63 protein-coding genes and 1 riboswitch (1 of these 64 only partly in view) are annotated in these 57,671 nt (G+C 41.1%); of the genes, 44 read left to right on the top strand and 19 right to left on the bottom strand.

Going from position 1 to position 57,671, the window contains the following annotated elements; translation table 11 throughout:
- The first annotated feature begins 8 nt into the window (after positions 1-8).
- On the top strand, positions 9-1,511 hold the full coding sequence (locus ACOSV2_RS18085; RefSeq protein ID WP_428976335.1) for a malate:quinone oxidoreductase: 1,503 nt from the start codon (positions 9-11) through the stop codon (positions 1,509-1,511).
- A 136-nt stretch (positions 1,512-1,647) separates the two neighbouring features.
- Here ACOSV2_RS18085 and ACOSV2_RS18090 read toward each other — a convergent pair whose 3' ends face one another.
- Positions 1,648-2,139, bottom strand: a complete 492-nt coding sequence (locus tag ACOSV2_RS18090; RefSeq protein WP_428976336.1) for a hypothetical protein — start codon at positions 2,137-2,139, stop codon at positions 1,648-1,650.
- Between the two features lie 253 nt (positions 2,140-2,392).
- Here ACOSV2_RS18090 and ACOSV2_RS18095 point away from each other — a divergent pair, with 253 nt between their 5' ends.
- A complete protein-coding gene (locus ACOSV2_RS18095) occupies positions 2,393-3,313 on the top strand; it encodes an FkbM family methyltransferase (protein ID WP_428976337.1) in 921 nt (306 codons plus the stop codon).
- Between the two features lie 98 nt (positions 3,314-3,411).
- Here the strand turns inward: ACOSV2_RS18095 and ACOSV2_RS18100 are convergent, their stop codons facing one another.
- The gene (locus ACOSV2_RS18100; RefSeq protein WP_428976338.1) at positions 3,412-4,842 is read right to left on the bottom strand and encodes a PH domain-containing protein; all 1,431 of its coding nucleotides are present in this window, start codon (positions 4,840-4,842) and stop codon (positions 3,412-3,414) included.
- Positions 4,839-5,357: a PH domain-containing protein gene (locus ACOSV2_RS18105; protein WP_428976339.1), complete on the bottom strand. Its 519-nt coding sequence runs from the start codon at positions 5,355-5,357 to the stop codon at positions 4,839-4,841. Before ACOSV2_RS18105 ends, ACOSV2_RS18100 begins: the two co-directional genes overlap by 4 nt.
- 295 nt (positions 5,358-5,652) lie before the next feature.
- On the opposite strand from ACOSV2_RS18105, the gene ACOSV2_RS18110 reads away from it, so the two are divergent.
- The 11 genes from ACOSV2_RS18110 (at position 5,653) to ACOSV2_RS18160 (ending at position 12,830) form a co-directional block, all read left to right on the top strand.
- Positions 5,653-6,003, top strand: a complete 351-nt coding sequence (locus ACOSV2_RS18110) for a YwqH-like family protein (RefSeq protein WP_428976340.1) — start codon at positions 5,653-5,655, stop codon at positions 6,001-6,003.
- A 36-nt stretch (positions 6,004-6,039) separates the two neighbouring features.
- Positions 6,040-6,318 carry a YwqI/YxiC family protein gene (locus ACOSV2_RS18115; RefSeq protein ID WP_428976341.1) on the top strand — a complete coding sequence of 93 codons (279 nt, stop codon included), beginning with the start codon at positions 6,040-6,042 and terminating at the stop codon, positions 6,316-6,318.
- A gap of 14 nt (positions 6,319-6,332) precedes the next feature.
- The gene (locus tag ACOSV2_RS18120) at positions 6,333-7,007 is read left to right on the top strand and encodes a ribonuclease YeeF family protein (protein ID WP_428976342.1); all 675 of its coding nucleotides are present in this window, start codon (positions 6,333-6,335) and stop codon (positions 7,005-7,007) included.
- Positions 7,008-7,060: 53 nt separating this feature from the next.
- A complete protein-coding gene (locus ACOSV2_RS18125) occupies positions 7,061-7,765 on the top strand; it encodes a hypothetical protein (RefSeq protein WP_428976343.1) in 705 nt (234 codons plus the stop codon).
- 752 nt (positions 7,766-8,517) lie between these two features.
- Positions 8,518-9,312 carry a hypothetical protein gene (locus ACOSV2_RS18130; RefSeq protein WP_428976344.1) on the top strand — a complete coding sequence of 265 codons (795 nt, stop codon included), beginning with the start codon at positions 8,518-8,520 and terminating at the stop codon, positions 9,310-9,312.
- A gap of 14 nt (positions 9,313-9,326) precedes the next feature.
- The gene (locus ACOSV2_RS18135) at positions 9,327-9,749 is read left to right on the top strand and encodes a hypothetical protein (protein WP_428976345.1); all 423 of its coding nucleotides are present in this window, start codon (positions 9,327-9,329) and stop codon (positions 9,747-9,749) included.
- 26 nt (positions 9,750-9,775) lie between these two features.
- Positions 9,776-10,471, top strand: a complete 696-nt coding sequence (locus tag ACOSV2_RS18140; RefSeq protein WP_428976346.1) for a hypothetical protein — start codon at positions 9,776-9,778, stop codon at positions 10,469-10,471.
- A gap of 381 nt (positions 10,472-10,852) precedes the next feature.
- Entirely contained in the window at positions 10,853-11,215 is a 363-nt protein-coding gene (locus tag ACOSV2_RS18145; RefSeq protein WP_428976347.1) for a hypothetical protein, read from the top strand.
- A gap of 28 nt (positions 11,216-11,243) precedes the next feature.
- Positions 11,244-11,621, top strand: a complete 378-nt coding sequence (locus tag ACOSV2_RS18150) for a hypothetical protein (RefSeq protein ID WP_428976348.1) — start codon at positions 11,244-11,246, stop codon at positions 11,619-11,621.
- A 33-nt stretch (positions 11,622-11,654) separates the two neighbouring features.
- Positions 11,655-12,599 carry a hypothetical protein gene (locus tag ACOSV2_RS18155; RefSeq protein ID WP_428976349.1) on the top strand — a complete coding sequence of 315 codons (945 nt, stop codon included), beginning with the start codon at positions 11,655-11,657 and terminating at the stop codon, positions 12,597-12,599.
- Positions 12,600-12,704: 105 nt separating this feature from the next.
- A complete protein-coding gene (locus ACOSV2_RS18160; RefSeq protein WP_258549627.1) occupies positions 12,705-12,830 on the top strand; it encodes a hypothetical protein in 126 nt (41 codons plus the stop codon).
- Positions 12,831-12,882: 52 nt separating this feature from the next.
- Here the strand turns inward: ACOSV2_RS18160 and ACOSV2_RS18165 are convergent, their stop codons facing one another.
- The 4 genes from ACOSV2_RS18165 to ACOSV2_RS18180 form a co-directional block, all read right to left on the bottom strand.
- Entirely contained in the window at positions 12,883-14,829 is a 1,947-nt protein-coding gene (locus tag ACOSV2_RS18165; protein ID WP_428976350.1) for an FtsX-like permease family protein, read from the bottom strand.
- The gene (locus tag ACOSV2_RS18170) at positions 14,819-15,580 is read right to left on the bottom strand and encodes an ABC transporter ATP-binding protein (RefSeq protein WP_428976351.1); all 762 of its coding nucleotides are present in this window, start codon (positions 15,578-15,580) and stop codon (positions 14,819-14,821) included. Before ACOSV2_RS18170 ends, ACOSV2_RS18165 begins: the two co-directional genes overlap by 11 nt.
- A gap of 100 nt (positions 15,581-15,680) precedes the next feature.
- Positions 15,681-16,685, bottom strand: a complete 1,005-nt coding sequence (locus ACOSV2_RS18175; RefSeq protein WP_428976352.1) for a sensor histidine kinase — start codon at positions 16,683-16,685, stop codon at positions 15,681-15,683.
- Positions 16,682-17,368 carry a response regulator transcription factor gene (locus ACOSV2_RS18180; RefSeq protein ID WP_428976353.1) on the bottom strand — a complete coding sequence of 229 codons (687 nt, stop codon included), beginning with the start codon at positions 17,366-17,368 and terminating at the stop codon, positions 16,682-16,684. Before ACOSV2_RS18180 ends, ACOSV2_RS18175 begins: the two co-directional genes overlap by 4 nt.
- Before the next feature lie 176 nt (positions 17,369-17,544).
- Here ACOSV2_RS18180 and ACOSV2_RS18185 point away from each other — a divergent pair, with 176 nt between their 5' ends.
- The 24 genes from ACOSV2_RS18185 to gvpU all read left to right on the top strand — a co-directional run bounded on the left by ACOSV2_RS18185 (position 17,545) and on the right by gvpU (position 38,402).
- Positions 17,545-17,925 carry a hypothetical protein gene (locus tag ACOSV2_RS18185; RefSeq protein ID WP_428976354.1) on the top strand — a complete coding sequence of 127 codons (381 nt, stop codon included), beginning with the start codon at positions 17,545-17,547 and terminating at the stop codon, positions 17,923-17,925.
- A 96-nt stretch (positions 17,926-18,021) separates the two neighbouring features.
- Positions 18,022-18,162, top strand: a complete 141-nt coding sequence (locus ACOSV2_RS18190; RefSeq protein WP_428976355.1) for a hypothetical protein — start codon at positions 18,022-18,024, stop codon at positions 18,160-18,162.
- Between the two features lie 511 nt (positions 18,163-18,673).
- A complete protein-coding gene (locus ACOSV2_RS18195; protein WP_034764875.1) occupies positions 18,674-18,967 on the top strand; it encodes a WXG100 family type VII secretion target in 294 nt (97 codons plus the stop codon).
- 79 nt (positions 18,968-19,046) lie between these two features.
- Positions 19,047-19,286 (top strand): EsaB/YukD family protein, encoded by a 240-nt coding sequence (locus ACOSV2_RS18200; RefSeq protein ID WP_428976356.1) that lies wholly within the window; start codon positions 19,047-19,049, stop codon positions 19,284-19,286.
- A 14-nt stretch (positions 19,287-19,300) separates the two neighbouring features.
- Positions 19,301-20,602 carry a type VII secretion protein EssB gene (gene essB / locus ACOSV2_RS18205; RefSeq protein WP_428976357.1) on the top strand — a complete coding sequence of 434 codons (1,302 nt, stop codon included), beginning with the start codon at positions 19,301-19,303 and terminating at the stop codon, positions 20,600-20,602.
- A 27-nt stretch (positions 20,603-20,629) separates the two neighbouring features.
- Entirely contained in the window at positions 20,630-25,096 is a 4,467-nt protein-coding gene (gene essC / locus ACOSV2_RS18210; RefSeq protein WP_428976358.1) for a type VII secretion protein EssC, read from the top strand.
- Positions 25,093-28,089, top strand: a complete 2,997-nt coding sequence (gene esaA, locus ACOSV2_RS18215) for a type VII secretion protein EsaA (RefSeq protein WP_428976359.1) — start codon at positions 25,093-25,095, stop codon at positions 28,087-28,089. The genes essC and esaA overlap by 4 nt, the downstream gene beginning before the upstream one ends.
- Positions 28,079-28,558: a type VII secretion protein EssA gene (gene essA, locus ACOSV2_RS18220; protein WP_428976360.1), complete on the top strand. Its 480-nt coding sequence runs from the start codon at positions 28,079-28,081 to the stop codon at positions 28,556-28,558. Before esaA ends, essA begins: the two co-directional genes overlap by 11 nt.
- Positions 28,559-29,343: 785 nt before the next feature.
- On the top strand, positions 29,344-30,522 hold the full coding sequence (locus ACOSV2_RS18225; RefSeq protein ID WP_113969341.1) for a ParM/StbA family protein: 1,179 nt from the start codon (positions 29,344-29,346) through the stop codon (positions 30,520-30,522).
- Positions 30,523-30,531: 9 nt separating this feature from the next.
- Positions 30,532-31,125, top strand: a complete 594-nt coding sequence (locus ACOSV2_RS18230; RefSeq protein WP_428976361.1) for a hypothetical protein — start codon at positions 30,532-30,534, stop codon at positions 31,123-31,125.
- A gap of 375 nt (positions 31,126-31,500) precedes the next feature.
- The gene (gene gvpA, locus ACOSV2_RS18235) at positions 31,501-31,761 is read left to right on the top strand and encodes a gas vesicle structural protein GvpA (RefSeq protein WP_113969339.1); all 261 of its coding nucleotides are present in this window, start codon (positions 31,501-31,503) and stop codon (positions 31,759-31,761) included.
- Between the two features lie 50 nt (positions 31,762-31,811).
- Entirely contained in the window at positions 31,812-32,303 is a 492-nt protein-coding gene (gene gvpT, locus ACOSV2_RS18240) for a GvpT/GvpP family gas vesicle accessory protein (RefSeq protein ID WP_428976362.1), read from the top strand.
- Positions 32,304-32,339: 36 nt separating this feature from the next.
- On the top strand, positions 32,340-32,813 hold the full coding sequence (gene gvpQ, locus ACOSV2_RS18245) for a gas vesicle protein GvpQ (RefSeq protein WP_397553629.1): 474 nt from the start codon (positions 32,340-32,342) through the stop codon (positions 32,811-32,813).
- Between the two features lie 21 nt (positions 32,814-32,834).
- Positions 32,835-33,095, top strand: coding sequence for a gas vesicle protein GvpJ (gene gvpJ / locus ACOSV2_RS18250; protein ID WP_138780693.1), 261 nt, complete (start codon positions 32,835-32,837; stop codon positions 33,093-33,095).
- Positions 33,096-33,180: 85 nt separating this feature from the next.
- Positions 33,181-33,447, top strand: a complete 267-nt coding sequence (gvpO, locus tag ACOSV2_RS18255) for a gas vesicle protein GvpO (RefSeq protein WP_113969335.1) — start codon at positions 33,181-33,183, stop codon at positions 33,445-33,447.
- 28 nt (positions 33,448-33,475) lie between these two features.
- Complete coding sequence (gene gvpN / locus ACOSV2_RS18260; protein ID WP_428976363.1) at positions 33,476-34,399, top strand: gas vesicle protein GvpN; 924 nt, start codon at positions 33,476-33,478, stop codon at positions 34,397-34,399.
- Between the two features lie 12 nt (positions 34,400-34,411).
- Positions 34,412-35,179, top strand: coding sequence for a GvpL/GvpF family gas vesicle protein (locus ACOSV2_RS18265; RefSeq protein ID WP_113969333.1), 768 nt, complete (start codon positions 34,412-34,414; stop codon positions 35,177-35,179).
- A complete protein-coding gene (locus tag ACOSV2_RS18270) occupies positions 35,179-35,439 on the top strand; it encodes a gas vesicle protein GvpG (protein ID WP_113969332.1) in 261 nt (86 codons plus the stop codon). Before ACOSV2_RS18265 ends, ACOSV2_RS18270 begins: the two co-directional genes overlap by 1 nt.
- A gap of 4 nt (positions 35,440-35,443) precedes the next feature.
- Positions 35,444-36,250, top strand: coding sequence for a GvpL/GvpF family gas vesicle protein (locus tag ACOSV2_RS18275; RefSeq protein WP_428976364.1), 807 nt, complete (start codon positions 35,444-35,446; stop codon positions 36,248-36,250).
- Positions 36,251-36,273: 23 nt separating this feature from the next.
- A complete protein-coding gene (locus ACOSV2_RS18280) occupies positions 36,274-36,549 on the top strand; it encodes a gas vesicle protein (protein ID WP_034764922.1) in 276 nt (91 codons plus the stop codon).
- A complete protein-coding gene (locus ACOSV2_RS18285) occupies positions 36,515-36,799 on the top strand; it encodes a gas vesicle protein K (protein WP_034764925.1) in 285 nt (94 codons plus the stop codon). Before ACOSV2_RS18280 ends, ACOSV2_RS18285 begins: the two co-directional genes overlap by 35 nt.
- A gap of 22 nt (positions 36,800-36,821) precedes the next feature.
- A complete protein-coding gene (gvpJ, locus tag ACOSV2_RS18290) occupies positions 36,822-37,151 on the top strand; it encodes a gas vesicle protein (protein ID WP_113969330.1) in 330 nt (109 codons plus the stop codon).
- Between the two features lie 15 nt (positions 37,152-37,166).
- Positions 37,167-37,982 (top strand): GvpT/GvpP family gas vesicle accessory protein, encoded by an 816-nt coding sequence (gene gvpT, locus ACOSV2_RS18295; RefSeq protein WP_428976365.1) that lies wholly within the window; start codon positions 37,167-37,169, stop codon positions 37,980-37,982.
- Between the two features lie 18 nt (positions 37,983-38,000).
- Positions 38,001-38,402, top strand: a complete 402-nt coding sequence (gvpU, locus tag ACOSV2_RS18300; RefSeq protein ID WP_113969329.1) for a gas vesicle accessory protein GvpU — start codon at positions 38,001-38,003, stop codon at positions 38,400-38,402.
- Between the two features lie 141 nt (positions 38,403-38,543).
- Here the strand turns inward: gvpU and ACOSV2_RS18305 are convergent, their stop codons facing one another.
- The 7 genes from ACOSV2_RS18305 to ACOSV2_RS18335 all read right to left on the bottom strand — a co-directional run bounded on the left by ACOSV2_RS18305 (position 38,544) and on the right by ACOSV2_RS18335 (position 48,496).
- Complete coding sequence (locus tag ACOSV2_RS18305) at positions 38,544-40,316, bottom strand: metallophosphoesterase family protein (protein ID WP_428976366.1); 1,773 nt, start codon at positions 40,314-40,316, stop codon at positions 38,544-38,546.
- A 161-nt stretch (positions 40,317-40,477) separates the two neighbouring features.
- A complete protein-coding gene (locus ACOSV2_RS18310) occupies positions 40,478-41,833 on the bottom strand; it encodes a GntP family permease (protein WP_428976367.1) in 1,356 nt (451 codons plus the stop codon).
- 13 nt (positions 41,834-41,846) lie between these two features.
- Positions 41,847-42,983 (bottom strand): glycerate kinase, encoded by a 1,137-nt coding sequence (locus ACOSV2_RS18315; RefSeq protein ID WP_428976368.1) that lies wholly within the window; start codon positions 42,981-42,983, stop codon positions 41,847-41,849.
- A gap of 132 nt (positions 42,984-43,115) precedes the next feature.
- On the bottom strand, positions 43,116-44,273 hold the full coding sequence (locus tag ACOSV2_RS18320; protein WP_428976369.1) for a CdaR family transcriptional regulator: 1,158 nt from the start codon (positions 44,271-44,273) through the stop codon (positions 43,116-43,118).
- A gap of 280 nt (positions 44,274-44,553) precedes the next feature.
- Positions 44,554-44,811, bottom strand: a complete 258-nt coding sequence (locus tag ACOSV2_RS18325) for a GlsB/YeaQ/YmgE family stress response membrane protein (RefSeq protein ID WP_098438646.1) — start codon at positions 44,809-44,811, stop codon at positions 44,554-44,556.
- 75 nt (positions 44,812-44,886) lie between these two features.
- Positions 44,887-46,356 carry a phospholipase D family protein gene (locus tag ACOSV2_RS18330; RefSeq protein WP_428976370.1) on the bottom strand — a complete coding sequence of 490 codons (1,470 nt, stop codon included), beginning with the start codon at positions 46,354-46,356 and terminating at the stop codon, positions 44,887-44,889.
- 796 nt (positions 46,357-47,152) lie between these two features.
- Positions 47,153-48,496, bottom strand: coding sequence for an MFS transporter (locus ACOSV2_RS18335; RefSeq protein ID WP_428976371.1), 1,344 nt, complete (start codon positions 48,494-48,496; stop codon positions 47,153-47,155).
- Positions 48,497-48,641: 145 nt separating this feature from the next.
- Here ACOSV2_RS18335 and ACOSV2_RS18340 point away from each other — a divergent pair, with 145 nt between their 5' ends.
- Positions 48,642-49,313 carry a haloacid dehalogenase type II gene (locus ACOSV2_RS18340; RefSeq protein WP_428976372.1) on the top strand — a complete coding sequence of 224 codons (672 nt, stop codon included), beginning with the start codon at positions 48,642-48,644 and terminating at the stop codon, positions 49,311-49,313.
- Between the two features lie 19 nt (positions 49,314-49,332).
- On the opposite strand, the gene ACOSV2_RS18345 is transcribed toward ACOSV2_RS18340, so the two are convergent.
- Positions 49,333-49,479 carry a hypothetical protein gene (locus tag ACOSV2_RS18345; protein ID WP_428976373.1) on the bottom strand — a complete coding sequence of 49 codons (147 nt, stop codon included), beginning with the start codon at positions 49,477-49,479 and terminating at the stop codon, positions 49,333-49,335.
- Positions 49,480-49,628: 149 nt separating this feature from the next.
- On the opposite strand from ACOSV2_RS18345, the gene ACOSV2_RS18350 reads away from it, so the two are divergent.
- A complete protein-coding gene (locus ACOSV2_RS18350) occupies positions 49,629-49,958 on the top strand; it encodes a CHY zinc finger protein (RefSeq protein WP_428976374.1) in 330 nt (109 codons plus the stop codon).
- Between the two features lie 54 nt (positions 49,959-50,012).
- Complete coding sequence (gene msrA / locus ACOSV2_RS18355; RefSeq protein ID WP_428976375.1) at positions 50,013-50,957, top strand: peptide-methionine (S)-S-oxide reductase MsrA; 945 nt, start codon at positions 50,013-50,015, stop codon at positions 50,955-50,957.
- Positions 50,958-50,989: 32 nt separating this feature from the next.
- Here msrA and ACOSV2_RS18360 read toward each other — a convergent pair whose 3' ends face one another.
- The 4 genes from ACOSV2_RS18360 to ACOSV2_RS18375 form a co-directional block, all read right to left on the bottom strand.
- A complete protein-coding gene (locus tag ACOSV2_RS18360) occupies positions 50,990-51,511 on the bottom strand; it encodes a DinB family protein (protein WP_428976376.1) in 522 nt (173 codons plus the stop codon).
- 155 nt (positions 51,512-51,666) lie between these two features.
- Positions 51,667-51,801 carry a hypothetical protein gene (locus tag ACOSV2_RS18365; RefSeq protein ID WP_258549622.1) on the bottom strand — a complete coding sequence of 45 codons (135 nt, stop codon included), beginning with the start codon at positions 51,799-51,801 and terminating at the stop codon, positions 51,667-51,669.
- Between the two features lie 177 nt (positions 51,802-51,978).
- Positions 51,979-53,520 (bottom strand): FAD-dependent oxidoreductase, encoded by a 1,542-nt coding sequence (locus ACOSV2_RS18370; protein ID WP_428976377.1) that lies wholly within the window; start codon positions 53,518-53,520, stop codon positions 51,979-51,981.
- A gap of 120 nt (positions 53,521-53,640) precedes the next feature.
- Positions 53,641-54,495 (bottom strand): bifunctional 5,10-methylenetetrahydrofolate dehydrogenase/5,10-methenyltetrahydrofolate cyclohydrolase, encoded by an 855-nt coding sequence (locus ACOSV2_RS18375; protein WP_428976378.1) that lies wholly within the window; start codon positions 54,493-54,495, stop codon positions 53,641-53,643.
- Positions 54,496-54,541: 46 nt separating this feature from the next.
- A riboswitch (ZMP/ZTP riboswitch) is annotated at positions 54,542-54,637 on the bottom strand.
- Between the two features lie 196 nt (positions 54,638-54,833).
- Between ACOSV2_RS18375 and ACOSV2_RS18380 the strand changes: the two genes are divergently transcribed.
- The 4 genes from ACOSV2_RS18380 to ACOSV2_RS18395 form a co-directional block, all read left to right on the top strand.
- On the top strand, positions 54,834-55,568 hold the full coding sequence (locus tag ACOSV2_RS18380) for an SDR family NAD(P)-dependent oxidoreductase (protein ID WP_428976379.1): 735 nt from the start codon (positions 54,834-54,836) through the stop codon (positions 55,566-55,568).
- A complete protein-coding gene (locus ACOSV2_RS18385) occupies positions 55,561-56,580 on the top strand; it encodes an S-adenosylmethionine:tRNA ribosyltransferase-isomerase (RefSeq protein ID WP_428976380.1) in 1,020 nt (339 codons plus the stop codon). The genes ACOSV2_RS18380 and ACOSV2_RS18385 overlap by 8 nt, the downstream gene beginning before the upstream one ends.
- 11 nt (positions 56,581-56,591) lie before the next feature.
- Positions 56,592-56,948 carry a VOC family protein gene (locus tag ACOSV2_RS18390; protein WP_428976381.1) on the top strand — a complete coding sequence of 119 codons (357 nt, stop codon included), beginning with the start codon at positions 56,592-56,594 and terminating at the stop codon, positions 56,946-56,948.
- 437 nt (positions 56,949-57,385) lie between these two features.
- On the top strand, positions 57,386-57,671 hold the start of the coding sequence (locus ACOSV2_RS18395; RefSeq protein WP_428976382.1) for a YczE/YyaS/YitT family protein. The gene runs 359 nt beyond the window's last position; only the first 286 of its 645 coding nucleotides appear in the window; its start codon is at positions 57,386-57,388; the stop codon falls past the right edge of the window.

Raw genomic sequence — 57,671 nt, forward strand, 5'->3', positions numbered from 1 at the left:
AGGTTATCATGAGCAGCATACAGAAAAAAACAGACGTTATTTTAATTGGTGCCGGAGTCATGAGCGCGACTTTGGGATCATTACTGAAAGAGTTAGCACCTGAATGGGAAATAAAAGTGTTTGAGAAACTGGCGGATGCAGGAGAAGAAAGCTCGAACGAATGGAATAATGCGGGTACGGGGCATGCTGCATTGTGCGAGCTTAACTATACGTCAGAGAAACCTGACGGATCGGTGGATATAAGTAAAGCAATTAAAATCAATGAACAGTTCCAGCTTTCAAGACAGTTTTGGTCGTATCTTGTAAATAAAGATTTGATAGGTAATCCGCAGGACTTTATCATGCCTATACCTCATATGAGTATGGTACAAGGGGAAAATAATGTAGCATTTTTAAAAAAACGATTGGAAGCGCTATCAAGCAACCCTTTGTTTCAAGGGATGGAATTTTCCGATGACCCTGACAAACTGAAGGAATGGATTCCGCTCATCATGGAAGGCCGTACATCGAATGAACCGATAGCGGCAACCAAAATCGACTCCGGAACAGACGTCAACTTCGGGGCTTTAACACGGATGATGTTTGACCATTTAAAGAGTAAAAATGTCGAGATGAACTACAAACATAGTGTGGAGGATATTAAACGTACCAGTGACGGGGCGTGGGAAGTCAAGGTGCATAATATCGACAGCGGTGAGGTCGAACACCACACGGCAAAATTTGTCTTTATCGGCGGTGGTGGCGGAAGTCTGCCTTTACTGCAAAAAACCGGCATTCCTGAATCAAAACATATCGGAGGATTCCCGGTAAGCGGACTATTTATGGTATGCAACAATCCGGAAGTGGTGGCGCAGCATCATGCCAAAGTATATGGAAAAGCCAAGGTGGGGGCTCCTCCAATGTCCGTTCCCCATCTTGATACAAGATTTATCGATAACAAAAAATCGTTACTGTTTGGACCGTTTGCCGGATTTTCACCCAAGTTCTTAAAAACGGGTTCTAATTTGGATCTGATCAGTTCCGTCAAACCGAATAATGTCCTCACGATGCTCGCTGCAGGTGTCAAAGAGATGTCATTGACCAAATACCTGATTCAGCAAGTGTTGTTGTCGAATGAAAAGCGCATGGAAGAACTACGGGAGTTTATCCCTAATGCTAAACTCGAGGATTGGGATATCGTAGTGGCCGGCCAACGTGTGCAGGTAATCAAAGATACTGAGACAGGCGGGAAAGGAACACTTCAATTCGGTACGGAAGTGGTTAGTGCCGCTGATGGTACGGTAGCTGCATTACTGGGTGCTTCCCCCGGAGCTTCTACTGCCGTTCACGTTATGCTTGAGTTATTTGAAAAATGTTTCCCTCAGCATATGAATGAGTGGGAACCGAAACTTAGAGAAATGATTCCTTCTTATGGTTTGTCACTAGCGGAAAACCCGGAGCTGTTTAAAGAAATCCATACTTCAACAGCAAAGACGCTTGGTCTAAACGGGAAAGAGTTAGCTTACAGTTAATGTCCTGCAAATATGGTCGAAATAAACCCAAGCTTATGCTTGGGTTTTTATTTAATCTATCAGAATTCTATTCTGGTGTATCTACACAAGGTTACTGGAGAGAGAAAGTCCTGTATATGAACAAAATGCGAAAAGTCTAACACCAAACAATGATTCTATAAGGTGTGGTTTGAGCAGGTATACTCATTGTGGCGGGTCCATAGACCACAATCAGATTCCGATTGCCAGGGTATTTTGAAAAGGATTGTCCGTTGGTTAATACCATTTGAGTATAGGGGGATAGATTCAATCTTAGCGTGCCATCACTGCTTTCCAACTGTGAGTTGAAGTAGTCTACTTTTACATTTTGAGATGAACTTTCTTTTACCATCACTAATGCCCGATATTGTGGTGGATAAATAAGGGGAATAGGTGCGTTCCCATCGTAATATCCGGTTATCCTATCCCCGACTGCCACCATTCTATGGTCCACAAAGTATGTGGTTGGTGACACGACGAAATTCACCGAGCCACCTGATCCGTCTTCTACAGATATTAATTTATAACACCCTTCCCCCTCTCCATTTTGTCCCGTCATAAAATCACTGATCATGGTGATGGTACCATAATAAGACATAAAATTTACCATGCGAATCCTCCATTCATATTTGAATTGGATGGTCCGGTATTGATTTTCCTGTAAAACTACTGACAAGCCTATGAAAAACACATAACCCTCAACACAATATAGTTATAAGATAAGGGGATTATCACATATAGGAAAAAATAATTTCTTTCTTCTTTTGTAAAGATTTCATGAAGAAAGCCCTGTTATAGAGGATTTTCCGGTGGCATCTAAGAATGTATACCTCTAAACAGGTTTCTTCAAAGGGGTGTCAAACATGAAGTGGAATTCTGCTATTCGAAAGCCTTATCTTATGAGAGTATGGGAAAACTATCCGAAGACTTGGAAATTTATGATCGATGTAGGCATTTTAGTAAAGTACAAAACATTAAATATAAAAAAGCTGCCTAAAACGTTAACACTGCCCAGTTCCACGGTTCTCTATATAGATTCTGAGGAAAATCGGGGAAGGGCGCTACTGATCAGCAATGGGGTGACCCAAAAGAGGCTCTCTCGATTCTGGTCCATGGCTGTGAAGAAAATGAATCCTGACCTGGTCATCGATGTAGGCGTGAATTATGGGGAGTGTATCTTCTCTACTCAGTATTCACCCGAGACCAGGATTATAGGCGTGGAGGCGAACAGCCGTTTATTACCATTTATTGAACAATCAAGAAAAGCCCACCCTAACCGGTCACAAATAGCAATATACAATGCGATCGCCTCGGATAAAGATAATGAAGAAACGGTTTTCTTTGTTGATAGGCATTGGTCTGGCACCTCTTCAGCCACTTATGAACCTTCTCATAAGTTAATAGATAGGGTACCTGTCCAGTCCATCACCATTGATACCATTTGTCATGATCGAACCTATGAAACAGTCCTTTTTAAAGTGGATGTTGAAGGATATGAAGCGTTTGTCTTAAAAGGTATGACTAACCTTTTAAAAACAAGTAAGTCGATCCTTGGCTTCATTGAGTTTAATAGTGAATACCTTGAAAAGCTGGATATCAGTGTAGATGAGTTTCTCCTGTTTCTGCAAACATACTTTACGATCTACGTATATAAGGAAGACCATAGTCTGGTAAAGGCAGCCCATTACAACCATATGGACCTGAAAAATTTGTTTGGAACGGATTATATTCATACTGATTTTTTATTGGTGAGTGATGAATCCTTTATCGAACGAATGATATAAACTATGTGTAAAGCTCCACCTCATCCAAGGGTTGATTTTTTCATTTTCGATAGGGTGGGTGATACCCCTGTACCCAGGTCAGTAAATAGAAATCCGTCTCACCCAGAGACGGATTTCTTATGATACCACTCATAAAACGTACCCGCTTCCTCTTTCGACACCCCAAACAACAAACTCTCATGACTCGGATTTGCCCGATTCGAGAACATGATGGTAGCCACTCCGAATTTTCGATCTAGCCAGGCATGCTTCACAGTCACCTGCTGGATCCGGTCCCGATGGGTGATGAAGGTTTCGTTCAACCAGCCTCCCTTTCGAATTTGGACTGCTTGTTCGTGGCGGGTGTAGCTTGTAAACAAGTAATCAAGGATTCGGAGGAGGATGGATACCCCAAAGACAATCCCTGCGATCCATATCCATTCCATCTTAAAGATCCATAGGACCACTACAGCAGCAATCGTCAAATAATAAGGTTGGAAAAGCTTCAGCCAAAGGGCCTTCAGTGGGAAGCGCTCCATCTCTTCTTTGACCGGGTAGTGTGGAAGGATGGTGTGCAGCATATCATAAGCTTCACGTTTTGGCATAAAGGGATATAAAGAACTTATTTCCTCTTTTTCACCTTCAGAGGAGCCGGCACTGATCAACTTGATCGAAACAAGCCCGAGTATCCTTTTCACAATGGATTGTTCCACTCTGACAGCTTGTACTTTATTCTTTGGAATCGAGTAGCTGACCTCATTCCCAATCCCTTTTTCGATATAAATCCGTTCCTGGTCATCACTAATGACATAATTTCCATACTTCATATACGTTTTTACAAAACCAATGGAGATGGACAGGATCATGGCAATGAGGAAAAGAATGATCAGGATCCACACATGATCGAGCAAGTAGTGCCAGGCACTTTCTGCTGATTCTTGGATGGCAAAGAAATCGGCCAGATTGAAATAGATGGCACTTACTAATGGGAAGATTGCCAGGAAACTGAGTGACGTGAAGGATGCTTTAATCAGATCTTTCCTGGTCGCTTGAAAGTGTACTTTGCGTTCCGGCTTTATATCTTCTTCCGATTCATCTCTGTTTTGCTTCTGTTCGAGATAAGATAAAATGCGATCCTTCTCTCCTTGTGTGATGACGGGAAATTGAAATTGGGCATTTTCTCCACTCGTCCCTGTTTCCATGGTTAAAGAAGTTAATCCAAACCAGCGATGAATGAACGTCGTATTGGACCTGTGGCTGTGGATCCGATCCCAGGAGACCGTTTTTTGCTTTTTAACGAACATCCCTTCTCTAAAGAGGATGGTTTTATTACCTAATTCATATCGGTTATAAGCCCACTTAGCAAAGATGGACAGTATTACCCCCACTGTGGCAACCAACAGGGCGTAGCGGCTCCATATCACCCAACCGGCTGTTGAATTCGCCTTCAGTAGGAACAGGAGGATATAGAACCCAAATAGGCCCTTCGCGGTCGATACTAATTCCACGATGATATAGGCTGGGTGATATCGTTTGGCAGTTTGGGTCATGCTCCCATTTCTCCTTCCTTTGAATCTTTATCCCGAATCTTTGCGAAGGTGGCTATCTCAGCCTTTAATGTTTTCGCTACATTTGCCGATATGGATGGTATTTTGTGACTTGAGGTCGTTGTTCCGATTTCAAGGTCATAAAGGTCATAGCGCCGCATGATAGGTCCCTGCTCTGTCCGGACGTATTCCACTTTCTCCATCGGTATTAAGATATGCTGCTGCTGAAACTTCCCGAATTTCAATTGAACGAATTCATGATCGACCTGAAAGCGCCAGGTTCTTTGCAGGTAAATGGGTTCAATGAAGATAGAAATTATGGAAGAGACAATGAAAAGCCCTCCAAGAATGTAAAGGACGATCCCGATCCAGTCGTACCAATCGAATCGATCACTGCATATCATTAGGGCTCCTATGATGAGCAGTGCTGTTGTATGTCCTATCGTGTTGGATATCCGCCAAACTTTAGTGGCTTTTATTGATATGCTTTGTGTTGGTTCAGGTATGTTTATGTACATTTTTTCACCTCTGACTTAAAATACGTGTTTAATATAAGAAAAGTTTCAGAACCTGGAAAATAATAGTTGTGAAATAGGTTTCATTTTACAAAAATTGTGATACTTAATTAATTGTGATACTTAATTAATAGTTCGTATTATTCATTGATAAATAATATATCGAATAGGTAAAAAGGATTACTTGCATATACTAAAAATAAACAGATTCTATCATTCTGACAAAATTTCATCCATGTTATAGTTAAAAAGATTGGAAAATTTTATAAATTAGAGTAATCAATTGAGGTGAAGGTCCTTGTCTTTATATATTTACTACGGGTTGTTAAGGGAAAAACGTGAGCAACTTCAAAGGCTTCAGACATGTCAGAGCAAACTTCAAGGGAACAAACAGGAATTTTCAAGTTATCGGGAATCCATTACAAATCCTGAATTATATGGATTCACCTGGCAAGGGACGCTTGCAAATAAATTTGATGAAATAAGGTTTGAAGGAATGCTTCATTACTTTACAGATATTGAAAATAACCAGTTTAGTGAAGTGTTCTCTATGCTGAGCAGTAAGATGCAAACTATAAGAAGTGAAATCCAGGCGATTGAACAGACCATTCATAGGTTGGAATCTGAAGCTGAAGCAACAGTTGAATAGAAAGAAAAGTATTTAATATAGTGGGAGGTAGCTTGTATGGGTAATGAAATCAGAGTAGTGCAAGGTCAGATAGACCACCACCTTTCAAAAATTAAGTCCTCTGCAGAATCTCTTCAACCGGATGTACCTAGTCACATTGGACATGAAAATCGCCTGGAAGTGGTAACAAAATTGAACGAGTTGAACCAAAGCATGGAACAGATGGTACAGAGTTATAAAGAATTGCTTATGCGAAATGAAGAATTGACACGACAGGCTGTCCAGGATATGGCGGATGCCGATCAGGAACTGTCTTCACATATCAAAGCCAGGTAAGGAGAGAAGTTGGGATGAAAACACTGGATGTCATGTCTCTAGATTCAGGAATAGAACAAGTGCTTCGAAAGTTAACCCAGCAAAAAGAACAGATGATCGAAATTGAATCAGCCATAAATTCCTTTATTTCTCAAGATGCCTCTTTTAAAGGAAAAGGGGGTCAATCGATACGGTCTTTTTACCAGGATTCACATCAATCCTTTCTGAAGTTCTATCAGCAAATGGTGACAACATATGAATCTACCCTGAAAGCCATAAAAAATGAATTACAGGGGTTGGAGCCGGCCCAGAATGGATATATTCAGGAAAGCTTTTTGCAGAATGACTTGGAAAATGGACTAAATAGGGGAAGGGATGTGGTGATGGACTTAACAAGTGAGTCCAATGAAACGATTCAAAGTGTTCAGGATATCGTCTCCTTACCAAGATTACAAGACGGTTCCTTCCTTCAGCAGATTCACGTTGCGAGGCAGCAAAAAGATCAAACCGTCGAAAAACTTCACCAGTTTGATCAAAGTCAATCCGCCAACCTGGATCCCATTCAACAGGACGTCCATATCATGATCCAATACATTCATCAGATACAGGGTCTCTTCTCCAACGGGAAAATCTCGATCGATACCTATCAGCCTAACAGTTGCTACAACCCTCAATATGAGTCCGAGAGCGGGGCAACAAACCCTTATTAGAGCTGACCAACAATCCCCGATTTGTCGAGAATGGGGTTGAAGCGGCTGATACGGTGAATGGATTGCAACCGGAATGGGATCCTACGCCGACGTTGGGGATCAGTTTTGATCAGTGGAGAGATCAGCCGATTAATGCTGCGACGAATTTGGGGATTACGACAGCTACGGGTTATGGAGCAGCCAAAAACGTGAACAAAGCCCGAAAAGGAGCAGGGGTAACTAAAAGTATGTATACAACTGCTCAAGGAAAGAGACGTGTCCGAGTTACATTAACTAAACCTGAACTAATGGACTTCAAGAAAAATAGATATAGCGGGACCAACGCTACTAATTACCCTAAACTTTATAAATTAGTTGACCCTATAACAGGGGTAAAAGAGTCCTTTAAATGGGCTGGAAATAAAATTGGTTATATTGGAATTGGAACTACAGTGGCCGGTGATATTGTACACGGCGTTCAACATGATCAATCAGCAAGTGAGATTGCGGGGAACGTTACAGGAGATGTTGCCGTGGCTGGTGCATCTATCGCCTCATCCGCATATACCGGTGCACTTGTAGGTGGAGCGATCGGAGGTCCGATCGGGTTAGCTGTCGGGGCTGTGGCAGGTGCTGCTGTTGGTATGATTACAACATCACTACTAAGTGATCTTAAATTCATGGATGTAGATAGTGATGGTAAAGGAGACTCTATCGGGGACGCAATAAAAAAAGGTACTACTGGTATTATCAATAAGGTGGGATCTTGGTTTAGTTAATCTTACAGATTCCGATTACAGAGGTGAAAGAATTTGAAAAGACACAGAGATATTGATGATATTACATTATCATATTTAAATAATATGCAATTTCCTAAAGAAAACAGAAGAAATGTCATAGGGTTTTTATTAATACTTCTGGACTTTATTGGGCTCCTTCCGTTACTGAGCATCCCTTTTTTTGCTCCCTTTTTTTGGGCAGCTTTGATTCCAATCATTGGGGTTCATCTATGGGCTATTCTCTATATTTTTGCACCCTATAAATTTGAAAGATCTTACTATTTATTTATTGGTGTTTTTGGGGTAGTGAATACGTATGTTTATTTCCTGGTTATTCAGAAGTTTTTGTATAAACATATTGGAGTAGAAGGAAGCAGCTTCTTCTATATAGGTTTAATTCTAATGATATTATTATTGGTTTTCTTCCAAGTTTTCAATGTGAAAATGCTATATTCGGGGACTTATGCCAAGCTTCTGAATGGAGACTCTAAGTTTAATATCACTCCTATAGTCGCATCTTCAAGCTTTGGGTACGTGGTTGCACAATTTCTTATGTCCTATCTGGTTACGGACTCAGCTTTTATGATTGCATTAATTATCGCGTACTCAATTGTATCTATTGTAACGGCTTATTTAGCAACTTTTATCCATAGATATATATACATACAAAAAAATGACGAAAAGGTGCTAAAAATGTATCCTGATTTTGGGAAACCTAAGTCAAGGAGAAAATTTGGTTAAGGGGGATTATTATGGCTAATTGGACATTGACTAACAAAGATTTATATTTACTTGTAAAAATGTTAGGTGGAAAAGTTCTCATAGGTATATCTAATCCTTTTCCAGATTACCAAGATGATGAATTAGAAAAAGAATGGGAAATGATGTTTAAAAAACTCCATAAGTTTGAACTGGTTCATTATATTGAGGGGGAACTTAAATTCGAGGATCGGTTCATTGGAGCAATGTGGGTAATTTCAAAAAGCAATTTGGTTGCAGAAATTGTAACAGATCAGTTGGAACAAAGTATTTTCTATTTCAGTGACGATCAGGTCGTCGAGTGCATTAAGGAGACTGAAACAAGTTATAAAGTCTATACGCACCCGGCTCCCGAACGGACCTTGAACGAAGTCATTTTTCCTAGAATGCTTATTGGTGTTGAAAATCGATCTAAACGTTTAAATGATTCATTATACATACTTCCATGTGACTATCTTCTCTACTGTGAAAAACAAGCCATATCGAATCTTGATGAATTATATTTAAATAACGAAGTAGACCAAGGTAGTTTAATAATTAAACAGTTTAATAGATCAATACAAAGAAAAATACATAACACACGATTAATGTTGTTTTACAAAGATGAACATGATTGGAATATAGAAGGTATTCATGTCCTTTCATCACCATCGTATAATTGGACTTTAAGAATGGTCAATGAAGATGGTATTGAATGGTTGAATGCCCGTCAGGCAACAGGAGAATTATTAGTGCAAGAAATAGCAGGAGTTTTTGAAAGAGTTAAAGGGAAACTAGGAGTGAATTAGAAGGGTGGATCACCATGTTTTTTAAAAAGAAGGATAAAAAGGATATCTTTTGTATAGCTGTTTTCTCAGAAAAAGAGTTAACGTTTGAGGAGCTAGACGAGTATAGCGACAGGTTTGAAGAGGCTGGGCACATTGAGGTGGTTTCTGAGGTGAATCTATCAGAAAAAAATAGAGAGATTCTCTCAAAAAGATTCCCAGAAACAGATATTTCTTCTCCTGGATTTGCAGTACTTAAGCTGGATATGGATCGGATAAAAGAAGAAACAAAGAAAATGGAGCAAAAATATAAGTGGAAAAAGATTTTTAATTCAATCCCTAATGATGAATATCTTATTGTTGAAACTAAAACCATGTTTGATTTTCAATATGCCCTTCTTTTTACTAAGGACGCTCAAGAAGTAGTTAATTTTATGGAAAATGAAAAACAAAATAATTGAATGGTATTGCCAAGAGGGGTGTTTAGTTGAAGAAAGAAAGGTTGGATGACATTACTCTGTCTTATTTAAGGTTTCAATCCCCCCGCGAGAACAGAGGAAATATACTCGTGTACTTTTTGATTTTTCTGGATACCATTGGCGTTCTTTTTCTTTTAGGAGAGCCAATGGTCCCTTTGTTTTATTGGTCTGGTATCATTCCTGTTGTGTTTATTCATCTATGGGCCATTCAGTATGTGATTGCCCCCTATAAGTTTGAAAGATCATATTATCTGTTTTGCGGAGTGTACGGGGTTATTAACACCTTCGTGTACTTTTTAGTGATACAAAAATTGATATATTCTCATTTTCAAATAATCGGAGTAGTCCCTTTGGTTTTAGGGTTGCTTCTATTTGCCTCCCTCCTTCTCATCGTGAATTTGATGCACATCTGTTTATTATATTCCGGTGCTTACTCACGTCTTCAGAAAGGAGAAAAGACTGCAAACCTTACTCCCATTGCTTCAGCCTCAGGCATTGGCTACGTATTGGCACAGTTGACCCTTTCATCCTTCTTTGTAGAGTCAGTGAAAATCCTTATGATCATAGGGGTGTTCTCTATACTCTCTGTGGCGACAGCCTACTTTTCTACAAGCATCCATAAATATTTTTATATTAGAAGAAACATCGAAAAGGTGAAGCAGGCATATCCTCAATTTGGGTTACCGAAGAAATTAAGGACCTGATTGAGGCATTAGAGATAAGGGGGAAGGTATGAAACTGCATCGGGATATAGACCCAATCACATTATCTTATTTAAATTTGCAAACACCGGAAGAGAATAGAAAGAATATCATTACGTTTTTTAATTAGACATCATTGGCCTCCTTCCCATTTTGGGAGAGCCTTTCTCCTATGCTTATTTCTGGCCAGCTGTTGTACCGGTGGCATTATTACATATATGGGCAATCCTTTATTTGGCGGCCCCGTATACATTTGAAAAATCGTACTACTTGTTTTTCAGCATATACGGCATCGTTAATACGTATTTGTATTTTTTGGTGATACAAAAAATTTTTTATGTACATGTTGGGGTGATTAGCAAGGTCCCATTTGTTATAGGGGGGATGTTGCTACTAGGGTTAATAGTGTTCTTTCAGCTTTTCAATCATAAAATGCTGCATTCCGGGGCGTATGCAAGACTGCAAAAGAATGATCATAAGGTAAAGTTATCACCAATTTTGACCGCTTCAAGTATTGGATATGTCATAGCTCATGTTCTTCTTTCTGCGTTTATGACGGAATCTCTATTTATTATCATCATCATTACAACGGGAGTGTCCATCCTATCCATTCTCACCGCCTTTTTTTCAACGTCCCACCACCGATACTGTTTTATCCTGCAAAATGAAGAGACAGTTCGAAAGGTATATCCTCAATTTGGTTTACCTAAAAGTGTGAGGGGAAATGCAGGGGGAAAATTGTTTTAAAGAAACGTATACTTCGGGGGGACTGCACATGTCTAATAAGAAAATAACAGGATTCATGCTAATGATAGTGGTGTTCACCCTGATTGCTTGTTCTTTATATGGAGTCAACATCCCTTTACCAAGCTCATTTATTCCTTTAATGATTGCAGCAAATTGCGTATTTGCTTTCATTTCAACCTTTGCTCAACGGTTGATTATCGTATTATATGAAGTGAATGTCTTTGAAGAAAAAGATAGCTTAATTGGCTATTTCAATAAGTACACGGCTATCTTTACATCGGGTATCAACTACTATGCGCAGAACATACTAAACCGCCTTCCCTTTCTAGTGAATAAGCTTTTGTCCCTGTGTTTTTTCCTATCACTTATGTGGATCGGTTTTGGGATTGTAGGTATCTTTAATTAATTGAAACCGTAATGATGTTTAGGGGGGAAGGGTATGAAAAAGGAAGAAGTTATTAAACTTTCAACAAAGGAACTCATTGGCAACCTGAAGGAAGCGGGATATAGCAGAAAAGCGAGACTATTGAAGAAAAGCTCAAACGACAGAAGTAAAACTGCGGAGAATGTTATAAGCGAATCCAACTCGAAAGAAGTTAGCAGGATCATAAATGATATTGGACAGTCCGATCACTATGTCCGCTTTGAGTGCAGGAAAGAAGAGATGAGGATTCACTCTATAGATAGTCAAACAGCTCTTATTGAAAAGACATATCAATCTGAACACACATTTCATTATCAAACATTAACTGTGGATTTTTTCAATACATTGGGAGAATTCTATGGGTTGGATATGGGGGGTGAAGAAGATCCCGCTAAGATCAATCTGGACATGAGCCCGGAAACATATGACATGATCCATACTATTGATGAAGAAGGACTCGACAGGATGATTGATGATGAACCCATTCAAATAAGCTTATTCTTAAAAGCTTTTAAAAGGAACGATCAAAAAATCCATCAGATCACTTATGTAAATGGGAAGACTGACCAAATGGAGGATGCATTTCTGTTCATTCCTGCAGAAGAATATATATGGTCAATTAGTTATAGAAATGTAAATAATGATCAAATCATTGCCACCAGCAGCTCTTTCAAAAAGTTCTTTGAAGTGGTTCAACTAAGTGTTGTAGACTACCTGAAATCAACATTGGATAAAAAAGTTGAAAAGAAGGATGAGAAATTCTTCTCATTTAAACGAGGCTTTATTTTTTACTGGAAGAGTAATGTTTTTCTTCTCTTTTCTATTCTTTTATTCTTATTGAATAAGAATAGTTGGGCACCGGATGGGGATAGTTATGTTTGGTTATTTGGCATCCAGGTGGAAGCACTCCTGATGATCCTATCATTCATTGCTTGTTTACGTCCCAGGGTTTTAGAATAAATCCTGCTTAATAGTGAAAGTGCGTAGAGACCCCTCTAATATTCATTTAAAAAGAATAAATAACAAAGACATGTCCATAATAACCAAATATCAGGAGGTGTGGACATGCCAAATCAAAATGATAACAAACTGAAAAAAATTCAATCTGAAAGCTTCAAACAAGGGAAATCCCAGGAAGAATACGCGGCCGAGCTTGAAATGAATAAGATGAAAAGCCAGAAAAGAAAATAACCTTAGGACTACATAAAAGAGCCATCCCGGCATCAAGGGATGGCTCTTTCCATTATAGCGATGCTTTGATCACTTTTTTATAATATAGGACTGATAATATACCGAAGATCGAATATAACACCGTATATAACCCCATTACAATAATCATCGGCGTCCAAACCTCTGCACCGAACAGGAACCATCCGGATTGAACCGCGAAGTAACTGTGCAGCAGACCGATGAGGAGAGGGATTCCGAAGCTGAAAAGCTGCTTGGCTTGAATGCCTTTCAACAAGTCACCCTGAGTGAAGCCCAGTTTTCTTAAAATCGTATAGTTCGGTTTCTCATCTTCACTTTCGTCCATTTGCTTAAAGTACAGGATGCATCCGGATGTAATCAGGAAGGTCAGACCCAGGAACCCGACGATGAACATGATGAGTCCAATATTTTGTTTCTGTTCTGCTTTCATATCATACTGGGAATCGTTTGCCCATCCTTCGTCGAGGCTTAACTCATGAAAGAGGTCGTTTGCTTTCAAGATATCTTTTTCTTGTTCAACCGTCACCCCGATGTAGAGAGAGGATTCCTTCTGTATAGCAGGATCTAAATCATTCTTCAGGCGTTTGAATACATTGTCATCCACGATCACAACAGGTGAGCCCCCTGCTGTAAAATACCATGAAATCGGGTATTCATCCCTCATTCCCAAGTAATTAAGCTTGGTGACCTCCGTCTTTCCTTTCAGTTCCGTCACCCCTGAATCATGTAACGGAATGACCTTTTGAAGTAAGTCGCTATAGCCTGTAAAGACCGTTTCGTCTTCTTTTACATCGACGCCTTCAACGTCTTTCTCGCTGATGACCGAGTTCGGCATGGCATCCAATGAACCGTTCAGTTCCCCAAATTCAGTGTCTGTAATGCCTTTCAGGTTGACCAACACTTCAATGACTTCGATTTCTTCCTTCTTGAATTCGATGCCATTGTCCAGTAGGGCATCTTTAAAGTGTTGGAAATCTTGTGTATTTGTAAATGAAAAATCGGTCGGAACATTATTTTGAGCTGTTTTTTCAGCAGAGTAATAGCCAATATAGCTCAGGGATAATAACGCTATCGCCAGTGCCGATACCGTCGTGATGATCGTCAGCAATAAAGCGTTCGATTTCATCCGGAACATGATGGATGAAAGGGACAGGACCTCGTTGATATTCAGATAGCCATCTTTCTTCTTGCGAATGACATTAAAAATGAAGCTCACGGATCCTTTATAAAACAGGTAGGAACCGAGAATCACCGAGCCAAGGATAAAGAGCATAGCCCCATACAGCTGTGGCATGGTCGTGAAGTCTCCGCCAAACAATTTAGATGATACGTAGTACCCAGAGGCAATCAAGATCATCCCCAAGATCCCGATGATGATCTCAAACTTGGACATTTTTTTAACTTTGGTTTCCGTCGATGAACGGACCCTGAAAAGTGATAATATACTTTGTCTTTTAATAAATACAAAATTCATCAGCATGATCAGCAGGTAGATCGCGCAGAAAACAATGATGGTCTGGATAAGTGCCTGGGTTGAAAAGTGGAGTGTAGCAATCGCCTCTACTCCGGTGATTTTGAATAGGATCATAATGATCAATTTAGAGAAGGAGAACCCGATTAAGATGCCAAGTAACAGTGACCCGAAATAAAGGATGAAGTTCTCCACGCTCAAGACACGAAAGATTTTATTCTTTGTCATGCCGATTAATTGAAATAACCCAATTTCTTTACTTCTTCTCTTAATGAAGAGGGTGTTGGCATATAAAAGAAAGATCGAGACGATGGCGACAAGTAAAACGGAAGCTGCACGAACGGCTGCGCCGCCTTTGATGGATCCCTTCGCTGCATCCATGGATGGATCATACTGCAGGGTAACAAAGGCAAAATAAAGGGCGACACTAAAGACCAGGGCAAATACATAAAGATAATAATTCTTGAGGTTCTTCTTCAGATTTCTGAAGATGAGCGTATTAATGTTCATTCTGCACCCCGCCAAGCACCCCTTGGGTTTTCATGATGTCCTTGAAGAAGTGCTGTCTTTCCTGTTCACCTTTATTTAATTGAGTATAGATCTGCCCGTCCTTAATGAAGATGACCCGGCTGCAGTAGCTCGCTGCAACAGGGTCATGTGTGACCATGACAATCGTCGCTTTCAGCTTTTGATTCAGCTCACTCAGCTTGTTTAAGAGATCAGAGGCAGACTTTGAGTCGAGAGCACCCGTCGGTTCATCTGCGAAAATGATACTTGGCTCATGGATGAATGCCCGTGCGGCTGATGTCCGCTGTTTCTGGCCGCCTGAGATTTCGTTCGGATACTTATCTTTCAGTTCAAAAATCCCAAGCTCTGAAGCAAGGTCATTGAACCTTTGGTCCGCTTCCTGTTTGGGTGTCTTGCTAATGGATAGAGGCAGAAGAATGTTCTCTTTCACCGTCAGTGTGTCGAGCAGATTGTAATCCTGAAAGATAAAGCCGAGATGATTCTTTCGGAACTGTGCAAGCTGCTTTTCTTTCATCATCGTCATTTCATTGCTCTCTATCTTGATTGAACCCTCACTCACTTTGTCGATGGAGGAAAGGACATTTAAGAGGGTGGTCTTTCCAGAACCCGATGCCCCCATTATACTGACGAATTCTCCTTTTTGGATCGACAGGTCTATACCCTTTAATACTTCCTGCTTATTGAATTTATTTCCGTAGCTTTTATGAAGTTTTGTTGCTTCTAATATCGTCATCGTGAAAAACTCCTTTGATTTGATACCCTTATTATAAAAAGCAGGAAGTTTCTTTTCCTTTTATTGTTCGAACAAAACAGAAAAGCATGTGACATTTTTGTCACACGCCGGTAAGTTGGACGAAATCATTCTTCTGGGGGAACGTGAGGGTGACCCGGGTCCCTTCTCCTCGATGGGACTTGACCTCTATGAAAATCAGCAAAGACTCCGACACCTTTTTCGTTAGATATAACCCCATGCCGGTGGAGGAGTGGTCATTGTGGTGGATGGTCGAGGTGAAGCCTTTGTCAAAGATCCTCGGCAGGTCCTTGGGATCTATGCCCCTTCCAAAATCCTGGATGGAGAGGCCCGCCTTCCCTCCATGCTTTTCACTTTTAATAATTATATCCGAAGACGTACTGTATTTTACGGCATTGGTTAATAGCTGCCTGATCATAAAAGCCAGCCATTTTGCATCGCTCAGCACTTCAGTGACGTCCAGTTGAATGTCAAATCCGATACCTTTTTGAATGCACCAGGATTGCAGTGTTTTTATTTCCTGAAAAATAAGGCTCTCGAGATCCGTGTTCTCAATGTATAAATCATTCTCCATGAACGCCATCCGTTTCTGATGAAGCTGTTGATCCAACAGAAGGTGGATCCTTAACCATTCGTACTTTATTGGTGCCTTTAAAGGTTCGTTCTCTAAACGCTCAATCATCAAATGCATGGCAGTCAGAGGGGTTTTCACTTCATGAATCCAGGACAGGAGTTCATCCTTTTCCTGTTCGAGTACCATCCGATTTTCAGATGCTGCCTTCCTCAGAAGGTTTGCTTGCTCTGATAAACTTTCTGAAATAATCTCTTCAAATGGAGTATCGGGAGCATCCACCCCGGTGATGTTGAGATTATGATCCCATTCTTTCAGTCGTTTAAAGAAACGAGCTTCCTTCTGGTATCGAATGAAAACGAAGACGATGAAAAAGAGCAGCGATAGGAACACCATATAAAGGATCGGTTGTAAGGGTATGGCCGTATCGATATAGGCGATAAAGATCAATATCAGGTGAAAAACGATAAAAAACAATATCCAGCTTTTTCGTTCCCATAAATAGGTACGTATCATGGCGAATCCTCTTCAATGGCCAAATACCCCTGGCCGACTTTGGTTTCAATGAAGCGGCCCAATTCAATTTCGTAAAGCCGCTTCCTGAGGCGGTTCACATTGACGGTCAACGTGTTATCGCTGATGAAACGTTTATCATCCCACAGGCTGTTTATTAAGTTATCCCTGCTGACGATCTTATTTTTTTGATCAATTAGAAGCTTTAAAATGTACATTTCATTCTTCGTCAATTCAATGGAACCCAGTTCATTGGATACCGTGTTACGCTCGAAATCGACGGTTGCCCCGCACCAGGTCTTGATGCTTACCTGCTCCGTGTTATAGTTATAAACCCTCCGAAGTGTGGCCTGTACCTTTGCGATCAGGACATCAAAGTGAAAGGGCTTCTGGATGAAGTCATCTGCCCCAAGCTGCATGGACATGACCATATCAGTCGGATGATCACGGGAGGACAGGAACAGGATCGGCACATTGGAGTGTGTGCGGATCATCCGGCACCAGTGGAAGCCATCGAACTTAGGGAGTTGAATATCAATGATCACAAGGTCCGGTTTCACCTCTGAAAACTCCTGCATCACGTGATTGAAATCTTTGATTCCATATACATCATAGGACCACTGGGAAAGCCGCTCCTTGATTTCATTAAATAGGGTTGTGTCATCTTCGATTAGTAATAATTTCAATTTAGTCACCACACAATTTTGCTGTTTACATAAATTGTATAGGAAATTGTATTGGTTTGCCATATGACTGAAGAATGGAACTGTTTTATTTAGAAGTATTTAGGTTATTTTAACAAAATATGGGTATTTAACCACTAAAAGCAATTTACCAAATTGCATAGGAAAGGAATTATACCATGAAGAAACTTCTAGGGTTATCAGTGATAACAGCGGTTTTGTTAAGTGCATGTGGCGAAGTGCAGATTTCGATTAATAAGGACCAGGAAGTGGAGACCGGAAGCAATAAGAAAGATAATGAGAAAGTTGAACTGATGAATGATGGGGTGGAAAGTGAAGAGATGACGGATGCCGATAAGCAAAAGGCAATCCTTCAATTCATCAACGAGGATATTTATAAGGTGGCAGAATATGAAGTCGTCGCCTTCCAGTCACTGGCTTCGGTTTCTGGCGTCAACTTTACAGATGATCCAACCGTCTACAAGGAGCTGACCCGAAACACCATTCCAGCCTACGAGAAAGCCCTGAAAGAAGCGAAGGACATTGAGGCGGAGCCCTGAGCTTGAGGTAATGACGGACCGGATCGTGACAGCCACTCAGACCTTTTACGATGCGCTCATTCTCGAAAAAAGGCGATTGAAGATCAGGATGAAGACTTGATTAATCAATCCAACGCCAAAATCGAGGAGTACTACAAACTCGTGGAGGCTTACCATTCGGACATGAAAGTTCTTGCAGAAAAGTATGGGGTGACGTATGACCTGAATGAACCGAAACAAAATGTAGAAGAATTATAAGAAATAATAAATTCTTTTACTACTTAAAGGAACTGACTCCTGAATAATTGGAGTCAGTTCCTTTATGTTTATAAATCCACCTATTATAAAATTAATGAATAAGTAATTTTTAAAAACGGTTTATAAAAGTAAAAATAAGGATATATAGTAAGTACTTGTAACTAAATTATATGATTTTCCAATCTGTATGCACCTTTTACGTTCTTACAGGGGAGTCTATAGTATTTGTTTTCATACTTTTTACCTAATAAATAACTATGAATTTTATATCAAATGACCTGAAAACAATTATTCCTGTAGTTACAAAGTTTCCTTTTTCCTGTAAAAATTGTGTTTATATGTATGTTTATAATAGTATGATATTGGAAGTGTGGAAACAATTGTAATAAAAAGGATTTTAATGAAAGAAAACGGGTTACATAGTTTAGCAGGTTTCATGTTTCATATTTGGGTACTCTGATTTGATATAGATGATTACCACCAACAATTTCATTTAAGGGAGAGGAATTACATGTCAGGAATTATTCGTGTTACCCCAGCTGAATTGATTAGTATGTCTAACCGTTACACAAGTGAAAGCAGCCAGGTTGGAGAACAAATCTCACGACTCGATAATATGATTTCAGAATTGGAAGGTATGTGGGAAGGTGAATCAAGCCGCGCGTTTGGAGAGCAATATCAAACTTTACGCCCTTCATTCCTGCAAATGCAGCAACTGCTTGAAGACATCTCAATGCAATTGACTAGCACTGCTAAGTCTCTTGAAGATGCAGATGCCCAAATTGCCAATCAAATTCGTGGATAAGTTTATCCCCATCCATTTTAAACATGAAGGAGCGCTTATCATTATGTGGCGCTCCTTCCTTATGAGGTGAACGCGGACAATGTATATTGAAATCACCATTGATTTAGAACGATATGATGAGAAGTGCTTTGATCTCAGGTTATCAAACTATCATACTGTAAAAAAAATGATTGATCTTGTGTGGCAGTCTCAGAAGCTTACAGCTGAGCCTAGAGAAGGCTATTGGATTCGGATTGTGAATAGAAGAGAAGTGATTCCTGGTAATACACGGTTGATTGATGCAGGAATTCATTCTGGAGATCGAATTGAAATTTTATAAAGGAGACCAATAGAATGTCACAAAAAAGTGGATCATACCTACAAGAAAAGCTGGAAGCCGTTGTACATAGAAAAGATAATAAGATGACTTTGAACTTTCAAAAAGAAAAGATCAAGTTGGACGAAATAGCGGAAATTCACTTTCTGAAGAACATTAATCCGGCCATACAAAAAGAAATCACGATGGAGAATGATGAATTATGCATCGTGAATACCATACCTGACTCCTTCTCTTTTTATCCCCAATTAAAGGCGAATGAGAAGGAACGGTTGATGTCTGCCTATCAACTGGTACAAAACGTACGAAATCACACCTTGTCACGCCTGCATCTCATTATTTGCCCAGACAATATTGTGTTTGATCAAGGACTGACTCCACACCTTATCCATTATGGTGTAAAGGAGAGTCTGCCCCCATACGAAAAAGATGCGGATTTGTTGTTAAAGGAGACAAAAGCTACAGTCGCAGCTCTTGTAGATCGGCAACATAAATTCGATGATTACATGAAGTTCAGTGAGACGTTAAAATTATCGCCACTGACTAAAGATATCTTAGAAGCCGAAAGCATTGACGGTGTCGGAGAAGTGTTAAACCGCTTTATAAAAGAAGCCAAAAAGTCTGATTCTCTTCTTATGACTGTTAGTAAGAAAAAGTGGAAACTAAATCGGTATGTACTGCTGGGAGTGTCATTACTCTTGATACCGGCACTTATTTATTCTATTTATTCTCTTTTCTTTATGTTTCCAAAACAGGAAAGGGTTGTAGCGGCCCAAGAGAGTTTCCTCCTTAATAAGTATAGTGATGTGGTAACAGAACTTCAGCCTTATGAGATCGATGAAATCCCGAAGGTCACTCAATATCAACTCGCACTCTCCTATATTATTAACGAATCATTAACTGAAGACCAAAAAGAGAATGTACGTAACACCGTCTCTCTACAATCGGACCCTCTTTATTATGAGTACTGGATTAATATTGGAAGAGGAAAGGCTAAGGAAGCATTGGAAACAGCAAGGTTCTTAGAGGACCGGGATTTAATTCTGTTTGGACTTCTTAAGTACCGTGAGCAAGTCAAGGCAGACGGAGATCTTGATAGCGAGGAAAGACAGCAGGAATTAGATGAGATTGAAAGTGAAATAGCTGAATACGAAGAAGAAATGAAAGCTCTGGAAGAAGAGCAACAATCACAGCCAGCGGAAACAACGGAAGAACCGCAACAGACTGAAGAGAAAAAGACACCTGAACAAAAACCGGCGGCTACTGATGGAGAGAATTCCACGCCTCCAGCTGAAGCTGATGATAAGAAAGAATCCTGACTAACAAACTAACTGGGGGGTGAGCATATGTATGCCCTGTGGATTTTTCACGATCACTACTATCAGTCGATTATGATTGAGAATGAAAAGAAAAAAATTACTATAGGTACACGATTGGAAGATACGATCACGATTTTGTCGTTGCCTCCGTCTGCTAAGTCCATTCAAGTAGAGCATTCCGGCGATGCTTTCAGACTATATCAAGACGGGGAAGAAGTAAGGATTCTTGAACCTGGCCGCAAAGAATCCTTGCTTGCAGGTGATAAGGAATTACACATGATAGTAACGCCTTTTCCAATAAAGTCTCAAATTTATTATGTCGGTTATAAAGAAGAAATCAGTATATCGAATGAACGATCCGATGCAACCATTCATTATAAGAAGAAGGATTCCATTCAAACGTGCCATTGGTATAAAAATGGCGATGATGACTGGGTAATGGATGCTGAAGAGGCGTCTTCGCTTTATCTGAACGGACACCTGGTTAGTGGGAAACAAAAGCTTAAGGTTGGAGACATTTTATTTTCTCCTTTCTTAACTATTACCCTATTAGAAGATGATTTAATCGAGATACATAGTATCGATGACTATCAAACTGAATTATTGGAATCTATACGTCCAACATCAGAAATGCAGAAGAAGTACCCTAATTATCGACGAACGCCACGAATGATTTATGACCTTCCTGATGAAAAGGTTCAATTGTCATTTCCGAGTCAGGAATCGAGCGATACAAATCGCAGTTTATGGTTGATCATTCTTCCCCCATTGATGATGTTAATCGTCATGGCCATTGTAGCGCTCGTAATTCCACGTGGAATTTTCATTATTATCTCAATGGTGATGTTTACCACCACTTTAGTGACATCCACCGTTCAATTTTTTAAAGATAAGAGCAATAGAAAGAAATCCAAGGAACGAAGGAAGCGTATCTATACTCATTATTTAGAGAGCAAGAGAAAAGAACTCCAGGAGCTTGCCGAAAAGCAGTCAGATGTTCTGCAATTTCACTTTCCTGCTTATGAAAGAATGAAGTATCTTACAGAGCAGCTTTCCGATCGTCTTTGGGAAAGGACTCTTGAAAGTCCGGACTTCCTTCAGTTTAGATTGGGAAGTGGGAAAGTTCCTGCTAGCTACAATATTTCAGTGAATTCCTCCGATATGTCAAACCGTGAAATGGATGAATTATTAGAGGAGTCCCAGAAGTTAGAAGTGGTCTATCGTGAGATTGATCAATTACCTGTAACGGCTGACCTTCATAAAGGGGCCATTGGTTTGATCGGTAAGGAATCCGTCTATAAAAATGAGATACACCAGCTAATCGGGCAATTGGCTTTCTTTCATAGTTACCATGATGTGAGATTCGTCTATATTTTCCATGAGGAAGAGTATAAAGACTGGGAGTGGATGAAGTGGTTGCCACACTTCCAATTACCTCAGTCATTTGCTAAAGGATTCATTTATAACGAGAAAACCAGGGATCAAATCCTTTCTTCCATTTACGAGGTCCTTAGGGAAAGAGATATTGAAGAGGACTCGGATAAGGTTCGTTTTTCACCACATTACGTGTTTATCATTACAAATCATCAGTTAATTTCTGACCATGTGATTCTGCAGTACCTTGAAGGTGAGTATTCTCACTTGGGAATGTCCGTTATTTTCGCTGCAGAAGCGAAAGAGAGCTTGTCTGAAAATATCCACACCCTCGTACGTTATATCAATGACAAGCAAGGGGACATACTGATTCAGAATAAAAAGGCGGTTAAGATTCCATTCGAAATGGATGAATATAAGCATGAAGGCAATGAGCAGTATGCAAGAACCTTGAAGACGCTAAATCACCAAATCGGCATGACAAACTCCATCCCTTCAAGTGTTTCCTTTCTGGACATGCTCCGGGTGAGGGATGTTGATCAGCTTCCTATTCAAAAGAACTGGCTATCCAGGGAATCTGCTAAATCGTTAGCTGTACCCGTTGGATTGAAAGGAAAGGAAGATATTGTAGAGCTGAATTTGCATGAAAAGGCTCATGGACCCCATGGACTACTTGCCGGAACAACCGGTTCAGGGAAGAGTGAATTTCTACAAACGTACATTCTTTCTTTAGCGGTTCATTTCCACCCTCACGAAGTAGCCTTTTTATTAATTGACTACAAGGGTGGAGGAATGGCTCAGCCATTTAAGAGTATCCCACATTTATTAGGAACGATAACGAATATTGAAGGAAGTAAGAACTTCAGTACGAGAGCCCTGGCTTCCATTAAGAGTGAGTTGAAGCGCAGACAGCGCTTATTCGATCGCTACGAAGTGAATCATATCAACGACTACACCCGCCTTTACAAGCAAGGCAAAACGGAAGAGCCTCTTCCTCATTTATTCTTAATATCAGATGAATTTGCTGAACTTAAGAGTGAAGAGCCCGAATTCATTAAAGAACTTGTAAGTGCAGCCCGTATCGGTCGTAGCCTGGGAGTTCATCTTATCCTGGCAACACAAAAGCCTGGAGGGGTCATTGATAATCAGATATGGAGTAATGCCCGTTTTCGTGTGGCTCTGAAAGTTCAGAATACGGAGGACAGTCGTGAAATTCTTAAAAATGGGGATGCAGCCTCGTTGACTGTAACAGGAAGAGGATATTTACAGGTGGGAAATAATGAGGTGTATGACCTGTTTCAATCAGCCTGGAGTGGAGCTCCTTATCAAGAGGACTCCTTTGAATCAGAAGATGAAGTTGCGATTGTCACGGATTTAGGGTTGATTCCTTTATCGGAAGTTTCGACAAATCCAAGCAATCAGAAGGAATTGATCAGTGAAATTGACGCAGTGGTCGATCGAATTGAAGCATTACAGGAACAAATGAATGTGAAGAAGCTTTCCAGTCCATGGCTCCCTCCTCTGTCTAATCGTTTGTACCGTACATCATTTGCCCAGAGAGAGGAGAATAAGATCTTACTTTCTATGATAGATGAACCTGAGAAACAGAGTCAGACCCCGTACCATTATGAGGTGATTGAGGACGGGAATGTCGGCGTCTTTGGTTCTTCAGGATATGGGAAGACCCAGACGCTTATTACCTTATTGATGGGGATGGCCACTCAGTTCACACCCGAGGAAGTTCATTATTATCTACTCGACTTTGGGAACGGTGGCTTACTGCCTTTAAAACAGCTGCCACATACTGCAGACTACTTCCTCATCGATGAAGAAAGAAAGATCGAGAAATTCATTGGTATTTTGGATGATGAATTAGCTCGCAGAAAACAGCTTTTCCAAAAGAAAGAAGTAAGTTCAATAAAAATGTATAACATGATCAGTGATGAAAAACTTCCTCTCGTATTTGTAACCATCGACAATTTTGATCTGGTTAAAGAAGAGATGCAAGAACTTGAAACGCAAATTAATCAATTTGCAAGGGATGGACAGTCATTGGGAGTGTACATGTACTTTACAGCAACCCGCGTTAATTCTGTACGACAATCTTTAATGAATAATCTTAAAACAAAAATCGTCCACTATTTGATGGATAGCTCAGAGGCATACACGATGCTGGGACGATTGCCTTTTACCCCGGAAGCCATTCCAGGTAGAGCGATTGTTAAGAAAGATACTGCTTTCTTTTCTCAAGTATTCCTTCCAACAGAAGGAAAGGACGATTATGAGCAGATGAACCTTTTAAAAGATGAAATTCAGTTATTAAAAGAAAAGTATAAGGGATCAATGTCACCGGACCCGGTGCCTATGCTTCCGACAGAGTTGACGATGGTTAACTTTACCCAGTATACAGATTCAGGCAGGAAAGACGGACTGCTACCGGTCGGCTTAGACGAAGAATTGGTTAAGCCGGTGTATGTAAACTTTAAGAAGACGAAGCATTTCCTGGTATTGGGACAAGCTCAAAAAGGAAAAACGAACGTCCTGAAGGTTTTAGCCAATACAGCGTTATTGCAGGATAGTGAACATATAGCGATATTCGATTCCATTGACAGGGGATTATCGAATTTGATGAAGGAAGAAAAAGTGGTCTACATGGAGAACAAAGACCATATCGCAATGTGGCTTAACCGGGTGGAAGAAGTGTTTAGTGTTAGAGAAGAGCAATATAATCTATCTATTCAAAAGGGAAGTCCCCTTCCATCATTCTCTCCTGTTATGCTAATTGTCGATGGTTATGCAAGGTTTCTACAAAATCTGGATCCAATGCTTCAAGACAGAATCGTTAAATGCATGAAAAATTATAGCCACTTAGGCTTCTGTGTGATTGTTTCCGGAAACAATAGTGAATTAACTAAGGGTTATGATGTTTTAACAGTTGAACTGAAGCAGATTCGACAAGCTCTTGTGTTAATGAAGAAATCTGAACAAACCTTGTTCACGCTCAGCTATGATCGAAGAGAACCAGAAATCCAACCAGGGTTTGGTTATTATGTAGAAAACGGTAAAGAAACAAAAATTCAAATACCACTTATGGTAACGGAAAGGAAAGTACACGCATGACAGAGAAAGTAAGTCTATTTAAACTTATATTAGCGGTCATGATGATTCTTGCCACTCCTCTTCTATTCTTCCGTTCAGTTGGTGAAAATCCTCTGAAAGTGAAAGAAAACGCTACTCAGGCCATTGCCATTGTAAATGAAGACGCAGGAACAGAAGTGGATGGAGAGCCTTTGGCATTTGGGGGCGACGTGACGTCGATACTTGAAGATCAATCGACATTTGAATGGACGGTTGTAGGCAGAAGTGCAGGAGAAAACGGTCTTCAGAGTTCTAAATATGATGCCGTTGTCTATATTCCTTCCGACTTTTCCGATAAAGTCATGACGTATGATGAAGAAAGACCGGAAAAAACAAATTTAAATTATAAGGTCCAAACGCAACTAAATGCTGTAAACAAGGAAAAGGTCCTTTTGGAAATTGAAAAGGCCACAAAAAGGGTCAATCATAAGATGTCCTCTCTTTATTGGAATTACGTATCAGCAGACATGGAAAATATCCGCGCTGAATTTGATGAGATTTTACAAAAAGAGCAGGCTTTCCAGGAAACGATGTTATCATTCTACAAACCCAGCTCAAAAGATCTGGCCGGCCAAATTCAACAGCAGACGTCTATGCTATCTAATCTGCAAAACTCGATTCAGCAGGCAGATAGCCGGACCCCTCAGCAGCAAAACACGCTGGAATCTTTTGAACAAAGCCTTTCCAGTTTTGTTGAATATGTGAATCAATATAGAGAATATCAGGATAATCAAAAGCAATTACTCGCCGATATTCAAGCTCAATCCGTACAGATGATCAATGAATCAACTGAAAATCAGCAGCCGCGCTATTTAAAGTCAAAATCACTATTCTCCGAACAAAGTGATGCCTTAACGGCAGGTTTGACTCAGTTGAATAGCAATATGGATACGAATCAAGAGGTATTTGCTGACTTACAGGAACGAAGGTTTGAAGAAGTGGGGAGACAAGTAGAAGACTTCTATTCCTTTCAGGAAAGAGTGTTGAATTTCTATCAGCAATTACAGGACACTACGACGTTAAATAACCTGCAAGGAAGTATTTTTGAACTCAACAACAAGCTGGCTGAAGGAGACGGTGAGATCTTTAATCCACCTGCTCCTCCTGAGATTCCTGAGCCTCCTAAAGGCGGAGAGGAAACTGGGCCTCAACAGGTCGTGATTTCCTCCCAGGAAGGTGAGCCCGAGCCGGGGGAACCAAGCGATCCTCCTCCTGCACCACCGAATTTAGACCCGGAAATAAATGAACTGACAGCCATTTCGACAGAAATCGATACGTTGAAAGAAACACTGACCAATTTAACAGAACCAACACCTGAAGCTATAACGGCAGCTGTCACCAATATTCAAACAATAAATGATCGCATCCTGCAGGTTCGAACTCAGCTGCATGGAAAAAATAATAGCGCAGAAAACCCTCTTCAGGCTGAAGTGGATAGACTGTTGGGAGAAGTTTCAAGACTTCTTGAAGATAATCAGACATTAATTGATAAAATCGATGAATTGACCAAACAGGTTGAAACTCTTACCACCGAAAATCAAGAACTGAAAGATCAGATAACGACATTGACTGAGACGAATGAAGCTCTGATAAATCAATTGGATATGTTCTCTGACAATGTTTCCAATATCGTCGCCGAGATCGAGGATAAAGAAAGCTCCATCCTGAATTCAGCCGCTTTATCTGAAAATAGGAGAAACACCCTATATGGCTATTTTTCTCGTGGGATTAATAACTATAAACTTATGGATCTACTACAATATTACTCTTACTTAGATCGGTATGAAGCGACTCTTAATGGTATGTTAACGGAGAATGGAGTGAAAGCGACCGTTCTTCAGGATGAAGGTCTGAAAAATGAGGTAAATGAGATTTTGAAAGTGAGTCAGACTGAACAAGCGGAGTGGGAACAATTAAATACAGGGATGCCGAATACTGAGGATGCCCTAAACACACTTCAAGACTCCTTCACCGTCTTTGCGGCAGAATACAATCAAACCCTTGATGACCAGCAAGCACAGCTTACAGAGAGCCTGAGTGCGATTAATCAAGAAGCGACAAACGTATTAAATCGAATACAACAGCCAGAGCAAGCGGCTCCAACGCCTGTCTCAGGGACAGCCGGACCTGATTTAGTAGGGAACCACAAGCAAATCGGAAGTGAAATCAAGTCTATCCATTCCTTCCTGGATACTGTGAGTGAAAGCCAAAATACAATCGTATCCTATACCAATGAGCTTCAATCGAATGTATCGAATGTTCAAAGTGATGCAGATACATTGAATAATAAGTGGGCAACGAATGTAGCTTCCACTCAATTAATTCGTGATGATGTGTTTAGCGTACTGGGGAATGCGTTCGTTGACGGACAATCCAATGGATATGTGTATGATTTCTTGACCAATCCACTTAAGGTAAACGGAGATGTTCCTGAAGAAAAGAAAGCAAGTGCCCTGCCACCAGTGGTGATTTTGTTTATTATCTTGTTATCCAGCCTACTAATTGGATACACAAGTTATTACTTCCAAAACGCTCCTCTTTGGATACAAGGGGTGATATTCCTACTATTAAATCTCATTGTAGGATTTGTTATTAGCCTTTATGGATTAGATATTTATCCGCTAGTTGAATCCCGTTCAGTTGAATGGACCATCTTTACCATACTCCTTTTATTAGCTGGTTCAGGACTCATTCGAGTTGCTTTTGTCACACATCGATTGTTAGGATGGTTTGTTTCAGTGGGAATCATTGCCCTGTTTGTAACACCATTACTGGCATTAACAACGCCTAATTTTAATTTCAAGGATCCAATGTCCACCGTTTATATGTCGATTCAATATGGATCAGACTCATTATTCAATCAAGCGGTTATGGTATTAGGGTTAGTCGTTATTGCATTAACAGTTGCACAGGTTTTATTGGATAAACGCTCTAATCGAATCAAAGATGAGGGAACGGAAGCGTATGAGGGGTAAAGTACTGGTTCAGCTGGCCCTGTTTGTCAGCATGGTCATGTTGTTTTCCCCGCCTATACTGGCCACTACCGACATCAATGAATTAAACCCGAACGACTATCAGGATAATAAATTCAAAAAGAATAGTGACCTCATCCATGATCAATCATCAACAAATCAAAAGGTCCAAATTCCTGAAGAACAGAAAAACCTGACATTTGAAGGGAATTCAAGTAACGGATTAATCGAATTGAAAGAAAAGATATTTCAAAGTGAAGAAAAAGATACAAATACGATAAAAGCAAAAGCTGAAAACCTGAATCTGTTTAGTCAATCCGAATCAGCAAGGTTAGGAAGTCTAGAAGAAGGAAGTTCATCTTCTTCCCTCTCTCTTTTGATTGCTGTATTTGTAGGGATTTGTATATTACTTCTCATTGTTGTTATTGTCATTTGGAATAGAACGACTCAAGGTAAGCAAAGTTTGAGGTAAATAACAAGAAGAGGGTCCGTCTGAATTTAGGGACCCTCTTTTACTATATGTTTACGTAATGTGAACCTTTATGGCGTATATATAAATATGGTGACTGCCCAAACATATAACTTCGAGGACGCTCAGGAGGCCATTCAGCACGTCGGAACAGGCAGGGGCAAGTGTATGTGGCTGGACAGGCAAAGAAGCCCAAATAGAGCAATCTAACGAAATTGAGAACTAACTAAGGTAAAATCATCTGTTTTGATCCATGGTTTGGTAGGAAAATCCTTAATGAAAAAGTAACATATTGAATTCGTTAAATATCATTTAACCTTCATCCAATGCAGGTTTTTCTTTTCATAGGAGCAGCAGTCTCATATTAATGGGCTGCTCTTTTTTATGGAATTTCGTTATTGAATTTTTATGCTCCTTTAGGATTCATATTATATTGTTTCTGTTTAATCCATTTAAATAATCTAATAGATTACTAGAGTAGTGGGTTGATAGTTACAAACCCTCTACTAAAATATGGTTGTAAACAAAAATGTATACATGTAAACAAATAAGTACACAATTGTAGACAATGATGTATACAAGTATACAAACATGTACACATATTGATATATAAGGTTGTGTACATTTAACGTATACAACGATACAAAATTGTATACAAACCATCCCTTTCTCGTCATCTATATTCGATAGAAAAGTAGGATTGACCGCGGACGAGAAATTGTATACTCTGAGAGTAAGAGTTGAAATTTTTTGACAAATTCTTACTCATGAATGAAAGGATGATTTTAATGACGAATTCACGAATTGCAGCCATTGACGTTGGTAATGATTCTCTTAAAGGTATTTTTGGAAAGATGGACGGCGAGGTGAATATTCCGAACGTCATCGCAAGGGATATTGAAGATCGTCCAATTATCGGAATCGAGGAGCTGGATACACAGGACCCACTAGACGGCATACATATCCGTGTCCACTCCCCTACTCTTAAAGATAATAATGCGATTTATCGTGTAGGTAATCTGGCAACGAAGAGCAATAACTCTACTGAACTGGATCCAGGCAGCAGTAAATCAGAAGAAGATCAAACACTGGTCATGCTGTTTGCTTCCATTGCTCTTGATGCAGCACGCAATGATTCCAACTTTAAAAAGAATAATAATGTTATAGAAGCAAATTACACATTGGGTACAGGTCTTCCACTTCGCGAAGTAAAGGAAGGAAAAGATGTAGGGTACCGTTCCAGACTGTTAGGTTCCGTCCACCAAGTTGAGTTCCTGGTAACTCCCCGCTATCAAGGCATCAAAGTGAATATTAAATTTGATGAAGTTAAGGTCTACCCTGAAGGATTTGCGGCATTCATCAACCTTGTTATGGATAATAACTTGAATATCATCAATAAAGACCTGATTGATAAACGTATCTTAATTCAAGATATCGGAGGATTATCAACGGATATCGCTGTGATTAAAGATCGAAAAGTAGATGACGATAAAGCTCAGGGATTCAACCTGGGTGTTTCTGAATCTCTAGAATGGATTCGTGAAGAAATCCGCTCAAGGCACGGTATCGAGCTCGACAGTCGCCGTGATGTAGTGGAAATCATCACGAAGAAAAATGATCGTAATCATATTATGGTCAAAGGAAGTCGTACAAGCGTACACGACATCGTTGACCGTATTATGCTTGAACTTGCTAAGAAGCAATACCGTCACCTTCGCAATATGTGGCAAAAGAACTCTCAAACGGAAATCTGCTACTTCATTGGTGGAGGATCAAGTGTCCTGAAAGAGTATATCAAGACACTTAATAACAATCTTGATGGGTACAATATCGACTTCTTTGAAGATGAGAAGGAAAGCATTTGGATGATGGCCAATGCTTATTACAAGCTGATTGCTGACTTCTCAAGAAAGACCCAAAAACAACAAACCCAGAAAGAAGAACAAAAATTAGCGAAAACCAAATAGGGTGATGGTATGAATGGAAAAGGGATGTCGAGGGGACAACCGATTACGTTTCGAATTCCTTCTGATACACCTGATCATGTATTAAAGCATTTACAAAAGCTAAAGGAAACGGAAAAACGAAATTTCTCCAGTAAAATAGCAGAGCTAGTATTAAATGGAGTAAATGATACGATTTCCAAACAGAGAGAAGCCATTACGATTCCCCTTCCGAAGGGATTGGATAAATCCCAGCGTGACTGGTTGAAGCATGAACATTCAGAAGCGCTGTTAGGGAGTATCGTGTACCAACTGCTTTCAAACCCGGTTCGTACAGCCTCTCTCCTAGCTTCATTAAGCAGCAACTCGTTGGATATTGATGAAGCGCTCTATCTTCAGGAAGAATCTGCAGCAAGTCACGATTCATCAAGAGAGTGGTCCCTTGATCAAGTGATGGACGATGCACCCGAGGAAGATGTAATCGATGAGCGTTCATACTCATCTGACGAAGAATTGGACAACTTTGACTGGGACAGTGCCATGAAGCCCCAGGAAACTGAAGAAGAACCTAAAGAAGAAACGATGGAAGATCTCTTAGGCGATTTTCTTTCCCAAATGAATAAATAGGAAAAGAACCAGAAGCAAAGCTGAATGGCATAATGCTTCTGGTTCTTTTTTTATGCAAATCATTTACTCCCTCCCCCACGGTGAAAATCACATTCTCCCTTCAATTTCAACCCGATTTCTCCTTTAGAAACTGTAATCAATTTGTCTTATTTGAATTATTTTTTCTCTCAAAAACCTTACAAGCCATATAACTGTAAGAGAGAAATGTTACAAGGTGAAAAAAAGGCATTAAAACAAGTATAAAAAATGGCAGTTTATTTCAAATGATTCCCATGACCTAGTTTACGGTAGGTACAAATCGAGGTAAACACCGATTAAACCGAATATAAAACTTGCACCTAGTCATTGGCTACACCAATTAAGAGGAGAGATTCGATGAGTATTCAAAAAAGTAACGATAGCTCAAGTCTCGCAGAAGTAATTGATAGAATCCTGGATAAAGGAATAGTCATTGATGCATTTGCCAGAGTTTCCTTGGTGGGAATAGAAATTCTTACAATAGAAGCGCGAGTCGTCATTGCAAGTGTAGATACTTGGTTACGATATGCAGAGGCAGTTGGGCTCTTAAGAGACGAAGTTCAAGAAGAAGGTTTAGCGAAGCAGGAAAATGAAAGAGGAACAGCGTTTAGTGTTTAAACAAGTAAATAAAATATAGTTTTACTATTTTAGTAGAAAAGAGGATGAATATGGCGGAGACAAAAAGCAGTCAACAAGTAGAAGAAAAGAAAAGCACTGAAGAAAACGAAGAGCAAACAGCTGAAAATAGACAATCCATGAATTATGCGATTATCGGTGGAGTAGTCGGAGCCGGAATCGGGTTACTTTCAAATCCAGGTACAGGTAAGAAAGTAGTAGACAGTTTCGGGAAATCTGAAGTGATGAAAGCCGCAAGTAAAGAACTGCGAAGATCAGCGCAGGAATTCCTGACAGAGCAAGCCATTATTACCTTAAGACAATCGGCTACCGGATATATGAGCAGGCTGGAAGGCGGCTTGCTTGCACCAAAGAAGAAAAAAGAAGAGGCATCGGAAAATACTGATGCTAAGGCAGGTAGCGACGAGAATTCTTCCAATCAGTCAGAAGAATTAGAAGAGATCAAAGAAGAAAACAAGAATTTGAATGAACGTTTAGAACGAATCGAAGAGATGCTTAACAGCCTGGTGGAATCCAAGAAGTAATGATTCAGCCTCTCAAATCCCTAAAGGGGGCATTACATGAGTAAGCCGGTGAAAAAAGCAGTTGGCAAGTTGGCTAAAAAAGCGTACGATCACGCTCCGGAGCCCGTGAAAGACAAAGTGAAAGATACGATGAAAGAGAAAGCGAAAGAAACATTTGTGAACAGTGTTGAAGGCGGTATTCAATCAAAAGCAGGCGAAGCATCTGAGAAATTAGAGAAGGCAAAAGAGAAAAATGCAGCTAATGTTCATACCAAAGCTGAAGAAGCAAAGGAAAAAGTACAGGATGTCCTGCTTTCCGTACGGGAAAAGTTAGGTAATGCCAAAGAAGCAGGAGAAGAATTTCAAGAGAAAATCTCTTCATCCAATGATAAACAAACAAAAATGAATGGTGTAGGAAATATTAAAGGAGCAAGTGATATCAAAAGCTCCTTCAATATCAAGAGTTCTACTGAAATTAAAAGTTCGGAAAACATTAAGTCTTCAAAAGACATTAAGACCATCTGTTCTTAAACACCGGAAGGAGAATAACAATTGGCTATTCAAAAAAGTAATAATAGTTCAAGTTTAGCAGAAGTAATTGACCGTATCCTTGACAAAGGGATTGTCATTGATGCATTTGCAAGAGTATCTGTCGTTGGAATTGAAATTTTAACGATCGAAGCAAGGGTCGTCATTGCCAGCGTAGACACATGGTTGCGTTATGCAGAAGCAGTGGGCCTACTACGAGATGATGTCGAAGAAAACGGTCTTGCTACTCAGCAGAATGAAAGAAGCTCCCAGTTCAGTATTTAATTGGAGTGGCAGCAAAAGAATGAAAGTGTGTTTGAAGGGGGCCAATATTGGCACCCTCCCCCTTCAACTACAGTAGGAGGCGACTATGGTAATCAAAGATATCATGAATAATGTGACGGACTTCTTCAATGAACATGTAGCTCCAGTTCACAAAATTACGTCAGTGGAACTGACAGAAGATGAAGGCTGGAAGCTTCAAGTCGAGGTAATTGAAGAAAAAGAATATATGAAGAAATATGCTAAAGATGAAATGCTTGGAACGTATGATGTTCTTCTTAATAAAGAAAAGGAAGTCACATCATTTAAACGACGGGATATCCGTTACAGAAGTGCCATCGGACAGGAAATGTAGTGGATGAGCGAGTAGGAGGGAATTGTAAGTGACGGTCTTAACAAAACGGATCAAAAAGGATAGCAGGGCATTAATACAAGACGATGAAACGAAAGAATTGCTTTCGCGCTCATTGCAATACCTTAAAGCTGGATATCCTGTACATTTTACAGGTCCTTCCGGAGCCGGCAAAACGTCTCTTGCCCTCGCACTGGCGAAGAAGAGAAAAAGACCGGTGATGCTCATGCACGGAAATCATGAACTGAATAATAAAGACTTAATCGGGGATTTCACAGGTTATACGAGTAAAAAAGTGGTCGATCAATATGTTCGATCTGTTTACAAAAAGGATGAAAGTGTCACTGAGACATGGAGAGATGGACGTTTACTGGAAGCAGTAAAGAATGGCTATACCCTTGTATACGATGAATTTACAAGATCACAGCCGACAACGAATAATATCTTCCTATCCATTTTAGAAGAAGGGATCATCCCTTTATATGGATCGAAGCTAACGGAACCTTTTATTCGCGTACACCCGGAATTTGCAATCATATTTACTAGTAATCCTGCAGAATATGCAGGGGTGTATCAAACACAGGACGCTCTCCTGGATCGGCTAATTACCATTAGCGTAGATTACAAGGGAGCAGAACAAGAGGCAATGATTGTATCGGAAAAAGCAAACTTGATTATGAGTGAAGCAAGAGCGATTACAACACTTGTCTCTACATTACGTGATCAATGTACCAACGAAATGAACGGACCGAGCTTGCGTGCTTCCTTGATGATCGCGAGGCTCGCCATTGAATCAGACATCCCCATAGACGGTAAGGATTCAGATTTTCAACGTCTATGTATTGATATAGTAGCACACAGTGTAAGTCGATGTATCGACGGAGAAAACCCACAAGAAAAAGCAGAAAAATTAATTATAGATGCATGCAAAGGTATGAAGATATCTGAGGAATAAAGGAGAGTTTTCATGATGAGTAAGGAAGAAATGGGAATTTATATATTTTGTGCCATTCAAACAGAAGAAGACGATCAATTTGGTTCCATTGAAATTGAAGGCGAGGAACGCGAGACGTTCACGATCAGATATAAAGACGCTGCTATGGTAGCAGCAGAAGTACCGATGAAAATCTATCATCCTAAGAAGCAGAATTTACTCATGCACCAGGGTGCCGTATCACGGGTGATGGATCAAAAGGATACGGTCATCCCGATCAGCTTCGGGAATGTCTTTAAATCAAGGGACGATGTAGCAGCCCTTCTGGAAAACCTTTACCCCCAATTCGAAACCCTTTTCCCGGCAATCAAGGGGAAAATCGAGCTAGGGTTAAAGGTTATCGGTAAAAAGGAATGGCTGGAAGAAATGGTCAAAGAAAACCCGCAGGTAGAAAAAATGGCATCAGCCGTTAAAGGGAAATCTGAATCTGCCGCGTATTATGACCGCATTCAGCTTGGAGGAATGGCTCAGAAGCTATTTGCTTCCCTGCAAAACGAGGTTAAGCAGGAAGTCTATGCTCCCCTTGAGGAAACAGCAGTGTCAGCAAAAGCAAATGACCCTTCAAGTGAGAAAATGCTTCTCAACGCATCATTCTTAATTGATCGGGACCAGGAAGAACTGTTCGATCAAAAGGTCAATGAAGCCCATGAAAAATGGAAGGATAAGGTCGAATTTAATTACAGCGGTCCTTGGCCGGCTTACAATTTTGTCAACATACGCTTGAAGGTTGAGGAAGGCTGATGATTCATAAATTGGTGAGCGCACCAATTAATTTAGTCATTAAAGTCGGCGAAAAGATCAAAGAAGAAGCAGACAAAGAATTATACGACCTTCCTACTATTCAACAAAAATTGATTCAGCTTCAAATGATGTATGAATTAGGTGAAATTCCTGAGGAAGCATTCCAGGAGAAAGAAGATGAGCTCTTAACAAGGTATGAAATTGCGAAACAGATGGAAATGGAGCAATGGGAAGAATTAACGAAAAAGAAACAAGGGTGATCAGATGAGCGATTTAATTTATTTATACGGCTTAATCCCAACAAAGGAAGCAAATAAAGAATCCCTTCCTTCCATGAAAGGGTTTGATGGAGAAGGAGAACTGTATACGATTGAAATCGGTGACGTGACAGCAATTGTTTGTGATTTGCCACCTGATGAATACTCAGAAGAGACCATTAAGGAAAAAGTCGATAACGACATGGACTGGCTTCAGGAAAAAGCGTTCCATCATCACGAAACGGTATTGATGGTTTCAAAGTTGTATACCATTATCCCCCTGAAGTTCTGTACATTGTACAAGAACGAGGACAGTCTCAAGTCCACGATAGAAGGCAATCGTAACAAGCTGGAAACGACATTTGACCAGTTGGATGGCAACGAAGAGTGGAACGTCAAGATCTACTGTGACGATAAGCTGCTGAAGGAGCAAGTAAGTGAAAGCAACCCATCCATCGAAGCCAAAAGGAAAGAAATCAGCGAATTACCAAAGGGCAGGCAGTTTTTTGAAAAGAAAAAAATCGATCAGCTGATTGATCGGGAACTTGAAAACGAAAAGAACAGACTCTGTGAGGAAGTTCATGAAAAGCTGAAAGAACATGCCCTTCAAGGAAATATCAAAAAAAATTGGAGTAAGGATGTCACAGGCCGACAAGAACATATGGCTTGGAATAGTGTATTCCTCCTACCCGTCTCCAATGTTGATGAATTTGTAGAGGAAATTAAGCAATACGAAGAAGAACTGGGGCACGCTGGTTGGAAAATTGAAGCATCCGGCCCTTGGCCACCTTATCATTTTTCAAGTTTTTCTTAATCACAAAATAAGGAATGAGAAATATGACAGTCAGAGAATCGATTGAGAACAAAGACATAGCCCTTATAGATATTTTAGATGTCATTCTCGACAAAGGTGTGGCGATAAAGGGAGATTTGATTATATCCATTGCAGGTGTCGATCTTGTGTATCTGGATTTGCGAGTGCTGATTTCCTCAGTAGAGACATTGGTTCAACATAAGCAGGGAACGCGTAAAACAGTAACATCCGATCAATTCGATCAAGAAAGGGAGGGATTGATTCATGCAACAGGCCAGCGGGACAAATGGGCGAATTAATTTCGACCCGGAAAAAGCAGAACAAGGATTGGCACAGCTTGTATTGACCGTTGTAGAACTATTAAGGCAAATCGTCGAGAGACACGCAATGCGGCGTGTAGAAGGCGGTACGTTAACGGATGAACAAGTTGAGAATCTAGGCATAGCCCTAATGAACTTAGAAGAAAAAATGGAAGAATTGAAAGAGGTATTTGGTCTTGACGCAGAAGACTTGAATATAGACCTTGGCCCTTTAGGGAGCTTGATGTAATGCCGATTAGGGAGGTTACATGATGGGAATGGAGCATCCGGTACAGTCCAACACAATAGTGGATGTATTAGAAAAGATTTTAGATAAAGGAGTTGTCGTAGCAGGAGATATTACGGTGGGAATCGCCGATGTCGAGCTGCTCACGATTAAGATCCGTTTAATCGTTGCTTCCGTAGATAAAGCAAAAGAAATAGGTATGGACTGGTGGGAAAATGACCCATATTTAAGTTCCAAAGCCGCAGATAACAACACGAAAGCACTTGAAGAGGAAAATAAGAAATTACAGGAACGACTGGAATCACTTGAAAAGAAACTGGATACCAACCGTCTTAATACGGCGGAAACAAACTAAATGGAGGTTTTACCAATGGCAGAAAAAAATAATACGCAGAACACTACAGTTGAGAATCAAGGACAGGAAAAGAATTCAACGAATGAGAACAAGGCAAGAAGAAGCGGCCCTATCAAAAGAACCGTAGCAGGAAGTCTTTTGGGAGCAACCGTAGGATATCTGGCAACACCTGAAAACGGGAAGAAACTGTTAGATCGTATTGATCAAGAGAAAATCAAAAGTAAAAGCCTGGACTTCGGGAAAGCGGCAAAAGAGAGATCCAGAAAAGCGGCTGTGTCACTAAAATCATCAACAGCCAACCTGTTTAAACGTGATAAAGATGAGGAAGCATCTGAAGACACGGAAACGGCCGTAAATTCAACAGAAACGAACAGCTCGGAGGAAGAGTCGAACCAGGACTATGATGCCCTTAAACAGGAAAATGAAGAACTTCAGACCCGTTTGCAGCAATTAGAAGAGAAAATGAATCAAATTGCCGCGACTCGTGAAGATGAAAGTGATGAAGACGAGGACGAGGATGAAGAAGAAACCTCTTCTAGAAAGAAAGCTTCTAAAAAGTCTAAAGAAGAAGCGACAGATGAAGAGAGTGGTGAAGAAGAAGACGAAGATACGAATGAAGATGAAAACGAAGAAGACGAAGATGATAGCGATGATGAGGAAGAAGCCTCAAGCAAGAAGAAATCAAACGGTAAGTCAGGTTCAAAAGGTAAGAAGCGTTCTACCCGCAAATCTGCTTCTAAAAATAAAAAAGCTGCAAAAAAAGATGAAGATAAAGATGAAGATCAAGAAGAAGACACAACACTCTCTACCGAAGATGATACAGTAGCTTAACAAAAAGGAGATGTGAAAATGAGTTTAGAATCAGGTACAGGGAAGGATAGCATCTTAGAATTTTTTGTACAAGCATCAAACAAGCATGACTTTTCATTAGACATCACGTTAAACGTCAATGGAGCCGTCATAACAGGTACACTCGTCTCCGCAAAGGAATACTTCGACTCATTAAGTGAAACCTTTGAGGATGGCAGTGAAGTGGCTCAGAAGCTGAGTGAGGAGCTTGCAAAGGCCGGGGAATCCGTTGATGAAAACCAAAGCGCTGAAGCCCATTTTATTCACTTGAAGAACACAAAGGTATACTGTGGCGACAGCAAGCCTACCCCTTCAAAAGGGAAAATTATGTGGCGTGGGAAAATAAGTGAGGTCGACGGGTTCTTCTTGGGAAAGATTGCAGAATCGAAGAGTAGTAAATAAGCAAAAGCGACTGAATTCTTTGTTCAGTCGCTTTTAGGTGTTAAAGGAGAACAGAGGAAGTATTATTTCCCGGGCAGGAATCAGCTTCATGGTGAAAAGATCCCCTTTCCAATAATAGATGGAAAGGGGATCTTTATTTTATTATTTCTTTTGAACATTCATGATCTCAGTACTGTTCGCTGGAATGGTGATTTGTACTTCTAAATATTGCTTGCCATCTGAAGCGTAGTTTTGTGTGATGCTACCTTTAGATACAGTATAATTTCCCCCTGCCATATATAAGGGAATTGTGACCTTTAAAGGCTTGTTTAAACGATTGGTTATATCTACTTGCTGAGAAGCGGCACTTCCATCGTTCGCTGTCTGATAAGCAGCGTCAAAGGACATGGTGCCTCCTTCCGTATCTCCGTTTTGGTAAACAGGGATGGAATGACCGGGTTCTTCGTAATTGTAGGAAGAGATCTGCCCATTTTGAACGGAGAAGTCCCTGAATCCTACCCAAGGCTTACCGGATAACTCAATGGCCGTCGTGGTTGTATATAAAATGCCATCTTTCTTTGTGGCATCATCAATATGAGTGTGTCCATGGAGACTGACTGTTACATCATTTGCCTTCATGATATCAATCAATTCTTCAGCATTTTCCCCGTGCCATTGCTGATCGTATTTTATTCCTAGTTTTTCCCCGAGAATTAATGTATTCAAGCGTTGGGGATCATGCTGTTCATCATATTGCTTCCAGTATTCTTGTACCTCTGGATCGTCTTGGGGCCAGATTTCCCTGTCTCGCCATAAGGGATTGTGATGAGAGAAGAGGCCTCGTATTTGATCAGGTTTTGCGGTTTGAGCATTCTTTTGTAAATCTTGTTTGACCCAATCAAGCTGCTTTTCACGGATCTGGCCGCCCCAGGTCGGTACAGAAACCGTACCGGTGCCGCTTCGGTCGATCTTGTGCCAATCAAATGAGTTATACCCGATGAAGTGGGCATATGGACCATAGTCAAAGGAGAAATATTGGGGCCCGAAGTACTTCTCCCAATACTTTGCTCCATCCGTAAGCGTTGCATCCTGGGCGTAGTAATCATGATTACCAGGGACGATATAAACCGGTACATTCAGCTTTTGAAGCATTTTATAGGTTTCTTCATATTCATAAATATATTCGAGTGGATTCAGTTGACCGAACATTAAATCTCCTGTCACGACCACAAAATCCGGATTCTTTAAATTGACTTCTTTAATGGCTTTTTGCAAATATAACCATCTCTTTTTTGGATTCGGATTCCACATCCCGGTTTCGTTTGCCCGGCCGGGAGTGAAGGAAGCTGGATCATCCGGATTACCAAGATTACGGGGAGACCCTATGTGAGTATCCGTTAAATGTAAGAAGGTAAAGTCCTTCTTATATTCGTCTATTACTTTCACAGAATGAGGTTGTTCATCGGTGATTCTTTGTCCATTACCAGTATAGGAAACTTCTAAATCATATAATTTCTGCGGGGTCCCATCAGGAATGAGGACCGTGACCTCGACAATAGAAGAGCTGTCTTTCCAATGAGATTGTCCCTGTTGTACAGATTGGACAGGTAATTCGTAATCACTCGTCAGAGAAGAGTGATTCGTTTGCTTTAATTTTACGTTCCAAGATCCGGCTTCTTTCCCTTGAGTATCAATCTTTAAGGTAAGTTGTTCACCTTTCTTCTTGATAGCCGGTGTTGCAAAGAGAGGGTAAATGATCTGATTTACCTTTTCATCCAGTGAGATATTGGGGAATTCATCTAAGTAATGTGTACTGTTCCCGATCCCTCCATCACGATCGCCAGAAGCGCTAAAAGGGTTGTCCAGTGCCTGGGCTGAAAGTGGAAGAAGAGAAAATACCAACAGGAATACAAATCCTTTTTTAAGCCAATTCATAATGCCTACCTCCTTTTTCTGATTTAAGAGTATCAGCTGTATGTAAAGGCAATGTGGATTCTTGATTACAAGATGTTAATGCTAATATTTACCTCTCGGAAAGGAGACGAACCATATTAAAAAAGGATGCCCCAATATGTGGGACATCCTCTTCTCTATTGTCAAACAAGTATAATCCATAATAATAAAGTGAATATCAGAGCCGTTAAACCTTGAACCAGCGTGGCGGCGGTTTGAGCTTTGTAAGCATCTGTGACTTTCATCCCGCTGAATTGGGTCACGACCCAGAAATAGCTGTCATTGACATGACTGACCGTCATAGCTCCTGCACCAATGGCCATGACCACTAAAGCAAGAGGCACGGCTCCATCAATCCCCATTTGTGGCAGCAGTGGAGCAATCAGGGAGGAAGTTATGACAAGAGCAGCGGTAGATGATCCCTGAGCCGATTTTAATAATGCTGCAACAACAAATGGAATGAGCAGGATGAGTGCACCGGAAAGTAATCCGCCATCGGCAATTCCTTGAATCAATTCTGCAACGGGGGTTGCCTTGATAACGGAACCGAAAGCTCCTCCTGCACCTGTGATTAATAGAATGTTAGTGGCATCTTTCATACCCTGGGTCACCCAACCATTAAGGGTTTCTTCATCCCATTTGGGCATAAGGGCAAACGCAGCCAGGACACCAATCAGTAAGGCGACAACGGGTGAACCGATGAATAAGAGAACATCCGCTACTCCGCCTTTCCACTGAAAGAAGCTGACGACTGAACCTGCACCAATCAATAGGATGGGAAGTACAATCGGAGCAAAGGATTTGAACGTTGAAGGAAGTTCCCCAAAGGATTTGACTATCTCATCATAATCCAAATCCAATTCTTCTTCCCCCTCGATTTCAATTTTACTTGCAACTTTAATAGCCCACAGATACCCTGCTAGAATTGTAGGAATGGCTACAATCATCCCTATTAAAATGATGGTTCCTAAGTAGTCACTGGCACCGATGTTTCCAGCTGCGGCGATGGGACCTGGAGTGGGGGGCACCAGTGTATGAGTGGCATATAGGCCTGTGGCCAGCGCAACAGACATGGACGCCAGGGCTACTTTCGCCCGCTTTGCCAAAGCTTTTTTTAAGCTGGAAAGAATGACGTATCCGGAGTCGCAGAAGACAGGGATACTCACGATGGCACCGATAAGGGACATAGCCAGTTGAGGTCTCTTTTCTCCCACTAAACGCAGAACCACTTCTGCCATCCTAAGCGCTGCACCTGATTTTTCTAAAATCGTCCCGATAATGGTACCTGCGACAATCACGATACCAATATACCCCATTAACCCTCCGAATCCACCGTTGACCGCTTCTACAACTGTATTCAGTGGTAAGCCTGCAAATATACCAACCAAGAACGCGGCAAATAATAACGATAGAAAAGGCTGAAGCTTCAATTTAGCCGTTGTGAAAATGATAAATCCTACCCCTAATACAATGACCGTAAATAACCAAATTGCTGACATGAAATTTCCCCCTTTATCTTTCTCCCTTTGTACGGTGTAAAATTCGTGCGATGTTCCTTGTTTCATGGTAAAGCAGTTCTTCAGCCCGGCTGATGCTCTCTTGCAGAGCCATTGGACCAATGGCAATGGAATGACAGCTGGTAAAGTCTGTGTATAAATTTTGATACCCTTCTCCTAAGCTCCCTGCGATAAGGGATACTGGGGTTTGATGCTGTTTTGCAATGGATGCAATATAGGAAGGGAGTTTACCAAACAGTGTTTGATAATCACTCTGACCTTCACCGGTAAGAATCCAATCAGCCTTCAGAATGGCATTTAAAAGGTTGGACGCTTCAGCCACTAGCTTGGCTCCGGATTCGATTTTTCCTTTTAAATGGAGAAATGCAAAGCCAAGTCCTCCGGCAGCACCGGCCCCGTTTGTATTTTGAAAATCGATTCCCCTCTCTCTTTTAAGCAACTGACTGTAGTGGAGTAGTTGTTGATCAAGCTCATTCACCTGACCTTTAGTAGCTCCTTTTTGCGGACCAAATACAGAAGAGGCTCCTGTTTCTCCGCATAAAGGATTTTCGACGTCCGAAGCAATGTGAAAAGTACATTCTTCTACAAGGGGATGAAGGGTACTCCAGTCCATTTTGACAATGGATCCGAGGTCCTTTCCAAATGGCCCGACGGAGTCACCCTCTTCATTACGAAAAGTAACGCCCAGTGCTTGAAGCATCCCGAACCCGCCATCATTCGTCGAGCTGCCTCCCAGTGCTATGATGAAGCTTCGAAACCCGTCCTCTATGGCTGATATGATGACTTCTCCAATGCCAAAGGAAGTTGTATGATAGGGATTACGTTTTTCAATAGGCACCATAGGTAAACCGGCGATGGAAGCTATTTCAATGATTGCTGTTTTCTTATCACCTAAGACACCATATTCAGTAGAGATTTTTTTTCCTAAAGGCCCAGTGGCTGTTGTATGGACTTTCATCCCTCCAGTGGCGTAAAGCAGGGTTTCGAGAGTCCCTTCGCCACCATCGGCCATGGGGATGACGTTCGTTTTAAAGCTCGAAGATTCATCAAGAAAGGCTTTTTCCATAATGGTTCCTACCTCGAGTGAGCTTAAACTGCCTTTAAATGAATCGGGTGCAATAAGAATATTCATAGCGGCTCCTTTTTTTCAGAAAATATAATCTATTCTTTCATTTAACCAATTTAGGTAAGCGGTTACAATATGGATTCCTCTAAACAATTCTTCATGAAATGAAAAAAGATTGTGCATGTGCACAATCATATTTTACAACTCTTTATTCATCTCCTGGATAATTAGGATAAACCGAAGTAATATGGCGTCATCAAATTGCCGTGGGTTTAGACCTGTCAGTTCCTCGACACTTTCAAGCCTGTACAGAAGGGTGTTTCGGTGAATATGTAATGAGTTCGCCGTTTCTTTCATGTTTAATTGGCAATCGAACAATCGTTGAAGCGTGTGTCGCAAGGTGGAGCTCAATTGAAGGATTCGGTCATTATAACGGTCCATGAATTCCTTACGTATCTCAATGGGGATTTGCTTGATAAAATCCATGATCCCCCAGTCCTGTATATGGATATAGTTGGTGAACTGCGGGAAGGTTTCCTGTAATTCCAGGGAGTTGTGTGCTTCCAAATAAGATTTTCTGTACCCGCTAACTCCTGAATATACATTGCCGACAGCCGTTTTCACCCTGACATACTTTTCCTGTAAATGGTGTTGCAAACGTTTTGCCAGAATTATCGCCTCTTCCTCAGTGGGGCAAATACTTGAAGGGATTCCTATGACGCAGTGGGAGTCGGTAATGAAGGATTGAAAGTGCACATTTGGTAATTGAAGCTTCATTCTCCTTAAAAGCTCTTCTTTCACCATTGGTAAAGGAAGGTTGGTTGTTGAGTGAGCGAATAAGTCTTCAAACTGAACCAACAAAATTTGAACGTTTTGGCTCGTTTCAAGATGTAAGTAGTGATGAGCAAATGCTTCATTTTTTCTTTCATCAAAATAATGAGGGTGTACCAAATCTAATAACCAATTATCCATCAATGTTTTTTGATGCTGCAATTGATTGTGGAAATGAACCTGTTGAAGCATGACTTCAACGGTGATTTTCACGATTTTCACAAACTGATCTAATTCATGTGGAGAACCTGTAACCCCAACGACGCCGATCATCTCTCCCAGGAACTCAATAGGGAGGTTGATGCCTTCTTTCGAACCATGATACTTTTCTAGGTCGTGCTCAGAAATGATTAAGGGTCTTTTTTGTTTGAGAACATACATTGCACCTTCATGAACTTGATTCATACGTGAAGAATCAGTGCTGGCAACAATCACGCCGGATCCGTTCATGATATTAATATTAGTACTAACGATGGTTTTTAATTTTGAGATGATTGGATAAGCTAATTCTTCTGTTATATGCATGTGAAACACCTCGTCATTCGTATTGACTTTATTCTAGCATATGTTTTCTTTCTGCATATTCGGGTATAGATTACTATACAAAGGAGGTTACCTGCATGAAACGTTTAATTGGTAGACTGATCAAATGGGGACCTATTATTTACCCGTTTTATAAGAAATATCGGAATAAAAGAAGACATAAGAAATCTATGACGTATTAAGAGGGCAGCCATCATTGGCTGTTTTTTTTTATTTTTCAGGGCAAATGAAAAACCCCTGGAATCCAGGGGTTTCAGTGTTTTTAATGAGAAGTCTTTCTCATTCCTCTTAACAGTAAGCTTAACAGGAATACAAAGATGATAGCTCCGAGTAAGGCTGGAATGATAGCGATTCCTGCAAGTGATGGACCGAAGCTTCCTAAAAGCTCTCCGCCTATCCATGCACCGATGATACCTGCGATGATGTTTCCGATGATTCCACCAGGAACGTTTTTACCTAATATAAGACCAGCTAACCAACCGATGATCCCACCCACGATTAAATACAAAATAATACCCATTTTTCTAACCTCCATGTAATGTTTTTTGTGATGTGTTGTTACTGATTTAATTCCCTTTTATTGAGGAATTAAAACCTAATAGGTCGTCACTTGGAAGATTTTTTGCAGGATATACATGACATATTTAAAGGCAGGCAGTTTATCCTGATATTTCTCATATTTAACGGTGTAGGTGCCATCTTCGTTATTCCAGATACGGTTGAAATACTGATCAATATCTGACATGGTTTTGCTATCAGTTGGGGCCACGATCTTTATGTTTTCTTCTAAGTTATAATCATCTAAGTTTCTTGAAGTGTAATTACTGGATCCTCCGATGACGGTGCTCTCTTTTTCACCTTTTATATAAATAAACTTGGTATGGTATTGTTCCTTATTGGTGTTGTACCAGCGAATCGTAATATGGTCATTGTCCAGGTTGTGCAACTCTGATGCGATTGGCAGGTTGGGTAACCCAATCTTTTCTTGACCGAAGGCATTCTGATTGGGGTCGAGTACCAATCGTACCTCTACTTCACGATCAGCAGCATCCCCTATGGCATCGATAATGTCCCGATCTGCGAGATAGAACATCCCGATCCAGATTTCATCCCCTTTATTTGCTTTATTCATAGCATTTACGACACTTGTTTGAACTTTCTTTTCAGTAAGGATCTGTGCTTTCACGGAGGCCTCTGCAGGGGGAAGTTTTTTAATAGACTGATCTAAGTCTTCCCCGGTAGGAAATGCCTCTACATTTCCCCCGGAAAATGCAGCCACTGCCTTTTCGGCTTTCACCATTTCCTTAAGAATTTCCCCTTTGACTTTGAACCCTATATTTGAGTGGAAACCGCTGGCGTCATGGGGGTTGGCGGAAAGAATAAGTCCCGCGTTCTCTGTAATGACGACCTTTCTGTGATTCGCTTTAATATTCAACAGTTTCAAGTAAGATCTCATGGTTACCTTAGGTGCAGAAGGGGCCATGGGGTTTGGAAGCCAACCATAGCCATCCTGACCGAACCAGCCTAGAGCGGTCCTCCACACCCCTGAGTATAAGATATTGGGATCTCTGAGGCGGTTTAAATCGGTAAAAATCACCTCAGCCCCAAGGTCTTCTAAAGGTTCCAATTGTTTAGCCGTATGGGACCCATACGTGGTGTTGACAACATCACTGATGAAGACCACCTTTAGATCAGGGTTCTTTTTCATCTGTTTTTGAATCGTTTTCGATAATTTTTCACTGATCCTGGGGTAATCGCGATCACCCTTTGTATATCCATTTACTAAAAATAAGTCCAAAATAAGAAAGTCTTCTGCTTCTTCAATAGTTTGATACACTTCATCAAAGATTGAATGATCATAGAGTTCTTTTCCATCCTTCTGGTACGTAAGGTCGTATAAAAACTCTACATCCTTTTCAGGTATGGTATAAGCACTGCCGGCATAGGATACTCCCGGAGGTAAAGGCTTTACCCGGTGGTAAAACATGACGACTGTAAGGATCAATATAATGACGCCCCCGATCCACCAGCTTTTCTTCTTATACCACTTTTTCTTTGTTTTCAATTGAATTCCCCTGTTCTACTGTTTTTTTCTTACTATACCCTTAATGGTAGCGGAGGAATCCCTGATGGCTAAGATGAGCACTATTTTTTTACAAGGCTCTTTTCGCAAAGATTGTGGTTTTCTAATATAGAATCTGAGAGGGCTCTGTCAACCAATATGTGCGGGATGGTGAGGGGAACTGCTCCGCTTGCAGCTAGCGTTCGGCCGAGCCTCCTCAGCTTAGCCGAACGGGGTCTCGGCACGCCCGTACTTCCGCAGGAGTCTGCGCAGTTCCCCTCGCCATCTTTGACAGAATTTTCTTGACAGAGCTTCAAGGTGTGCAAGAAAACAAAGTAACTAAAAAAATTCTTCTTTCTTAAAAGGTAAATCAATCTCTACTTAGCTTAAATGAGACTGTTTGCTAAAATTCTTGTTTTAATTGTTTTCCATTAAGGATTCATGCTTAGAAAGTTGATTCTCGCTGCAGGATGCTCGACTCCTGCGGGAATAGCTGGACAGTCCGAAATGCGGAGGCGGCTTGCTCAGCCCCGACAAGCATAAGGTGAATGGGCCGGGAAGGCGTTTTTTGCCTTCTTGGACCATTTAGCTTAAGACCTCGAGGGGCTAGCCGCTGGAGCTGGACAGGTGAGACCCCGGAGGCGCAGCCGAGGAGGCTCACCGCCAGCCCCGCGGAAAGCGAGCATCCTGGAGCGGAAATCAACTATTACTTTCTCCCTCTACAATAAGCAAAAATTTTTACGAAAAGAGCCTTTACAAAAAAATCCGGTCCAGGGAGATATTCAGCCTGGACCGGATCTTAATGTTGGTTGATTCTTTGGCGGTATAAATACAATAGAAAAAGGGATAAGGTCATTAACCCGATCAGAACAAGGAACGTATTTTGAAAGGAGTTTACCGGGAATTCTACTCCGCCTATCTCGACAATGATTCCTCCCAGAACAGAACCAGACGCACTGCCTACGAAATGGGTAAGCTGTTTCATGCCGATTCCTGAAGCAATCAGCTCCTTACTCATGACCCTGGATACTTCGTTGGTCGAGCTTGACGAAAGACTTGAAAAGCCAAAGCTTGTAAACATATAGGCCAGCATAATCATGTATTCACTGTGGGGGGATAAGAAATAAAAGATAACGGTTGAAATGATCAGAAGGATATGTGCAAGGAACATCACCCTCATATTTCCATACCTATCGATCAGTCTTCCCACATAAATAGCTGCTACTGCTGACAGCATCGCGCCCGGAAAAATAATGAATCCGACGGCTGTCGGGTTTTTACCAAAAACATGCTGAAGCATAAGGGGCATGACGATTAAAATCGCAAAGTGAGTGGCGAAACCCAGGAAACTCATATATAAGATCTGGCGGTATCCTTTGTCCCGTATCAAACTTGGTTGAATAAAGGGTAGTTCGATTTTATGGATCCGAATCCATAGTCCTCCAAAGAACACGACGGCACCTGCGAAATAATACCAGTGGAAAGTTGAAATGAACAGCAGAAAGAACGTAATTCCTACTCCGGTCAAAAGGCCTCCCCATACATCAAAATACCCTTTCCTGGTCGTCTCATCCGGCAGGAATCGGTATAGTACAGGTATCATTCCAAGGACACATAACGTTATTAAAAATAAATAGTTCCAACTTAAATAATCGGTAATCACTCCCCCTACGACTGGCCCTAATCCAAAGCCCAGAGAAGAAGCCGAGGCAATCATTGCTAATGCCCGACCGCGTCTTGCCATCGGGACAAAACGTCCGGCAAACACCATGGATAACCCGGGAATGGCTGCGGCACCTGCCGCTTGGAATAAACGGGAGAGCAATAGCCAGGTAAAGGTATGAGCGAAGAAGCCTATGAACGATGCCAGCCCGAAAATGGAGATTCCCAGAATAAGCAGCCTCCTGATCGGAATATAGTCTGCCAGGCGCGTATATGTAATGGTGCAAATGGCGAGTACGATGGAATAACCCGATACAATCCAGGCTCCTTCAGAAGGGGCTAAAGAGAAATCCTTCAAGACATTGGGGAGAGCCACATTAAACATGGTGGTATTCATGACAACCAGCCAGACGGTTAAGCTCAAGAATAAGATTGTTTTAGTATAAGAAGGTGATGCCTGTGCATGTGGTTCTGCAGTCATCAATGACCACCTCCATTAGATGTTTAGATACTCGAAGTAATATACCACAAAAAGCCTGGTTGTGGAATGAATTCGCTCGAGTATGAAAAAGTTTAATTTATATGAAATAGTCTATTATATAAAGAGAATATAGGAGGAGATATGTATGTCAAATCTCAACATAAAGGCTTTTGTGTTCGATGCGTATGGAACACTTTTCGACGTTCATTCCGTCATTGAAAAGTGTAATGAACTCTTTCCTGATAAAGGAGAGGAAATCAGCCAGGTATGGCGTCAAAAGCAATTGGAGTATAGTTTTTTACGGCAATTAATGGGCACGTATACGACCTTTTTCAAGATAACGAAGGATGCTCTCCACTATGCCTGTAAGCAAGAAGGGGTTGACCTTACTGGCGAAAAAGAGCAGGAACTGCTGGATGCTTATTTAGAATTAAATCACTATGAAGAAACAGCGAGTGTATTGGAAGAACTGAAATCTTATCAAAAAGCCATATTTTCCAATGGTTCCCTGGATATGCTTTCACCTCTGGTGGAGCAATCTCCCTTTCGACATTTACTGGATGAGGTTTTGACAGTTGATGAAGTGAAGCAGTTTAAGCCGACACCGATGTCTTACCAGCTTGTTCTTGAAAAGCTCGGGGTCAGAAGAGAAGAAGTACTGTTTATGTCTTCGAACCCATGGGACATTGCAGGGGCGACGAACTTTGGATTCTATACGGCATGGATCAATCGTCAGGAAAAAGTGATGGATGAATTAGGGGTAAGACCTCATTTTGAATACAAGGATTTAAATGGGATCCTGGAGCATATGAGTTAATGAAAAGGGACTGTTCTTCTTACGAATAGCGTATCGTAGGGAAAATCAGTCCTTTTATTTTTGGCTGTATCAGCGCAAGTGCAGTGACTTCATGATCCTCCCTTAGAACATGCTTCACTACTTCTTTTCCTGTTCCACTTGCAGCTCCAAATACGATCAATTTCAAGAATCTTCCCCTCCCTTTCTCTTACAATTCATTGTATAGTACAGATAGATCAATAGACTAGAATGTATAGGTAATAGATAACTAGTTTAAGATTCTTGTAGGGAAATCGACTATGTTTATCGAAATTTACTGCATGAAGGAGGATGAACATGACTGAAAAGTTGATTCCTGTATCTGGCGTAGAAGTAGACTCTAAGACGAAATGCAAGCATTACCGAAGCCAAAAAGATATCATCGCAATTAAATTTAAGTGCTGTAATACCTATTATCCTTGTTATAAATGTCATGACAATATCGCAGATCATGACCCTATTATATGGTCAAAGAACGAGTGGAATACGAAAGCTGTTCTTTGTGGAGAATGTAAAAATGAGTTAACCATCTTACAATATATGAATTGCCAATCCGTTTGTCCTCATTGTCGGGCCTCCTTTAACCCGGGGTGTCAAACTCATTATCATCTTTACTTTGAAGGATGAATGTTGGTGGAAAAAGACGATGTGTGTTTCACGTGAAACGAAAGAGGTGAAGGAATGGAACTGGCGACGTTTGCCGGAGGCTGTTTTTGGTGTATGGTCGAGCCTTTTGATGAGCAGGAAGGGATTAAACGCGTTGTATCCGGCTATACAGAAGGTACATCCGCAAATCCGACATATAAAGAAGTGACATCAGGGAAAACAGGACACTATGAAGTGGTACAGATCACGTTTGATCCTCTTCAGTACCCTTTTGAGAAACTGTTGGATCTATACTGGAAGCAAATTGATCCGACTGATTCAGGAGGACAGTTTAAAGATCGGGGTGACTCCTATCGTACAGCCATCTTTTATCATAACGATAATCAAAAAAAGCTTGCTGAAGCTTCAAAACGAAAATTGGAGAAGAGTGGTATTTTCACCAAGCCTGTGGTGACAAAGATTCTCCCTGCAAGCGAGTTTTATCCTGCTGAAGAATATCATCAGGATTTCTATAAGGAAAATGCCTTCCGATATGCTTTATATAAGCGTGGATCCGGGCGGGAAGATTTTTTGAAAAAGTATTGGCCAAAAGATCGATCCCATTTAAAGGTACAGCTAACAGAAATGCAATACTTCGTTACCCAGGAAAATGGAACAGAGCCACCTTACGAAAATGAGTATTGGGATAACACGGAAGAAGGATTATACGTTGATATCGTTTCGGGTGAACCTTTATTCACTTCCAAAGATCAGTATGATAGTGGGTGCGGCTGGCCAAGTTTTACAAAGCCCGTCATGGATGCAAGTGTCAAAGAACAATATGACGTATCACATCGTTCGACCAGGGTGGAAATAAGAAGCAGGGAAGCGGATTCTCATCTCGGGCATGTGTTTACAGATGGACCTGGTCCTAAGGGTCTTCGGTATTGCATTAATTCTGCTTCTTTACGGTTTATTCCTAAAGGGAAATTAGAAGTAGAAGGCTATGGGGATTTTTTAATTTTGTTTAAAGGCAGATAAAAAGACATGGTAGCAAGAGCTGCCATGTCTTTTTATCTTTCTATCTTCTCTTCAACCTTTTCCCAAAGATTTTCGATTCCCTGTACCCGCTTAATGGATGTGATGGTTCCCTGATGCAAGCCCTCATGCCAGTTAGCGAAGGAAAGTACTTCACCTAAAGTGGTAAACGTAGTATGTTCACCAAGGACAAATGGCTTCTCTACTTTTTCATCCAAGCGACCGGAGAACGCTTCTTTCATCCTTTGGGGCTGTGCCTCCAGTTTCTCACGAAGTTCCTTCAGTGTAGGAGTTGTGAGCGCATTCCAGGTGTCAGGGCTCGTATTGAAGCCAAATAGCTCCCCGTATTCAGGTGGAAGTGCTTTACGGTCGTTTTCCCCTACAAAGGAAAATAATAGGTTTTCCTGGGACAGTAGGATATGTCCTAAATTCCATCGGATTGAATTTCTGAATCCGGGAGGCATTTCGTCCGCCTGCTGTTCTGTTGTCGCATCGAGAGCAGCCAATGTGCGAAGTCGGATGAATTCCATTTGTTGAAATAACATTTGTTCTTGCATGATCGATTCCCCCTAATTAATTTCTCTATAACGTATTCGAGGTTGGGAGTGAGATTCCTCTACGAAAAGATGAACGGATTATCAGGGAAAATAAGAAAAGAATAACCTGACGCAGTGTTACTGCCGGTTATTCTTCATTAAGATGCTTGTCGTTACTAGTCTTGTGGTCGGTTTTTCTTTGTATTCGCTTGCCCGGTTGTAAACTCAACTAATTCAGAACTCGTTCGATTCCCTCTTTTAGCATTCGTATTACTCTGGGCATTACGGTTACCTTGTTTTGTACGTCCCATTCAGAATCCCTCCCGTAGATAGTAGCTCAAGCATTAATAGTGTGAGGCATTATCCAGGAAATATTCTTCTAGGGAATACGACAAAATATGTCAAATACCTTTTGAATTCGGTTTATTTCCCAGGCTATATTCGACAAATAGCGGGAGTCATCGGGTTGCCCTCCAGAGGTCCGTCCCTTAATCGTTCACTTCAAATTTGGCGAGGGGTTTCTTGGCAGGACCTTCAATCACTTCTCCTTCAATGGAGAAGCGGGATCCGTGACAAGGGCAGTCCCATGTGTGGTCTCCGTGGTTCCATTCGGTTTCACAGCCGAGGTGGGTGCAGGTGGTGTCTACGACGTGGAGCTTTCCTGTTTCATCCCGGTATCCTCCACAGCGTCTTCCATTGAGGTTCACGACATCGCCTTCCCCTTTTTGGAGTTCCTGTGGTTTTTTAGTTGGTATTTGAAGCTTTCCTTTAATGAGTTGTCCAGCCACATTTATATTCTCTTTGAAGAAATGCTTGATGCTGGGGTCGGCAACAAACCTGGAAGGAGTGTACACATCTGCATAAATATGATGTTTTCCTAAAATCTGATCAGAAAGTATCTGACCGGCCAGAGTACCGGAAGTCATGCCCCATTTATTAAAACCTGTCGCTACCAAAATAGCAGGGTGCTTTTCCGTTAATTTCCCGATGTAGGGTACTTTATCTAATGTGATCAGGTCCTGGGCAGACCATCTATATCGGACTTCTTCAATCCCGACCACTTCTTCCCCGAATTCCTGTAATGCCACATAGTGATCCATCGTATCCTTTCCTTGTCCGGTTTTATGTTTATCCCCACCGATTAAAATGAGTTTTTCTCCATTTTCATCGTCTTCATAACGGAGGGAACGGGTAGGATCTTCAGCACTTAAGTACATGCCCCCCGGATAGTCCTTTTTCGCTTTCACTCCAAGGACATACGAGCGTTCGGCATACATCTTTGTGAAATAAAAACCCATACCATCATAAAAAGGAAAGTGAGAGCAGATGACAACATGCTCGCTATCCAGATGATATCCGTCTGCAGTCACAACTTGAGTGGAGTCTCCTTCGTTAATGGTTTTAGCCGCAGTTCCTTCAAATATTTGACCACCAAGGCCCGTATAAGAATCAACCAAGGCTTTAAGATATTTTAAAGGGTGAAACTGTGCCTGGTCTTTCATCACGACTGCGTTTTTAATGGTTAAATCAATGGGAAGCTTTTCGACAAGCTCTCCATTGATTTCTAACTTTTGATACGCCTCATATTCCTTCTGGATTTTCTGAGAATATTGATCTGAAGTCGCGTAAACATACGAGTCCTCTTCTGTAAAATGACAATCTATATTTTCATTGGAAATCGTGTCTTTAATAAACTGAAGAGCCTTTGTCTGTGACAGATAGTATTTCTTTGCGAACTCTTCTCCAAAATGCTGGATGAGCTCATCATAAATCAATCCGTGTTGAGCGGAAACCTTAGCGGTTGTATGCCCCGTTGTTCCGTTCAATAAGTGATTAGCCTCAATGAGAGCTACTTTTTTCCCGCCTTTAGCTAACAGATAGGCAGTGGTGATGCCTGCTATCCCGCCGCCAACAACGGTTACGTCCACTTTTATGTTACTATCAAGCTTTTTAAATGTGGGGAGTTTAGCCGTCTCCCTCCAATAGGGCTCCGGTGTTTCGGAAAAAGCATTTTGGTGTTGTGTGTCCATATGAACGCTCCTTTATCTTTCTATTCCTTACCATTCTTTCCTGAAATGTAGAAAAAATAAGTCTGAAAAGGAAAAAAGAGACTGACTCGTCTATGGAGTCAGTCTCCTAAAGGAAATTTATTATGAATGTTCAAGAACAGAACCATATTTCTCAGCAGAGTCAACGGTCTGTTTTAATAGCATGGAGATGGTCACAGGGCCCACTCCACCCGGTACTGGAGTAATCGCGCTCGCTTTTTCATAGCATGCCTCATAATCGATGTCTCCTACGTTCCCTGAGTTATAGCCCGCATCAAGTACAACAGCACCTTCTTTTAACCAATCGCCTTGAATGAAGTTTGGTTTACCGACTGCAGCCACAACGATATCTGCAGTAGAGAGAAGGTCAGGCAGGTTCTCTGTATAAGAGTGACAGGTCGTCACCGTAGCGTTTCGATTCAACAGCATCATGGACACAGGCTTTCCTAGAATCGGACTTCTTCCTACAACGACAGCGTGTTTTCCTTCAAGGGACACACCGTAGTAATCGATGATGCTCATGATGGCAGCAGGTGTACAAGATGGATATTCACCAAACCCTAATGAATTTTGACCGAACCCGAGGCTCGTGACTCCATCAACATCTTTCTCAATGGAGATCGCTTCAAAGGCAGCACGCTCATCAATTTGGGGAGGAACAGGATGCTGCAAGAGAATCCCATGAACGGAAGAATCTTGATTAAGCTCCTGAATGACGTCCAACAGTTCATTCGTTGAAGTTTCCTTAGGGAGATGAATCCTTCTTGATTCCATCCCGATCTTCGCGCAGGCATTACCCTTCATCTTCACATAGGTAGCTGAAGATGGGTCGTCTCCAACAAGTACTGTAGCAAGACAAGGGGCAATACCCTTCTCTTTTAATTCAGCGACTCTCGACTTTAGGCTTTCTTTTACCTCAGATGCAACAAGTTTCCCGTCTAATACTAGTGGTTCCACTGCAATCCCTCCTGATTATAGTAAAAGAAGACAAGGGTATCCCCTTGCCTTCTGCCCAGGCGAACGGCTAATGGCTCATGTTTTGTAAGATCGCAGCTCCCTTGTGGTTGATTCCACATTTTCGCCAGTCACTGCTCTATTTATTTTCAATTTGATTATAACACGAATATAAATAAAATTTCTAGTATTAATGTTCGTGTTTTTTGTGAGTCTACATCAAAAGGCTGATAGTCTGCTACATCTAATTTTCTATTATTTCCGGCCCCCTTTAGACGATTTGTTGAAAGGGGATTTTTCATAAACTGTTAGTAATAAGAAAAGAGAAAGGGGAAATAAAGATGTTGAATAATAAAGTAGTCATGATTACAGGAGCTTCAAAAGGGTTGGGAAGGGCCCTTGCCGTACAATGTGCGAAGGAAGGGGCAAAGCTTGCGATTTGTGCACGGACAGGAGGCCCCCTTCTTGAGGTTGAGGAAGAATTGAAGGCGTTGGGGGCAGAGGTGGTTGCATTAAAAGCCGATGTTTCTGATTCCCGGGATGTGGACCGTTTTGTTTCTGTAACGGAGGAAGTGTTGGGGGGAGTCGATGTTCTATTTAACAATGCATCCGTATTTGGCCCTGGTCCACGTTTGCTGGCAGATTACCCTGATGAAGAATTTCTTGAGGTGTTAAGAATCAATGCATTGAACCCATTTTTAGTAAGTAAAAGAGTCCTTCCCGGAATGATCAGCCGTGGGAAAGGTTCCATCATTAACTTAACGTCAGAAGCGGGCAAAACGGGCTTTGCTGAGTGGGGAGCATACGGAATTTCAAAGTTTGCCGTCGAAGGGTTGACTCAAACATGGGCCGACGAGCTGAGTGATACAGGGGTGCGGGTGAATATGGTCGATCCGGGGGAAATGGATACGGACATGCACAACAAGGCTGTCCCCGAATGTGATTACCCACTTGCGGGTCCCCATGATCATCTGGACGTCTTTTTATATCTTGCTTCCGACGCTTCAGAAAACGAGAATGGGAATCGATTTGAAGCACAAGAATTTCAGTGGAATCGAGGTGGGGAGAATGAATGAACTGGCAAAGACCTTTGATATCCCTTTACATTTAAACGCTTCTACCCCCATTGAGTTATTAGGATTCGAAAGAGACGAAGTAAAACTGATGGTGTTGAACCGGGAGACCGGGAAATGTGATCATACCCAATTCAAGCAGCTACCCCAGTATTTAAATAAGGGGGACGTACTTGTTTTAAACAACAGCCGCACTATTCCCGCATCTCTCAAAGGGAAGCAAGGAAGCAGGCATCTCGAAGTTCGTTTATCCAGAAAAATAGAGGAGGACTGTTGGGATGCGCTTATCATAGGAGACTTCTATCAAGCGGGGGAACCGATTTGTTTTTCAGAGGGAGTCCGGGCCGACATGGTGGGTGAAGGAAGTGAAAAACCACTGGTGCAATTGAAATTTAACAGGAGTGGTGTTGAGCTTTTTGATTTTATTTACAGAAACGGAGAGCCGATCCGTTACGAATATATTGATTCTCCCTGGCCACTTGATTGCTATCAAACCGTATATGGATCAGTACCGGGGTCTGTGGAAATGACATCTGCCGGAAGGGCCTTTTCTTGGAAGTTGATACAATCCTTGAAGCAGAAAGGGATTGAAATCGCGTTCATACAGCTTCACGCAGGCTTGAGTTATTACGGAGATGATCGCTGGCCGACACCTAAAAATCATCCTGAAGAATACCATGTAGGTTCAGTGACAGTGGACAAAATCCTCAAGGCAAAGAATAGTGGCAAGCGGGTCATTGCAGTGGGGACTACAGTCGTTCGTGCCCTTGAGACCATCATGGCGCAATATGGACAGCTAAAGCCTTCTGAAGGGGTAACCAGCTTATATATATCGGGGGATACGCCTCTCCAACTCGTAGATGGTCTCATCACGGGACTGCATGAGCCTGAAGCGAGTCACCTGGATCTCTTAAAGGCATTTATCTCAGAGAGGAAATTAATGAATGCCTATCAAACTGCCTTGTTAAAAAACTATAAATGGCATGAGTTTGGCGATATGAATGTCATTTTGTAAGGAGAATGGATATGATACTTCATCATATTGGGATGAATGTAAAGAGTTTAGTGCGGTCGAAGGAATTCTATCAATCTTATTTTGGGTTTGAAGGGGAAACGTATTTCGAATGGGGTAGTGAGAAAATACTATTTATGAAAAAGAACGATTGTCGATTGGAGCTCATCGAAGAGCCTGGGGAGGATAACGGCTTAAAGAGGATATTTCTTCATTTAGCCTTGAGAGTCACTGATCTGGAAACGGAGATTGGTCTATTAAAGGAGAAAGGGTTAGTACCTGTTGAGGGCCCCATTGTTCTTGAAAATGGTTGGAAAGTTGCTTTTTTCTTTGGACCTGACGGGGAAATCGTTGAGTTGGTTGAAGGATAGAGGGTTTTCTTTAATGAGCTGATCTACTTTCATGGAGAAATATACTTTTCAGCATGGATTAAAAGAAATTCAGTAGTTTCTATTGGATTTATCAATGATCAATGAGGATGTAAGTGAGTTCAAAATGTCATCCTGCTTTTTTTCGAGGCGCAACTTAGTGAATCCAGCCGAAATGGGCGATAATCCAGCCGTTTTTCGTGAAAATCCGGCGGAAACTATCATAAATCCAGCCATTTTCAGTGATAATCCGGCCGAAATCACAAATAATCCAGCTGATTAACAAAAAATGTAAAAACTAGGTGCATCCTATACAGGTTTCTCAACAGAGAATTATCCCTACCAACCCCATAGGTTTTATGAAATTTTTTTGTTTAGAATTCTGTGATACATTTATCCCGGTATTAAATGAAATGACTATGGTGTAGGAAGGGATTTTCATGAATAGAGAATTAGTTTTACGTTGGTCGTTCTTCTTTACAGGCCTCCTTGTACTTGCGTTTGGCATAAGCTTGACGATCAAAGGCAAAGACCTTGGAATTGGACCTTGGGATGTGTTTCATTATGGGTTATTCAAGCAGCTCGGTCTGACGGTTGGTACATGGTCGATTATTGCGGGCTTTGTCATCTTGTTCGTGACGGGAATTGGAACGAAGTCATTCCCTAAAGTCGGCGCTTTTATTAATATGCTGTTAATCGGTATTTTCATAGATTTATTTAATTATG

Source organism: Rossellomorea sp. DUT-2, from assembly GCF_052665285.1.

Coding starts and splice junctions, on each gene's coding strand:
- ACOSV2_RS18390 (WP_428976381.1), top strand. CDS start 56,592: ATGATACTTCATCATATTGGGATGAATGTAAAGAGTTTAGTGCGGTCG.
- ACOSV2_RS18120 (WP_428976342.1), top strand. CDS start 6,333: ATGAAAACACTGGATGTCATGTCTCTAGATTCAGGAATAGAACAAGTG.
- ACOSV2_RS18230 (WP_428976361.1), top strand. CDS start 30,532: ATGAATGGAAAAGGGATGTCGAGGGGACAACCGATTACGTTTCGAATT.
- ACOSV2_RS18315 (WP_428976368.1), bottom strand. CDS start 42,983: ATGAATATTCTTATTGCACCCGATTCATTTAAAGGCAGTTTAAGCTCA.
- ACOSV2_RS18085 (WP_428976335.1), top strand. CDS start 9: ATGAGCAGCATACAGAAAAAAACAGACGTTATTTTAATTGGTGCCGGA.
- ACOSV2_RS18165 (WP_428976350.1), bottom strand. CDS start 14,829: ATGAACATTAATACGCTCATCTTCAGAAATCTGAAGAAGAACCTCAAG.
- ACOSV2_RS18195 (WP_034764875.1), top strand. CDS start 18,674: ATGTCAGGAATTATTCGTGTTACCCCAGCTGAATTGATTAGTATGTCT.
- ACOSV2_RS18325 (WP_098438646.1), bottom strand. CDS start 44,811: ATGGGTATTATTTTGTATTTAATCGTGGGTGGGATCATCGGTTGGTTA.
- ACOSV2_RS18100 (WP_428976338.1), bottom strand. CDS start 4,842: ATGACCCAAACTGCCAAACGATATCACCCAGCCTATATCATCGTGGAA.
- ACOSV2_RS18265 (WP_113969333.1), top strand. CDS start 34,412: ATGATGAGTAAGGAAGAAATGGGAATTTATATATTTTGTGCCATTCAA.
- ACOSV2_RS18135 (WP_428976345.1), top strand. CDS start 9,327: ATGTTTTTTAAAAAGAAGGATAAAAAGGATATCTTTTGTATAGCTGTT.
- ACOSV2_RS18130 (WP_428976344.1), top strand. CDS start 8,518: ATGGCTAATTGGACATTGACTAACAAAGATTTATATTTACTTGTAAAA.
- ACOSV2_RS18105 (WP_428976339.1), bottom strand. CDS start 5,357: ATGTACATAAACATACCTGAACCAACACAAAGCATATCAATAAAAGCC.
- gvpT (WP_428976365.1), top strand. CDS start 37,167: ATGGCAGAAAAAAATAATACGCAGAACACTACAGTTGAGAATCAAGGA.
- ACOSV2_RS18175 (WP_428976352.1), bottom strand. CDS start 16,685: ATGATACGTACCTATTTATGGGAACGAAAAAGCTGGATATTGTTTTTT.
- msrA (WP_428976375.1), top strand. CDS start 50,013: ATGGAACTGGCGACGTTTGCCGGAGGCTGTTTTTGGTGTATGGTCGAG.
- ACOSV2_RS18350 (WP_428976374.1), top strand. CDS start 49,629: ATGACTGAAAAGTTGATTCCTGTATCTGGCGTAGAAGTAGACTCTAAG.
- gvpQ (WP_397553629.1), top strand. CDS start 32,340: ATGAGTAAGCCGGTGAAAAAAGCAGTTGGCAAGTTGGCTAAAAAAGCG.
- ACOSV2_RS18320 (WP_428976369.1), bottom strand. CDS start 44,273: ATGCATATAACAGAAGAATTAGCTTATCCAATCATCTCAAAATTAAAA.
- ACOSV2_RS18360 (WP_428976376.1), bottom strand. CDS start 51,511: ATGCAAGAACAAATGTTATTTCAACAAATGGAATTCATCCGACTTCGC.
- ACOSV2_RS18185 (WP_428976354.1), top strand. CDS start 17,545: ATGAAGAAACTTCTAGGGTTATCAGTGATAACAGCGGTTTTGTTAAGT.
- gvpO (WP_113969335.1), top strand. CDS start 33,181: ATGGTAATCAAAGATATCATGAATAATGTGACGGACTTCTTCAATGAA.
- ACOSV2_RS18170 (WP_428976351.1), bottom strand. CDS start 15,580: ATGACGATATTAGAAGCAACAAAACTTCATAAAAGCTACGGAAATAAA.
- gvpA (WP_113969339.1), top strand. CDS start 31,501: ATGAGTATTCAAAAAAGTAACGATAGCTCAAGTCTCGCAGAAGTAATT.
- ACOSV2_RS18150 (WP_428976348.1), top strand. CDS start 11,244: ATGTCTAATAAGAAAATAACAGGATTCATGCTAATGATAGTGGTGTTC.
- ACOSV2_RS18310 (WP_428976367.1), bottom strand. CDS start 41,833: ATGTCAGCAATTTGGTTATTTACGGTCATTGTATTAGGGGTAGGATTT.
- ACOSV2_RS18155 (WP_428976349.1), top strand. CDS start 11,655: ATGAAAAAGGAAGAAGTTATTAAACTTTCAACAAAGGAACTCATTGGC.
- ACOSV2_RS18385 (WP_428976380.1), top strand. CDS start 55,561: ATGAATGAACTGGCAAAGACCTTTGATATCCCTTTACATTTAAACGCT.
- ACOSV2_RS18160 (WP_258549627.1), top strand. CDS start 12,705: ATGCCAAATCAAAATGATAACAAACTGAAAAAAATTCAATCTGAAAGC.
- ACOSV2_RS18145 (WP_428976347.1), top strand. CDS start 10,853: ATGTTGCTACTAGGGTTAATAGTGTTCTTTCAGCTTTTCAATCATAAA.
- gvpU (WP_113969329.1), top strand. CDS start 38,001: ATGAGTTTAGAATCAGGTACAGGGAAGGATAGCATCTTAGAATTTTTT.
- ACOSV2_RS18095 (WP_428976337.1), top strand. CDS start 2,393: ATGAAGTGGAATTCTGCTATTCGAAAGCCTTATCTTATGAGAGTATGG.
- esaA (WP_428976359.1), top strand. CDS start 25,093: ATGACAGAGAAAGTAAGTCTATTTAAACTTATATTAGCGGTCATGATG.
- essC (WP_428976358.1), top strand. CDS start 20,630: ATGTATGCCCTGTGGATTTTTCACGATCACTACTATCAGTCGATTATG.
- ACOSV2_RS18270 (WP_113969332.1), top strand. CDS start 35,179: ATGATTCATAAATTGGTGAGCGCACCAATTAATTTAGTCATTAAAGTC.
- ACOSV2_RS18225 (WP_113969341.1), top strand. CDS start 29,344: ATGACGAATTCACGAATTGCAGCCATTGACGTTGGTAATGATTCTCTT.
- ACOSV2_RS18115 (WP_428976341.1), top strand. CDS start 6,040: ATGGGTAATGAAATCAGAGTAGTGCAAGGTCAGATAGACCACCACCTT.
- gvpT (WP_428976362.1), top strand. CDS start 31,812: ATGGCGGAGACAAAAAGCAGTCAACAAGTAGAAGAAAAGAAAAGCACT.
- ACOSV2_RS18370 (WP_428976377.1), bottom strand. CDS start 53,520: ATGGACACACAACACCAAAATGCTTTTTCCGAAACACCGGAGCCCTAT.
- ACOSV2_RS18280 (WP_034764922.1), top strand. CDS start 36,274: ATGACAGTCAGAGAATCGATTGAGAACAAAGACATAGCCCTTATAGAT.
- ACOSV2_RS18275 (WP_428976364.1), top strand. CDS start 35,444: ATGAGCGATTTAATTTATTTATACGGCTTAATCCCAACAAAGGAAGCA.
- gvpJ (WP_113969330.1), top strand. CDS start 36,822: ATGGGAATGGAGCATCCGGTACAGTCCAACACAATAGTGGATGTATTA.
- ACOSV2_RS18305 (WP_428976366.1), bottom strand. CDS start 40,316: ATGAATTGGCTTAAAAAAGGATTTGTATTCCTGTTGGTATTTTCTCTT.
- ACOSV2_RS18335 (WP_428976371.1), bottom strand. CDS start 48,496: ATGACTGCAGAACCACATGCACAGGCATCACCTTCTTATACTAAAACA.
- essB (WP_428976357.1), top strand. CDS start 19,301: ATGTCACAAAAAAGTGGATCATACCTACAAGAAAAGCTGGAAGCCGTT.
- ACOSV2_RS18365 (WP_258549622.1), bottom strand. CDS start 51,801: ATGGGACGTACAAAACAAGGTAACCGTAATGCCCAGAGTAATACGAAT.
- ACOSV2_RS18090 (WP_428976336.1), bottom strand. CDS start 2,139: ATGGTAAATTTTATGTCTTATTATGGTACCATCACCATGATCAGTGAT.
- ACOSV2_RS18285 (WP_034764925.1), top strand. CDS start 36,515: ATGCAACAGGCCAGCGGGACAAATGGGCGAATTAATTTCGACCCGGAA.
- ACOSV2_RS18340 (WP_428976372.1), top strand. CDS start 48,642: ATGTCAAATCTCAACATAAAGGCTTTTGTGTTCGATGCGTATGGAACA.
- ACOSV2_RS18380 (WP_428976379.1), top strand. CDS start 54,834: ATGTTGAATAATAAAGTAGTCATGATTACAGGAGCTTCAAAAGGGTTG.
- essA (WP_428976360.1), top strand. CDS start 28,079: ATGAGGGGTAAAGTACTGGTTCAGCTGGCCCTGTTTGTCAGCATGGTC.
- ACOSV2_RS18200 (WP_428976356.1), top strand. CDS start 19,047: ATGTATATTGAAATCACCATTGATTTAGAACGATATGATGAGAAGTGC.